This is a genomic window from Bradyrhizobium sp., from assembly GCF_022844465.1.
Lineage (GTDB): Bacteria > Pseudomonadota > Alphaproteobacteria > Rhizobiales > Xanthobacteraceae > Bradyrhizobium.
On record NZ_JALHLP010000010.1, the window covers coordinates 1 to 55234 of the forward strand.

A 55234-nucleotide genomic window follows, 5' to 3' on the forward strand; every position below is an offset into this window, starting at 1 on the left:
GGCTACAACTTCCGCCGCCTGATCCGGTGGCTCAGGCTCTTGCTGCGTCTGTTCCTAACTGCACTCTTCCCCGGCGTCCGGCTCAATCCAGCGTGAGCTCGATGTTCTTCACGGACGACAAAAAAAGCCCCGGACGATGCCGGGGCTTTTGAGATGGTCAATCGGGAGATGGGTCGTCGAGATCAATACTCGATATCAATACCTGCCGGATACCGGTGCGCCGCCCCAGTTGAAGCGATAGACCAGCGAGGTCAGCACGGAGTGGGTATAGGGCTTGACAGTTTCAGCAGTACCGCTCGCCGCGCCTGTCGCGGTCACAATGTTGTTGAGCTGCTTGCGCTCGAACTGGGAGAACCGGTATTCGGTCTTCAGATACAGGCCGGGCAGGAACGAGAGCGAGTGTTCGATGCCGCTGCCGAGGAACCAGCCATCATAGGTCGCGCCGGGGAGGGCGGTTCCGGAAAGGGCGAGCGTAAGTGGGTTGCGGTAGTTGACCTGGTCAAAATGGGATTGGGTCCAGCCGCCGCTGAAATAGCTCAGGACCGAGGGTGTGATGAGGTAACCGACACGGCCGCCGACCGCCCAGGCCGAATCCTGCTTGAGGCTGCCGACGCCGAAGACGAGCGGAGGGCCGATTTTATCGCCATCGACATCCATGAAGCTGTAATCGCCGAATGCGCCGAACACAAAGTTGCCGCCGAACTGGTAGTCGCAACCGACCTGGACATTGCCGAAGTAACCGCGGCCGCCAGCATCGCCCTGATGGGCGACGAAAGCCCCCGTGGTGGGATCCACCTGCCGGGTTTCGGCGTTGTACATGCTGTAGCCGCCGCCGCCGCCGATGTAACAGCCGGTCCAGGACGGCGCGTAGGCGACAGGGGCGGCCCGCATCGGGGCCTTGGCGGCCATGTCGGCTGCCAGCGCGGGGCCAGAGAATGCCGCCATTGCGGTCAGCGCGATCACCAGTTTCTGCATAGTCCCAAATCCCTTCAGCCAAGAGCGCCGGACCCGGCGGTTCCAAAAAGGGTGCGCGAGCACCGATTCCCCAAATTCAGTACGGAAACTATACCCGGTTCCGCCCGAAATGCTGTTGCGGGGCGGGCACACTTGCCGGGAAAGGTGGGGAGGTGGAAGGAGATATCGCCAGGCGCGTGAGGCCCGCCGACGCGGCGTGATCGGGATTTGCAATTGACTACGTCGTCATTCCGGGGCGCCGCAAAGCGGCGAGCCCGGAATCCATTTCTCCACGTTCATTTGCGGGACGATGGATTCTCCGATGCGCAATTGCGCATCGTAGTTCGATGCTGGCGCATCGCCCGGAATGATGATCTTGAAACGTCGCGGGGATCAACCCGGACGCTCACACGTCCAGCAAATCCTCGCGGGCGAATTCCGCCTTGTCGGAGATGAAGGCGAATCTCGCCTCGGCCTTGGTGCCCATCAGCCGCTCGACCGAGTCGGCGGTGCCCTCGCGGTCGTCGGCCAAAAGCACCACGCGCAACAGGGAGCGCCGGGCCGGGTCCATGGTGGTTTCCTTGAGCTGCGCCGGCATCATTTCGCCGAGGCCCTTGAAGCGGCCGACATCGACCTTGGCATTGGCGTTGAATTCGCTCTTCAGCAGAGCTTCCTTGTGGGCGTCGTCGCGGGCGTAGACCGTCTTGCTGCCATGGGTGAGCCGGTAGAGCGGCGGCACCGCAAGATAGAGATGGCCGCCGTCGATCAGCCGCGGCGTCTGGCGGTAGAAGAACGTGATCAGCAGCGCGGCGATGTGGGCGCCGTCGACGTCGGCGTCGGTCATGATGATGATGCGGGAGTAACGCAGGTCTTCCTCGCGATACTGCGCCAGCGTGCCGCAGCCGATCGCCTGCATCAAATCGGCGAGCTGGGCGTTGGCGGTCAGCTTGTCCTTGCCGGCGGAAGCCACGTTGAGGATTTTTCCGCGCAAGGGGAGGACCGCCTGGGTCTTGCGGTCGCGCGCCTGCTTGGCGCTGCCGCCGGCCGAATCGCCCTCGACGATGAACAGTTCGGAGCCTTCGGTCGCGGTGTTGGTGCAGTCGGCGAGCTTGCCGGGCAGCCGCAGCTTCTTCACCGCGGTCTTGCGCGAGGTTTCCTTCTCGGCGCGGCGGCGCAGCCGCTCGTCGGCGCGCTCGACAACGAAGTCCAAGAGCCTGTTGGCCTGCAGCGGATTGCCCGACAGCCAGTGGTCGAACGGATCCTTGATCGCCTGTTCGACGATGCGCTGGGCTTCCGCGGTCGCCAGCCGGTCCTTGGTCTGGCCCTGGAATTCGGGCTCGCGCACGAACACCGAGAGCATGACGGCGGCGCCGACCATGACGTCCTCCGAGGTGATGGGCGCGGCGCGCTTGCCCTGGCCGATGCGCTCGGCATGGTCCTTCAGGCCGCGCAGCATCGCGCTGCGCATGCCGGCCTCATGGGTGCCGCCGTCGGGCGTCGGCACGGTGTTGCAGTAGGAGGAGAGGAAGCCGTCGGCGTCCGCCGTCCACGCCACGGCCCATTCGCAGGCGCCATGGGCGCCGTTGCGCCCGGACTTGCCGGAGAAGATGTCAGGATGCACCAGCGTGTCGGCGTGAATGGCGGCGGCGAGATAGTCCTTCAGGCCGCCGGGAAAATGGAAACTGTCCTCGGCGGGCACGTCGTCGACGCCCTTCAGCAGCGCGGGGTCACAGCGCCAGCGAATCTCGACGCCGCCGAACAGATAGGCCTTCGAGCGCGTCATCTTGAACAGGCGCTGCGGCTTGAAAGCCGCCTTGGCGCCGAAAATGTCGGCGTCAGGCTTGAAGCGGATGCGGGTGCCGCGGCGGTTGTTGATCTTGCCGAGGTCCTCGAGCTTGCCCTTGGGATGGCCGCGCTCGAAACTCATGCGGTAGAGTTTCTGGCTGCGCGCGACCTCCACCTCGAGCCGCGAAGACAGCGCGTTGACCACGGAGATGCCGACGCCGTGCAGGCCGCCCGAGGTCTCGTAGACCTTGGAATCGAATTTTCCGCCGGAATGCAGCGTGCACATGATGACTTCGAGCGCAGACTTCTTCGGGAATTTCGGATGCGGATCGACCGGGATGCCGCGGCCATTGTCGGTGACGGTGAGGAATCCGTCGGCGCCGAGATCGACCTCGATGAAAGACGCGTGCCCCGCCAGCGCCTCGTCCATGGCGTTGTCGATCACCTCGGCGAACAGATGATGCAGCGCCTTTTCGTCGGTGCCGCCGATATACATGCCGGGGCGGCGGCGCACCGGCTCCAATCCTTCCAGCACCTCGATGTCGGCGGCGGTGTAGCCGGCCTCGGCGCTGCCGGCCCGCGCGGCCGCCGATGTGCGGGCCTTTGATTCCGACCCGAACAGGTCGCTGGACGACTTGGTTTTTGCCGATGATTTCAATGGTTTGGACATGAGCTCTTGATGTGTTGCGCGCGAGGTCGCGTCGCGAATCGGTGATGATGACTATGCCACGGATGGGCTCAAAAAGTGACGGCGAGGGTCGACTCCCGGCGGCCAGTCGGTCCGGCGGCAATGCACGGAACCCAAGGCGTTGAGTCTTGCCGCGTGCATGGCTTGATTTCATCCTCGGGTTGCGTGAAGGTCACGTGGTCGCGCAGGGGAAGAGGGTCCAATGTTCAGGTTGCTGTTGGCTGCGGCGCTCGCGGCGTCCTGTGGCGGCTGCGCGTCGGTGACGCGCGGCACGACCGAGAACATCTCCATATCCAGCACGCCGTCGGGCGCGACGGCCGAACTGTCGGGGCTGGACAATGCGACGGCCTGCGTCACCCCTTGCGTGGTCGTGGCCAAGCGCAGTGCCGATATCACGTGACCGTCACCAAGGAGGGATATGAGCCGCAGGTGATCCCGCTGACCAAGGAGATTCCCGGAACGGGCGCGGCGGGCTTCGCCGGAAACCTCTTGCTTGGCGGACTGGTCGGCATGGGCGTCGATGCGGCCACCGGTGCGGCGCTCGATCACAAGCCCAATCCCGTCATAGTCACCCTGCAGCCGATTGCTCCTGCATCGTCGCGCCCGGCAAAGCCGCGCCCGCCCAGGCGGCCGCCATCACCGCAAAGCTGACGCGCCAGTACATCTCATCGTCAGGTATTTACCTGCCTGCTTCTGTCGGGTTAAGGACACTTCGCGGCGAGCGCGAGCTCGCAAACCACCCCCCGCCTTTGTGACTTGATGTTGCGGCAGGGGCTGGCTTACCTGTCCTTTGCTCGCAAACCCGTAGAATGGTTGCAAGAGGTCGAGTCGGGTGGAAGGGCTACGAAGGGCAACTCGGAATGGAAGACTTTGCGCGCACGCTGGCGGATTTTGTGCGCGAGCATCAGGTCTGGGCCGCGCCGATCGTGCTGGTGCTGGCGTTCGGCGAATCGCTCGCCTTCGTCTCGCTGGTGGTGCCGGCCTGGGGCGCGCTGGTCGCGATCGGCGCGCTGATCGGCGTCAGCGGGATCAACTTCTGGCCGGTCTGGATCGCCGGCGCGCTAGGGGCTGCGCTGGGCGATTGGCTGTCCTATTGGCTGGGATTCAAATACAAGGAACACGTCGCCGAGATGTGGCCGCTGTCGCGGTTTCCGACCATCCTGCCGCGCGGCGAGGCCTTCGTGCAGAAGTGGGGCGTGCCCTCGATCTTCATCGGCCGCTTCTTCGGCCCGTTGCGGGCATCGGTGCCGCTCGCTGCCGGTATTTTCGAGATGTCCTACTGGCCGTTCCAGATCGCCAATTTCGTGTCCGCGCTGGTGTGGTCGGCGGTGCTGCTGCTGGGGGGCGACGTGATGGCGAGGATCGCCACATGGCTGTTGCGGGCGGTGTAGAGTTTGACCCTCTCCGTTGGTTAAGGGAGAGGGTCAGTAACTTGGCGACTTCCAAGTTGGGCGAGGGGGCAGTTCGACTGGCCTACAGCGACGAATTCCAAAGCGCAGGGATCCAGCGATAGCCATTTCCATCCTTCTCCACCCGCACGAGCCCCGGGAATCCGGCATGGAACGCCTGGATAGGCATCTTTTCCGCGATAGCCATATCGTAAAGCTTGCGCCGCGTTTGGACAGCGAGCGGCTTGTCGACGTCAAACACCGCCTGCCACTCGGGATTCTTGACGAAGAGGAAAGCGGCCCCGGCCGTGATATCGACCTGCACCAGCAACTTTTCCGAGCCGGAGGTGACGACAAAAGAAGTATGACCCGGCGTATGACCGGGGCTGGCGACGGACGCAATGCCGGGCGCAAGCTCCTTGCCGGCGTCATACTGTGTCACCTTGCGGCCGAGAGCATCGAATACCCTTCTCGAATTCTTGAAGTTGCCCTCGAGGATGGGGTTTCCTGTTCCCTTGCTCATCTCGCCGTCGTCCATCCAGAATTTCCACTCCGCTGACGGCACCATGATCTCGGCATTCGGATAGGCGGCCTTGTTGTCCGCAGTCAGGAGTCCGTTGATATGGTCTCCGTGAAAATGCGAGATTATCACGGTATCGACGCTATTACGGTCGATGCCGGCTGCCGCAAGATTGGTTTGAAACTGTCCGGCCTTGCCCTTGCTTTGCTCGTAGGTGGCGGGGCCGAGACCGGTGTCCACCACGACAAGCTTGGATCCGGTATTGATGACGATCGGGTTGTAGCTGTGGGTAGCCTTGTCCGGCGGCAGGTAGTTGTCGGCGAATGCCTTGCTGACCTCGTCCTTCGATGCGTTGACGACATAGTTGTCCGCTCGCGGTGCAACGGTGATCCCGTCGGAAACGACGGTGATCTGGTGTGTGCCGATGTTGTAACGGTAAAAGCCGGGAGCTTGCTTGTCGGCTAGGGGCGCGCCGGCGCGGGCCCATGTCCCGCCGGCGAGCGGGACAAGGGTGGTTGCGGCGACGCCAGCCAGGGCCGCGCGGCGGGTGAATTCTATCATTTGCGATGTCCTCGTGTTGGGGGCGGCATGAAAGGGAAGAGATAGCCGTGTCGGAAAATTCTGCTCTTTCCCTGGCTAAAAACCCCCGGTCGGCTCGAAAATTCCCGACCTTCCTCACGATATGAAACGGGGCGGAGCGCGATCACGGTGCTGGCATTTGACCCCACGCGCGGGCGCGCAACGCCACGTTTGGCTTGACCCGGGAACCGGGCGGCCCTATAGCCGCGCCCATGATGATCAACGCCCCGACCATGTCGAACGCCCGCCGCCGCCGCGCCATCGCGGTCAGGGCGGACGCCTGCGTTTGAGGTCGTCGCCCCTGCCGCCGGATCGGGTCCCGCGGCTTCTTCCTTTTCAAGGCAACGCGGTCTGATCAGGCGGCTCCTACGTCAAGCAGGAGTTTGAGATGTATACGCCCCCTCCGTTCAAGCCCGACCGCGCCGCCAGCCTGGCGTTTGCGCAGGCGCGCGGCTTTGGGCTCGCCTGCGCGTGGGATGGCAACAAGCCGGTCGCCTCGTCGCTGCCGTTCTACCTCACCTCCGCCAATGACGGCACGCCGCGCGCCGCGTTCCATGTCGCCCGCCAAAATCCGTTGGCAAAACTCGCGAACGGGACGACGTCCTGGCTGCTCGCCGTGACCGGCGCGGATGCCTATGTGTCACCGGACTGGTACGTCTCGCCCGACCAGGTGCCGACCTGGCTCTATCAGGCGGTACACCTGACCGGCCCGGTACGGGCGATGTCCGACGACGAACTCGCCGAGCAAATCGAGAGGCTCAGCGCCAGGTTCGAGGACAGGCTGCTTCCGAAAAAGCCGTGGTTGTCGTCGAAGATGACGGCCGGGCGGCTCGAGGCGATGAAGAAAGCGATCGTGGGACTTGAGATGACGGTCGAGGAGATCGAAGGCAGCTTCAAGCTGAACCAGCACAAGTCGGATGCGGACTATTCGGCGCTGGCCCACGCGCTGGCCTCGCAACCCGACGCCGATGCGCTCGCCATCGCAACCCTGATGCGCGAGGCGCGGCCGCTGGCTTTCGCGGCGGATGCGGTACAAGACAATCAAACGACTGCGCCTGAAAGGAGCGTGTGATGAGCACGAAGAAGATCGGCATTCTCGGCGCGTCCGGCTATACCGGTGCCGACGCGGTGCGCCTCCTGGCGCGGCATCCGAATGCCGAGATCGCCGCGCTCACCGCCAATACCCACGCCGGCAAAGCCATGGGCGAGGTGTTTCCGCATTTCTTCATGCTGGACCTGCCGAAGCTCGTCGAATGGGAAAAGGTCGACTGGACCACGCTCGACGCGGTTTTCTGCGGGCTGCCGCACGGAACCACCCAGGAGATCATCGCCGCAGTCCTCAAGGCCAATCCCGGAATCAAGGTCCTCGACATGTCCGCCGATTTCCGGCTGCGCGACAAGGAAACCTATGCGCAATGGTACGGCCATGAGCACCGGGCGCTCGAACTGCAGCGTGAGGCGGTCTATGGCCTGACCGAGTTCTACCGGGAAAAGATCACCTCGGCGCGGTTGGTCGCCTGTCCCGGCTGCTATCCGACAGCGGCGCTGCTGGCGCTGGTGCCGCTGGCCAAGGCAAAACTGATCGACGTCGACGATATCGTCATCGACGCCAAATCCGGCGTCACCGGCGCCGGCCGCGGGCTGAAGCAGAACACGCTGTTCAGCGAGGCTGGCGAGGGCCTCTCGCCCTATTCGGTCGGCACCCACCGGCACGCGCCCGAAATCGAGCAGGAGATCGGCGTCGCGGCGGGCGCAGGCGTGACGGTGAATTTCACGCCGCATCTCATTCCGATGGCGCGGGGCGAACTCTGCACGTCCTACGTCAAGCTGAACGGCGCGACTCCGGACGATTTGCGGGCCGCGCTGGAGAAGGCCTACGCCAAGGAACCATTCGTGCATGTCGCGAAGAAGGGCGTGCTGCCGCAGACGCAGAATGTGCGTGGCTCGAACTACGTGCAGATCGGCGTCGTCGCCGACCGCATCAAGAACCGGGCGATCGTGATTTCCACGCTCGACAACCTGGTGAAGGGCTCGGCCGGACAGGCGATCCAGAACATGAACCTGATGTTCGGGCTTCCGGAAACCGCGGGGCTTGAGCAGATCGCGTTGTTCCCGTAATCGGAGGTTGCTGCGGTGGACGAGGAGACCCTGCGATTCTACCGCGACAACGCCGCCGCCTATGCCGGGCGCGAGATCAGCTCGCGCCAGGCGCGGCTGATGGCGTTCCTGGCGCTGCTGCCGCCTCGTGCTTGCATTCTCGAACTCGGATGCGGCGCCGGCGTCGACACCGCGGAAATGCTGGCGCGCGGCTTCGATGTCCGCGCGACCGACGGATCGCCCGAACTGGCTGCGATCGCGTCAAAGCACATCGGCCGTCCGGTCGAAACGCTGCTGTTTCACGAACTCGCCGAGGTCGAGCACTATGACGCCGTCTGGGCCAATGCCTGCCTGCTGCACGTTCCCCGAGACGAACTCGTGTCAGTGCTGTCGCTGATCTGGCGCGCGCTGAAGCCGGGAGGTTTTTTCTACGCCAGCTACAAGCAGGGCGACGGCGAGGGCCGTGACACGCTTGACCGCTACTACAATTACCCGACGCCTGACTGGCTACGCGCCACTTATGCCAAGGCGGGAAAATGGAGTTCGCTGTCGATCGAAACCGGCGATGTAAGAGGGTTCGACGACAAGATGGTGTCGATGCTGTTCGTGATTACTCAAAAGAGCGGCTGATCACCTGTTTCCAGCATCGGCACGATTTAGTGTCTGTGCCGGTGATGCAGATCAGGGTAGTGCGGATGCTTGTGCCGCATCGGCTTGTGTTCATGCCAATGGGAGTGTGGCTCGGCTGTGGGCCCGTCGTTGCGATGCTGGTGATGGTCGTCATGGACATGCCGGTGCTCGTGCGCGAGCGCTTCGTGAGAATGTTCGTGCTCATGTCGTTCGGTGAGATGCAGCCAAAGCCCCAGTCCCATCAGCAGCGCCGCGAAAGCCAGCTTGGATGTCAGCGGCTCCCCGAGACCCAAGGCGATCAACGCGCCAATGAATGGGGCCAGCGAGAAGTAAGCGCCAGTGCGAGCGGCCCCGAGATGACGAAGGGCAAGCACGAAAAGAACAAGGCTGACTCCGATCACAAAGAAACCCAACAGGGCAGCCAGGGTCGCAAAGCCGATGGGCGGTAAGGCATCGCCGAGCCAAGATCCGGTCGCCATGTTCACCCCTCCGGCGACAAGGCCCTTGATCATTGCAATCGTGACGGGGTCGGCAGAAGACAATTTGCGCGTCAGGTTGTTATCGATACCCCAACAAATACAAGCGCCGGCGATCAGCGCAGCTCATACGTCAAGCGAAAAGCTTCGCCCTTGCCACGACAGGACTATTGCCCCGAGGATAATCGCCAAAGCGCCCAACAACAGCCGTCTATCGGCGTTTTCGCGAAAGACGAGCCAGGCAATTCCCATCGTTGCGATGCTCTCAAGATTGAGCAGCAATGATCCTGATGAGGCCGGGGTCCGGCCAAGCCCTAGCATCAACAATGCCGGGCCAAGAATGCCCCCGACGATGACAATGACGATAAGCCAAGGCAGGTCGTGTCGCCTTAGGGGGGCCTCAGGCGCCGAAAGGCCAAGCGCCGTCCGTGCGGTATGCACGATGGCCAAGCCCAGGCCCGCACCGAGATAGAGCAGGCCCGCCAGCATCTGCGGGCCGATGCTGACGAGAAGCAATTTGGAAAGCGGCGCAGCTGCGCCAAATAGGGCAGCAGAAGCCAGCGCCAACGGCACCCCAGGCACCTGGATCGATGATGGACCTGGTTTCATATGTCTTGCCTTTGACGGTCAGCCGATAGTTCGCTGTGTCGCCGTCTAGGAACGGCCGAGCTTCGATGCCTCGTTGCCCGCGAGGCCGGCAGCGGAACCTCAAACCAGCTTGAAGATCGCCAGCGCCAGCACGACCTGCGCAAAGAAGCCCACGGTGAAGGCCAGCGTGCGGAACACCGGCAGGCCGAGCGTGTAGACGATCAGGTGCGCGACGCGGGACCAGAAATAGATGGCGCAGGCTAACACGGTCCATCTGTCGGAATAGTCGATCGCGTTGAGGATCAGGACCAGCGGCGCGAAGATGATCAGATTCTCGACCGCGTTGTCATGCGCGAACATCAGCCGGTTCGCCCAGTCCGAATGCGGCTTGTCGTTGCGCGAAGGGTTGGCCATCGCGCCGGACAGCCCGCGCACCTGGCAGCGATTGATCACATAGGGAATCCACATCAGCCCGGTCAGAATCACGGTCAGAGTCAGCCAGAACAATTCGCGCGTCATTGGTTCCCCCTGATGATTTCGATTCCCGGCGCGGGATGGCTTGTTATATCCAACAAGGCGAGTCGGCGCTATGCGCGGACCCGGACGTAGCTGCCGGGCGCGTCCTCGATCGGCGGCATCGCTTCGGAGCCGACGGCGCGCGCGGGCACGCGCTCGGGATCAAGGCCCTGCAGCCATTGCAGCCAGTCGGGCCACCACGATCCCTTGTGCTCGGTGGCGTTCTTCAGCCATTCCGCGAGCTTGACGTCCTTGACGTTGTCGTTGGTCCAGTACTGGTACTTGCCGGCCGCGGGCGGATTGACCACGCCGGCGATATGGCCGGACCCGGACAGCACGTATCTGACCGGCCCGCCGAAAAACTGCGAGCCGTAGAGCACGGATTCGGCCGGCGCGATGTGGTCTTCGCGCGTCGCCAGGTTGTAGACGGGAACCTTGACCTTCGACAGGTCGAGCAGCGTGTTGTCGAGCACCATGCTGCCGGTGGACAGCCGGTTCTCGAGGTAGCAGTTGCGCAGATAGTAGGAATGGTTGGCCGCCGGCATCCGCGTGGCGTCGGAGTTCCAGTGCAGCAGGTCGAAGGCGGAGGGCGGCTGGCCCTTGAGGTAGTTGCTGACGACATAGGACCAGATCAGGTCATTTGAGCGAAGCATGTTGAAGGCCATCGCCATCTTGCTGCCCTCGAGCACGCCTGAGGCCTTCATGTCGCGTTCGAGCGCCGAAATCTGGTCTTCATCGACGAACACCAGGAGATCGCCGGCGTGGGTGAAGTCGACCTGCGCGGCAAAGAACGTCGCCGACGTCACGCGCTGCCGCCGCTTTTCGGCGAGCCAGGCCAGCGTCGAGGCGAGCAGCGTGCCGCCGACGCAGTAACCGGCGGTATGGACTTTCATCTCGCCCGTCACCTTTTCGATGACGTCCATCGCTGCGAGCGGCCCTTGCTTCATGTAGTCGTCAAAGGTCTTCTTGCCGAGTTCCTTGTCGGGGTTGACCCAGGAAATCACGAACACCGTGATGCCCTGGTCGACGCACCATTTGATGTAGGATTTTTCAGGCTTCAGATCGAGGATGTAGAACTTGTTGATCCATGGCGGCACGATCAGCAACGGCGTGCGCAACACCGTCTCCGTGGTCGGCGTGTACTGGATCAGCTGCATCAGCTCGTTCTGGTAGATGACCTTGCCGGGTGTCGTCGCCATATTGACGCCGACGACGAGGTTCGACGGGTCGGACTGACGGATTCGCAACGCGCCATGTCCGGCCTCGATGTCTTCGGCCAGCATCTTCATGCCGCGAACCAGATTGTCACCATTCGACGCCAGCGTCTCCCGCAGAACCTCCGGATTCGTGAAGACGAAATTCGACGGCGCCAGCGCGTTGGCGATCTGCTGCACGTAGAACTCGGCCTTCTTGCGGGTATGCGGATCGAGGCCTTCGGCGTTCTTCACCAGCGTGTCGGCCCATTGCGTGGTGAGCAGATAGAGCTGCAGCACGAAATCGAAGAACTGGTTGGATTTCCACTCCGGGTCCTTGAAACGCTTGTCGCGCGGCGACGGCTCGATGGTCGGCTTGACCTCTTCGCCGGCCATGCGGCGTGCCGCCGAACCCCAGAGGTCAAGATAGGCTTTGCCCATGCTCGCCTGCAGCTCCGCGGCGCGCTGGCCGTCGGCGAGCCAATACTCGGCGACCTTCGAGAAGGTCTTGATAACTTCGGTTAGTTCGCTGGGCGGCTGATCTACCAGCTGGCCTTCCTGGCGCGGCTTGAGATAGGCCGCGAGCGCCTGGCCGCTGGTCTCCAGCGCTTTCGCGATGTTCAAGCCGAAGGCCTCGGCGTTGAAGGCATTCGACGGACGGGTTTCGGTGTTGACCTCACTCATGATCGGGACACTATAGCTTCATCTCCGGTTCGTCACCGCGCGGATTGGCCGCGTGGCGGGGTGAGGTTAATCCTGCTGCACTGCGATAAATCGCTCGATTTCGACACATTGAAGCCTTACCAATTGGATTAGTTCTTTGGGCTTGTATTGTTCCGGAACACAATCGCTCGCACGTTTACGTCGAAATCAGCGCAGTGGGATAATCAGGCTGAGCAAGTCTCGTACCAGCGTAACAACTCGAGTGTGATGGGGTGTGCGGCACCTCGGGTTGCAGGAGATTCCGGACCAATGCCGGTGATGGGAACGATAGGGCCGCGGGCGATTGGGGTGCTCTTGGCGATGGCGCTCGCGCTTGGTGGTTGCTCGACCCAGATCGCGGATATGCCGGGCATTGGGCTGCCGACCGATGCGCCCCAGCGACCGCGGGAGGCGGGCGCCTATCTTCCGGTGCACGATCTGCCGCCGGAACGCGACGAGCAAACCATGAAGCCGGCGGAACTGACCAAAATCCAGGCAGAACTGACGGCTGCGCGCGACCGCCAGGCGACTGCAGCAGCAGCGCCAAAACCTCCCAAGAAGTGACTGAACGGCTGGCGCAGTGCCGCTCCCGTGGTAAAAGAACCCAATTCAACCGCATGCAGGTCCGGAGCCCGGGAAATCGCGCCTGAATTCGCTTTATGTCATTGACCAAGAGCGATTTCTCAACAAAGCCAAATTCGGCTTCGGCGCGTCAAGGTTCCCTCGAATCTCCCTGGCGGGTGTCGGAGCAAGGGTTTCATGGAAGAATTTTACCGTATCCGCCGTCTGCCGCCTTACGTTTTCGAACAGGTGAACCGGGCCAAGGCGGCCGCGCGGAACGCCGGGGCCGATATCATCGACCTCGGCATGGGCAACCCGGATTTGCCCACACCGCCCCACGTGATCGAGAAACTGAAGGAAACACTGGGCAAACCCCGGACCGACCGCTACTCCGCCTCGCGCGGCATTACCGGCCTGCGCAAGGCCCAAGCTGGCTATTATGGGCGGCGGTTCGGGGTGAAGCTCAATCCGGACACCCAGGTTGTCGCCACGCTGGGCTCCAAGGAAGGTTTCGCCAACGTGGCGCAGGCGATCACCGCGCCCGGCGACGTCGTGTTGTGCCCCAATCCGAGCTATCCCATTCACGCCTTCGGCTTCCTGATGGCTGGCGGCGTGATCCGCTCGGTGCCCTCGGAACCGACCCCGGATTTTTTTGCGGCGGTGGAACGCGCGATCATCCACTCGATCCCGAAGCCGATCGCCCTGATCGTCTGCTACCCCTCCAATCCGACCGCCTATGTCGCCGATCTCGATTTCTACAAGGATCTGGTGGCGTTCGCGAAGAAGCACGAGATATTCATCCTGTCGGACCTGGCCTACGCCGAGGTCTATTTCGACGACAACCATCCGCCGCCCTCGGTGCTGCAGGTGCCCGGCGCGATCGACGTCACCGTCGAGTTCACCTCGATGTCGAAGACGTTTTCGATGGCGGGATGGCGCATGGGATTTGCCGTCGGCAACGAACGGATCATCGCCGCCCTGGCGCGGGTCAAATCCTACCTTGATTACGGCGCGTTCACGCCGGTTCAGGTCGCCGCCACCGCCGCCTTGAATGGACCCGATGATTGCATCAGGGAAATGCGCGACACCTACCGCAAGCGTCGCGACGCGCTGGTGGAGTCGTTTGGGCGGGCGGGCTGGGACATCCCGTCGCCGCAGGCCTCGATGTTCGCCTGGGCGCCGCTGCCGAAAGCCTTCCAGGAGGTCGGCAGCATGCAGTTTGCGACCCTGATGGTGGAGAAATCAGGCGTGGTGGTCTCCCCCGGCGTCGCCTTCGGCGAGCACGGCGAGGGCTACGTCCGCATCGCCCTGGTGGAAAACGAGCAGCGTATTCGCCAGGCAGCGCGCGGCGTGCGTCGTTTCCTTGAAAGCGGCATTGAAACGTTGCACAACGTGGTTCCTCTCGCCAACCGGCGCTAGGCATGATGCCGAAAAGCATTTTGCGGTTTTCGGATCAAATCATGCCTTTGCGTCGTTCCTCTTTCAGGTTCTTCTAACTCATGGTCGCATCCCTCAGAGTGGGCATCGCGGGGCTCGGCACGGTTGGCGCCGAAGTCGTCCGCCTGATCGAAACGCAGGCGCGGATGCTGTCGGAGCGCAGCGGACGCGGCGTGCGCGTTGTGGCCGTTACCGCCCGCTCCAGGGCCAAGAAGCGCTCGCTCGATCTGCGCGGCATCGACTGGGCCCGGAGCCCGCTGGCGCTGGCCAACGACCCCGGGATCGATTGCTTTGTCGAACTGATGGGGGGAGCCGGCGAGCCGGCGCTGTCGGCGATCGAGGCCGCGCTGAAGTCCGGCAAGTCGGTGGTGACCGCCAACAAGGCGTTGATCGCCAGGCACGGAATACGCCTGGCGAAGGCGGCGGAAAAGCACGGCGGCGCCTTGAACTACGAAGCCGCCGTTGGGGCCGCCATTCCCGTCATCAAGACGCTGCGCGAAGGGCTTTCCGGCACCGGCGTCAACCGCGTCTACGGCATCCTCAACGGCACCTGCAACTACATCCTGACCCGGATGGAACAGGAGGGGCTGTCATTTGCGGAGTGTCTGAAGGACGCGCAGCGGCTGGGCTACGCCGAAGCCAATCCGTCCTTCGACGTCGATGGCCACGACACCGCGCAGAAACTCGCGATCCTGGCGAGCCTCGCCTTCGGCACCCGGATCGCGCAGAGCGCGGTCTATGTCGAGGGCATCTCCTCGATCACGCCGGAAGATCTGCGCGCCGCCGAAGAACTCGGCTACCGCGTCAAGTTGCTGGGGGTTGCGGTGCGCACCGCCAAGGGTATCGAGCAGCGGGTGCATCCGACCATGGTGCCGAAATCATCGTCGATCGCGCAGGTGATGGGCGTCACCAATGCTGTGACCATCGACGGCGAAGGCATTCCTCCGATCACGCTGGTGGGGCCGGGCGCGGGGGGTGCTGCGACGGCGTCCGCCGTCGTTGCCGACATCGCCGACGTCGCGCGCGGCATCCGCGCCAAGCCGTTCGGGCGTCCGGTAGACCGGCTGCGCGATACCACCAAGGCGCCGATGGAGCGCCATGAGGGCGGATACTACATCCGCCTGATGGCGCGCGACCATGCCGGCACCGCCGCAACCATCGCCACCCGGCTCGCCGAGCAGAAGATCTCGCTGGAGTCGATCGTGCAGCGTCATCCCGAAGCTGACGCGGCCAACGGCGCCGCCAAGAAGGGCGCACCGGTTCCCGTCATTCTGATTACCTACGCCACCGCCGAGGATGCGGTCTATCGCGCCCTGGAGGCCGTCCAGCGCGACAAGGTGATCAGCGGCCGGCCGCAGGTGATACGGATCGAGAAGAACTGACGCGGGTCCGGCCGCACCCGTGCGCCGGAAGATTGATTGCGGTCCGAAGTGATCGCTCAAGGGAGTAAGCTGATGTCGACCCATATTTCCGTACCGCCGCAGCTGTTGCTCGAGCGCATTCTCACGCTTGAGATCGTGCGGGTCACCGAGCGCGCTGCCGTTTCCGCGGCGCGGCTGCGTGGCCATGGCCAGGAAAAGGCGGCGGACCAGGCCGCGGTGGATGCCATGCGCCGCGAACTCAACAAGCTGCCGATCGAAGGCACCATCGTGATCGGCGAGGGCGAGCGCGACGAGGCGCCGATGCTGTTCATCGGCGAAAAGGTCGGGCTGAACGCCGGTCCGCAAGTCGATATTGCCGTCGATCCGCTCGAAGGAACCACGCTTTGCGCCAAGAACATGCCCGGCGCGATCGCGACCATGGCGATGGCCGATGGTGGGACGCTGCTGCATGCGCCCGATGTCTACATGCAGAAGATCGCGGTCGGCCCGGGCTTTGCCAGGGGCGTGGTCGAACTCGACGCGTCGCCGGCCGACAATGTGCGGCGGCTGGCCAAGGCCAAGGGCGTCGATGCGTCCGCGATCACGGTGCTGGTGCTCGACCGCCCGCGCCACGCCGAGATCATCGCCGGCATTCGCGGCACCGGCGCGGCGGTGCGCCTGATCACCGACGGCGATGTCGCGGGCGTGATTCACTGCGCCGACCCTGAGAACACCGGTGTCGACATGTATATCGGCACCGGCGGCGCGCCCGAGGGCGTGCTGGCGGCGGCGGCGCTGCGCTGCATCGGCGGCCAGATGCAGTGCCGGCTGATCCTCGACAGCGAGGAAAAGCGCGGGCGTGCCCACACCATGGGCGTGACCGACCCGAAGATGATCTACGGCATCGAGGACATGGTGAAGGGCGATTGCCTGTTCGCGGCTACCGGGGTTACGACCGGCTCGCTGCTCTCGGGCGTCAAGTTTCGCAAGGACGTCATCGAGACCGAAACCGTCGTGATGCGCTCGGTCACCGGTACGGTGCGCTATATCAAGGCCGAGCACCGGCAGCTCGACAAGTTTCATTTGGATTAACTGTCACTGTCGTTCCGGGGCGCGCAGAGCGCGAACCCGGAACCTCGAGATTCCGGGTTCGATGCTACGCATCGCCCCGGAATGACAACAAAAAAGCAGGAGGGGGCTCGCATGTCCGACTTATCAGCGGTGAAGGCGCTGGTGTTCGACGTGTTCGGCACCGTCGTCGACTGGCGCACCAGCCTCATCAACGATTTCACCAGATGGTCGAAGACATCAGGCGTCAAGGCCGACTGGACCGCGCTGGTCGACGGCTGGCGCGCGGTCTATGCCGCCTCGATGGACGAGGTGCGCAAGCACCCCGAGCGCGGTTATCAGATCCTCGATACGCTGCACCGGCGGTCGCTGGAAAAACTGGTCGCGCAGATGTCGATCAAGGGGTTGAGCGACGCCGATCTGCAGTACCTGACACTGGGCTGGCACCGCCTGCATCCCTGGCCCGACAGCGTTCCGGGGCTGACCCGGCTGAAGAAGAAGTACATCATCTCGCCGCTCTCCAACGGCAATGTCGTGCTGCTGACCAACATGGCGAAGTTCGCGGGCTTGCCGTGGGATCTGATCATGTCGGCGGAACTGTTCGAGCATTACAAGCCCGATCCGGAGACCTATCTCGGCGCCGCCCGATTGCTCTGCCTGCCGCCGGGCCAGGTCATGATGGTGGCCGCCCACAACAACGACCTCAAGGCCGCCCAGCAGCTTGGCCTCAAGACCGCCTTCGTGGCGCGGCCGACGGAATACGGCCCGCACCAGAAATACGATTTCGAGGCCACGGGCGACTGGGACATCGTCGCCGGGGATTTCGGCGGGATCGCCGACCGGCTCGGCTGCTAGCGAATTCCACGCGAGAGCGCTTTGTGTTTGCCGAACCCCCGGTTTGTGCCTATCTCTCGCAGCCACCATGACACTTCCAGCCTCCGCGCTTCCCGTTGAGCCGCCGCCGGCCTTCCTCGGCGTGGCGCGTTCGGCGACGGGCAAATTGTGGCGCGACCGGCTCGACGCGCGGGGCGCGGCGCGGGCGCTGGCCATCACGCAGCGCTACGCCTTGCCGGAGATGCTGGCGCGCGTGCTGGCCGGGCGCGATGTTGGCATCGATGAAGTCGAAGACTTCCTCGACCCAACCATTCGCAAATTGATGCCCGATCCCTATGCCGTGACCGGGATGGAGGCGGCGGCTAGGCGCATCGCGGATGCCGCCACGCGCGGCGAAATGGCCGCGATCTTCGGCGATTACGACGTGGATGGCGCGACCTCCGCGGCGCTGCTGGCCTGGCATCTCAGGCATTGCGGGCTCGATCCCTTGATCCACATCCCCGACCGCATCTTTGAAGGCTACGGGCCAAATGTCGAAGCGGTGCGAGCGCTCGCCGCCAAGGGCGCGACATTGCTGATCACGGTCGATTGCGGCACCACCAGCTTCGAGCCGCTCGCCGAGGCGCGGCGGCTCGGCATGTCCGTGGTCGTGATCGACCATCACCAGACCGGCGACGAACTGCCCGAGGTTGACGCGCTGGTGAACCCGAACCGGCCCGACGACATCTCCGGGCTCGGCCATCTCGCCGCCGTCGGCCTCGTGCTGATCACGCTGGTGGCGGTCAACCGGGAATTGCGCGGCCGCGGATTCTGGAGCGACGAGCGGCCGGAGCCGGACCTGCTCGGCATGCTGCATCACGTGGCGCTCGGCACCGTGGCCGATGTCGCGCCGCTCACAGGCCTCAACCGCGCCTTCGTCGCCAAGGGCCTGATCGCGATGCGCCGCCGCGACCATGTCGGCCATACCGCGCTGATGGACGTCTCAAGGCTGAACGGCCCGCCCGAGGCCTGGCATCTCGGCTTCATGCTGGGGCCGCGCATCAATGCCGGCGGGCGGATCGGCCGTGCCGATCTGGGCGTGCGGCTGTTGCTGGAGGGCGATATCTCGGAGGCGGCGCGGATCGCCGCCGAACTCGACCGCCTCAACAGCGAGCGGCGCGTCATCGAGCAGGCGGCGGAAGCGCAGGCCGAAGCCGAGGCGCTGGCGTCGCTCGGGCTTGAAGACAAGGGCGCGGTCATCGTCACCGCGTCCGAAGGCTGGCATCCCGGCATCGTCGGTCTCGTCGCCTCGCGGTTGAAGGAGAAGTTCGCGCGTCCCGCCTTTGCCATTGCGCTGGAGCCGGGCGGGATCGGCACCGGCTCGGGCCGCTCGATCTCGGGCGTCGATCTCGGCAAGGCGGTGCGGCAGGCGGTCAAGGATCGTTTGCTGATGAAGGGCGGCGGCCATGCCATGGCGGCGGGCGTGACGTTGCGCAAGGACAGGCTCGCGGAGTTTCGCGCCTATATCGAGAGTGCGCTGGCCGAGGACGTCGCCAAATCGCGCCATGAAAACGAACTGCTGATCGATGGCGCCGTCAGCGCGCGCAGCGTGACGGTGGAGTTCGCCAATACGTTGAACCGCGCCGGGCCGTTCGGGGCGGGCAATCCGGAGCCGGTGATCGCGCTGCCGGCGCATCAACTCGTCTACGCCGACGAAGTCGGTCAGGCGCATCTGCGCCTGCGCTTCAAGTCGGGCGATGGCGCCATCGTCAACGGCATCGCGTTTCGATCGATCGGCCAGAAGCTGGGCCAGGCGCTGACGCAGAACCGCGGCCAGCCGCTGCATGTTGCAGGCTCGCTTGCGGTCGATCGCTATCAGGGTTCGGAACGTGTGCAGTTGCGCGTGATCGACGTCGCGGTGCCGGACGAGGGTCCGGCGGTCATCAGGTAATCAGACAGAAGAACAGGTGGAGGAAGAAATGACGGGACAGGTTCAGGGCAAGGTTGCCCTGGTGACCGGCGGCGCATCCGGCATCGGCGAGGCGGTTTGCGAACTGCTGGCGCGGGAGGGCGCTGCTGTCGCGGTGACCGATGTCGACGACCTGAAGGGCCCAGAGGTCGCAGCGCGGATCAAGAAGGCCGGCCGGGAGGCGAATTTCTGTCATCACGACGTCACCAGCGAGGACCGCTGGATCGAGGTCGTGGCCGAGGTGATGAAGCGTTACGGGCGGCTGGACGTGCTGGTCTCCAACGCCGGGATCGGCATCTCGGTGCCGTCGATCACCCAGATGTCGCTTTCGGACTGGCGGCGGCAGACCGCGATCAATCTCGACGGCGTGTTTCTGTCGGTGAAGCACTGCCTGCCGGCGATGCGCAAGACCGGCGGCGGCTCCGTCATCATGATGTCGTCGCTGGCGGGCCTGCGCGGCTCGGCGAACTTATCCGGCTACTGCGCGACCAAGGGCGGCGTCCGGCTGTTCGCCAAGGCGATCGCGATGGAGTGCGCCACATTTGGCGACGGCATCCGCGTCAACTCGGTGCACCCCGGCATCATCGACACGCCGATCTGGGGCAAGATCCCGACCGAGGCGGCAGGCGCCGGACAGAATGCGCCGATCGACCCCGAGGAGCGCGCGAAGATGGCAACCCCGCTCGGGCGGGCAGGGCATGCCGAGGAGATCGCGCAGGGCGTCCTGTATCTTGCGTCCGACGCCTCGCGCTACGTGACGGGGACAGAGCTCGTCATCGATGGCGGCATAAATGCTGGCGGTGTGGTGCGGAGAGCGTGATCATTCTCCTCCGTCATTCCGGGATGGTGCGTTAGCACCAGACCCGGAATCTCGAGATTCCGGGTTCGATGCTTTGCATCGCCCCGGAATGACGGTGTGGCTGGCGCTACCGCGAACTAATTTCCCTGCCGTAACCGCGCCAGCACCTTCAGCCCGTCATAGCCGTCGGCGGGCAGCAATCCCATCCTGGTCTGATAATCCTTCACCGCCTTCATGGTGTCGTTGCCGACGCGGCCGTCGGTGCCGCCGGTGTCGAAGCCGGCCTTTGTCAATCGCGTCTGCAACTCCTGGATCTCGGCCAGCGTCAGCGCGCGTTCGGAGCCGGGGAAGGGATTGATGAAGGGCGGCGCTCCGAGGATGCGGTCGCCGAGATGGCAGATCGCCAGCGCGTAGTTCATCGACGGGTTGTAGCTGCGCACCGCGTAGAAGTTCGGGCCGAGCAGGAACGCCGGGCCACCCGCGACCGGCACCCAAAGCTGCGCCGACGCGCTCGGCTGGGGGAACGGTTTGCCGTCCGCGCGCGCCACCCCGGCGCCAGCCCATGCCGCATAGGTTCGGCTGCCGCCGGACGCCGCGCCCGTCGCCTTGACTTCATAGCCCCAGTGCTCGCCGCGACGGTACTTGCCACGGTTGAGCAGATAGCGCGCGCTGGAGCCGAGCGCGTCGTCGGGCTTGCCGAACGGCGACACCTTGCCGTCCTTGTCGTAGTCCATGCCGACATTGAGCCAGACTTCCGGCATCCACTGCGTATGCCCCATCGCGCCGGCCCAGGAGCCGCGCATTTCCTCCGGCGTGCCCCAGCCGCGATCGACGATCTTCAACGCATTGATCAGTTCGGTTTCCCAATAGGCGCGGCGGCGCGGCTCGTTCCAGGCGAGAGCCGCGAGCGCGGGAAAGATCGGGCGCATGTGGTTCTGCTGCACCAGCGGATCGCCATAGGCCGATTCGACGCCCCACAGCGCCAGCAGGGTGCCGCGTTCGACGCCGAAATCCTGCTCGATCCGCGCAAACAGCGCCTCGTGTTTTTTCAGCGCCTCGCGGCCGTTGATGATGCGCCAGTCCGAGGCGCGGCGGTTGACGTATTGCCAGATCTGTTCGTGGAATTCCGGCTGCTTCGCCATCTGCCGGAACACGCTCATGTCGGGTTCGATACGGCCCATCACCCGCGTCCAGGTCGCATCCGAAATGCCCTTGCCGAGCGCGCGCGCACGAAAAGTGTCGCGCCACTGCTCGAAGCCGGGTGGAGCGGCGGCAAACGCGGCAAGCGGCGAGGCGAGCAGGGCGCCTGCGCCGATGCCGGCTTTCAGCAGGGCGCGGCGGGTCGGGTCTACAGGGGAATCAGGCTGTTTCATGCCGGCATTCTAGCGGCACGGCGGGCTTGCGCCAAAAGCCATGACGCCGCGGGAACCGCGTTTTCGCCATCAATCTTGAAAGCATTTCCCAGTAGCCACGGCCCGTGGACGGGCCAGAATGGCGACCTATAATGATCTCTTGGCATCGAGAACGAGGGGTTGGGAAATGACGCACGCCCGCAGCGAGTACAAGGATTTCATGTCGCTGACGCCGGACGCCTACGCGGCCGTGCTGGCGCTCGGTCAGGTCGCCGCCAAGGCGGGGATGGACAAGCAGTTGCTCGAACTGGTCAAGCTGCGGGCCTCGCAGATCAATGGCTGCGCTTTCTGCGTTCAGTATCACATCATGGAGGGCGAGAAACTCGGCGTGCCCACCGACAAACTTAACCTGGTGGTGGTCTGGCGTGAGGCACCGCAGTTTTCTGCGCGCGAGCGGACGGCGCTGGCATGGACGGAGGCGCTCACCTTGCTCGCGAATGGTGTCAGCGACGAGGTTTATGCAGAAGCGAGCGCGGAGTTTTCGGAGAAGGAACTATCCTACCTTACCTCGGCAATTGCCTCGATCAATGCCTGGAACCGGTTCGGAGCCGCCTTCCGTTGGACGCCGCCAGCACGGAAGGCAACGGTGGGTGCGGCGGCCTCGTAGCATCGCGATCAGTTCTCGCGGCCCTGTCGCGCGGCGTGGCGAAGAACGCTTTCCGGAAGAGTCTGCGCCACCGCGGGCGGATCGGTGCCGATCTCGCGGCCGCGGCCGCGGATCAGGCGTTCATAGGCCGCGATCAGGGTGGTGTAGGGATTGACCCAGAGCCAGCCGTCGCGCGTGAATACCTGGACGTCGAAGTGCAGGTGGTACGAGGTGCCGTTGGGGAAGTCGAGGTAGTTGGAGACCACGCCGATCTTCTCGCCCTCGGCGACCTCGCGCCCGTTGAGTACGCCGTCGGCGTCCATGCTGGACGGGTTCATGTGCATGTAACGAAAGCGGATGTGCTCGTTACGCGTGTTGACCTGCAGGGTCGCCGCCTGCTGCTTCGGTGAACGGATCAACACGCCGTCGCGGACGGCGACGACGGCCTGCTTCCTCGGATGGCAGCTGCCGTCGTTGTCGCTGCCCGGCGGACACGGGGCAGGGCGAATGTCCTGGCCCTGATGGCCGTAGCCGGCCGCGCATTGACCGACCTGGAAGCTGCGGGCTTCGCAAAAATTGTCCCGCCAGGGATAGATGCCGTCGTCGGTCTTGCGCTTGCCGAACGATTGCGAGCGAATGGCGGCCGGGGCTTTCTGCAGCGGAAAGCGGATCTGGGAATAGGCGGCGAAATCGGGGCTGCCGCCAAGCTTGCGCGCGCCGCTGTGGGCGATGATGTCGCCGCCTCGACGATAGCTGAAGTCGGGCGAAACCGCTGGCGGCCGCTCGGCCGGTTCGGACGCAATATCCCGGCGCGGCTGCGACGGCAGTCCGCCGGCGACGCGCAACGCCTTCAGGAAGCGCTCGGCGATCGGGTAGGCCTCGCGGCAGGCCAGCCGCCGCGCGCGCGGCGTCGAGTCCAGGCACTGGATCGACACCACATAGGGAACACCAAATCGGGTGAAAGCGTAGCGCACATGGCCTTCGCGGATGAAGCGGCGCAGGTCCGGGAATTGCGCCGCCAGCGCCTTGACCGGTTCGCCCTTGCCGCCGGCGGGGTCGGCGAGATCGTAGATGAGAATGGAGCCGGTGATCTGCACCTCGATCGGTTTCGTAAAGGTGCGGCGCGGCAGGCCATCGCCGGCGCCGGGCTCCAGTGAAAACACCGCGTCGTACCCGGCGGGGCCGGCGTGAAACATGTCGGCGGGGCGGAACTCGGCCTGCGATCGCGGCACCGACAAACTGTCCGGCGCGCCGCTGGCCCGGGATTCGAGATAGCCTGCGGTATCGAACGGCAACAGCACAGGCACCGGACTGCGGCCTATCCCGGCGAACAGCGGCGAGGTGATCGCGTTGAGTTGCACCAGGGCGGGCGTGGAACGGGGATCCCGAGCCGGCACCCGCCGCCGGCCGGCGAAGGTGAAATGCGAGGCAATCGTCGGTTTGGTATTGATCTCGGCGCGGAGCTGCTCGATCGCGGTGCGCCATTCAACGCGGACCGCTGATATAGCGGGCGTCCTGAACTCGCCGGCAAGCACGTCCGACAGCGCGACCGGGAGCAGACAGGCGGCTACCAGCCAACGCCTGCGCAAGCGGACCGCCATACCAGTCAATGCATCGCCCCCCGGCGCGTGCCCCGTAACGAGCTAATCTAAGGCGTTATCCTAATCCTTGGCGCGCTCAACGTAAGAGCCGTCTTCGGTCATCACCACAATTCTCGTGCCGGTTCCGATATGCGGCGGGACGGCGGTACGCACCCCATTGGAAAGAATGGCAGGCTTGTAGGACGAGGAGGCGGTCTGGCCCTTGGTGACGGGCTCGGTTTCCACCACCTCAAGCGTCGCGCGCTGCGGCAGCTGGATCGCCACCGGGTTCAACCCGTGCATCGAAAGCTTCACGGTCATGTTTTCCTGCAGGTAGGGCGCGGACGAGCCGACGACTTCCTTGGATACCTGGACCTGATCGTAGTTCTCGGTGTTCATGAAATGGAAGCCGTCGGCGTCTTCATAGAGGTAGTTGAAGTTCTGATCCTCGACGGTCGCCTTCTCGACCTGGTCGGTGGTCTTGTAGCGTTCCGAGATTTTCACGCCATCGCCGATCCGGCGCATTTCGATCTGGCTGACCGGGGTCCCCTTGCCCGGATGGATGTTTTCAGCGGTGAGAACGACATACAGCTTGCCGTCCTGCTCAATGACGTTGCCCTTGCGAATGGAACTGGCGATGACTTTCAAAGCTGGCTTTCCTGGATTTCTGGCCTCGGGACAATCCGGACAAAGGTGTCCGTGGGACCATCGAGGCGGTTTCGGGCTGCAACATACTGATTTTGGCCGTCGAAGCCAGCGTTTTGCCGTGATTCGGCCAGGCTGAGCGAGCCGGTTAAACCGCCTGATTTCGCTGTCTTTTGACGACCCCCGTTGGCTAAGTTCGACCGCGCCTGGCGTTCAGCAATGGTTGCGAAGGGGCCGATAGACAAAGGTCCCATCTTTGGACATGAAGATCGCGCCGTTGTTTCGGTCCAGGAACGCCGCTGGAAGGAAAGCCAAACAATTTCAATGCTGTTTTCTCGCTCATCGAACCCCGCCACGGGCGCCGCAGAAACTGCCTCGCGGCCGCTCGTCCGGATTGCCAGCTAATGGACGGGACTGACGACGCCTCGCCCTGGTGGTCGGCGTCACGGCACGTCGATCGCAGGCCGTTCCTGACGGCGAGAGGCGCGATCACCAGGGCGATCAGGACCTGGTTCGACGAACAGGGTTTTGCCGAGGTGGAAACCGCGATCCTCCAGATTTCGCCTGGCAACGAGACCCACCTGCATGCCATCCGTACCGAGCTGACGAGCAGCGAGGGGACGCGCGCGACACGCTATCTGCGGACCTCGCCGGAGTTCGCCGCCAAGAAATTGCTGGCCGCCGGCGAAACGCGGATATTCGAGTTCGCGCGCGTGTTCCGCGACCGCGAGCGCGGCGATCTGCATTTACCTGAATTCACCATGCTGGAATGGTACCGCGCGAACGCGAACTATGATGCCGTCATGGCTGACAGCATCGCCGTGATTGCGCAGGCCGCAACCGGCGTCAGGCGATTCTCGTTTCGCGGCAGAACCGCCGATCCGTTCGCCGAACCGGAACGGCTCACGGTGGCGGCGGCGTTCGAGCGCTTTGCCGGCATCGACCTCCTGGCCACCGTTGTGAATGGCGAAGGCGACCGCGCGGCGCTCGCCGCGGCGGCGCGGCCACGGGTGCGGATCACCGATGACGACACGTGGTCGGATATTTTCAGCAAGGTGCTGGTGGAACACGTCGAGCCGAACCTGGGGCAGGGACGTCTGACGGTACTGTTCGAGTACCCGACGCCGGAAGCGGCGCTGGCGCGGGTGAAAGCGTCCGATCTGCGTGTTGCCGAACGGTTCGAAATCTACGCTTGCGGCGTTGAACTCGCCAACGGCTTTGGCGAACTGACCGATGCCGCCGAGCAGCGCCGTCGTTTCGCCTCGGCCATGGACGAGAAGGCGCGGCGCTATGGCGAGCGCTATCCGGTCGACGAGGATTTCCTCGCCGCGGTCGCGGCGATGCCGCCGTCGAGCGGCGTCGCACTCGGGTTCGATCGGCTGGTGATGCTCGCAAGCGGCGCGACGCGGGTGGACCAGGTGGTGTGGACGCCGCCGGCAGGTGAGGCATGAACAGGATAGATCCGAAGCTGTCTGCGACGCTGCGGCAACCGGCCGAACTGGTCGCGCGCGGGCTCGCGCCCGCGGCTGATCTTGTTGATCTCGAAGCTGTCGCCGCGCGTTACGCCATTGCGGTGACGCCTGCCGTCGCGGCGCTGATCGAAAGCGAAGATCCTGACGATCCGATCGCGCGGCAGTTCATCCCGAGCGCGCTGGAGCTGGTGCGCACGCCAGGTGAAAGCGCCGATCCAATCGGCGATGACGCGCATTCGCCTGTCCCCGGCATTGTCCATCGATATCCCGACAGGGTGCTGTTCAAGCTGGTGCATGTCTGCGCGGTCTATTGCCGGTTCTGCTTTCGCCGCGAAATGGTCGGGCCGGGCAAGGCGACGGCTTTATCGGACAGCGCCTACCGCGAGGCGCTGGACTATATCCGTGGGCACAAGGAAATCTGGGAAGTCATCCTGACCGGCGGCGACCCCCTGATGTTGTCGCCGCGACGGCTGGCCGAGATCATGCAGGACCTGTCGGCCATCGACCACGTCAAGATCGTTCGGATTCATACCCGCGTGCCCGTGGTCGCGCCGGATCGTATCGACATCGACATGGTCAGCGCATTGCAGTCGAACCGCGCGACGACCTGGATCGCCGTTCATGCCAACCATCCGCGCGAGTTGACCTCGGAGGCCCGTGCCGCCTGCGCGCGGCTTGCCGATGCCGGCATTCCGCTGGTGAGCCAGTCGGTGTTGCTGCGCGGCGTCAATGATGACGCAGCCGTTCTCGAAGCGCTGATGCGCGCCTTCGTCGAATGTCGGATCAAGCCGTATTACCTGCACCATGGCGATCTTGCGCCGGGCACGTCGCATCTGCGTACCGGGATTGCCGAGGGCCAGGCGTTGATGCGAGGTCTGCGGGGCCGCGTCTCCGGCCTGTGCCAGCCGGCGTATGTGCTGGATATTCCCGGCGGGCATGGCAAGGCACCGATTGGTCCCAGCTATTTGTCGCAGGCCAGTTCGCAGGAAGGTGAATCCACCGCGGCTGCAGAGTATCGTATCGTCGATTATTGCGGCGAGGTTCATCTCTACCCGCCGAAACTGTAACTGGACGATGGCCGAGGACTCCGGCGCGATGGCCAAGCCGCGACCGGACAGGAGAAACGGGAGAACCGGGATGCGAAGAACCATCCTATTCATGGCGCTGGCGGCTTTGATTGGCGCTCCAGATGCGTTGGCGCAGGGGTCGTCGTCGGTGCCGAAAAACTCGAATCGGCCGGAGCTGAAGACGCCGGTTGGCAACCGGCAGCCACGCCCGAGCGATTTGCCCAGCGGAAAAGCCCAGAGCGACCCGAACGATCCGCTGAGCCAGGAAAATCGCGCGCTCGACCGCAAGATCAAGAGCATCTGCCGCGGTTGCTAGCTAGGCCGAACGTTCGCGGAATTGTCCGCCCAGCGCCCCGCGCCTGGTCGCGATCGCGTCAGCCAGCAGAGTCAGCGCCGACACCGTCGTCTCCCAGTCGATGCAGCCGTCGGTGATGCTCTGCCCGTAGGTCAAGGGCCTGCCTGACAGCACCTCCTGGCGGCCGGCTACCAGGTTGCTCTCGATCATGACGCCGGTGATGCGTTGTTCGCCGCCGGCGATCCGGTTTGCGACATCGGCAATGACGATCGGCTGGTTCTCCGGCTGCTTGAAACTATTGGCATGGCTGGCGTCGATCATGATTCGTGGCGGCACGCCGGCGCGGGCGAGTTCAAGGCAGGCGGCATCGACGCTTTCGCTGTTGTAGTTGGGCTGATGGCCACCGCGCAGAATGACGTGGCAGTCCTCGTTGCCGGTCGTCGCCGCGATGGCCGAGCGACCGCCCTTGGTCACGGCCATGAAATGATGCGGATACGATGCCGACTTCACCGCATCGGCGGCGATGCGGACATTGCCGTCGGTGCCGTTCTTGAAGCCGACCGGGCAGGAAAGTCCCGATGCGAGTTCGCGGTGGATCTGGCTTTCGGTGGTTCGCGCGCCGATCGCCGCCCACGCAACCAGGTCGGCAATGTATTGCGGCGTCGTCATGTCGAGGAATTCGCTGCCCGCCGGCACACCGAGATTGTTCACCGCCGACAGCACGTTGCGTGCGAGCCGCAAGCCCTTGTTGATGTCGAAGCTGCCGTCGAGATCGGGATCGTTAATCAGCCCCTTCCATCCAACGGTCGTTCGCGGTTTCTCGAAATAGACGCGCATCACGATCTCGATGCGGTCGGCAAGGGCTTCACGCATGGCGGCGAGGCGCTCGGCGTACTCCACGGCGGCGGCGGGATCATGCACCGAACAGGGGCCGACGACCACCAGCAAGCGGTCATCGCTCCCGTTCAGGATCGCGTGGATGGCGTTGCGCGCCGCCATCACGATGCGCGTCGCGGTGAGGGTGCGCGGTATCTCGTGCATCACCTCATGCGGCGTAATCAGTTCTTTCAGTTCGCGAATGCGAAGATCGTCGGTGGTGCTCAACACGGCTGGGGCTCCTGTTTGTTGGGGAACCTGCCGGCCAAAGAAAAAGCCGCCAGGCTTGGCGGCTGTTTGGACTTCCTGCTGCAATTCGTCAGATTGAGCGCGATCCTCCCACCGCCAGCGAGCTGTCGTTGCTAAAGTACCAATAGGTGCTGGCGGCGCGGATGATCATGGCGGTCCTATAGCGCAGCCGTTCGAGCCTGTCATCCCCTGATCGGTCAAAAAGAGTCAGCCCGCCGCTTGGCGTGCGGCCAGCGCCATGCCGACCAGCGACGCGCCGCCGAGCATGAGATTGATCCCGACCAGGAGGCCGATTGCCCATTGGGCCGAATTCGGAAGGCCGGCGATGATCAAGAGGGCGATCAGGATGTCCATCACGCCTGATGCCACCAGCCATGACCAGCGCCCCGACAATTCACGTCGGTGCTCCAGCGCGTACATGATGGTGATGACGCCCTCCGCCAGGAAATAGGCGCCGACGACGATGGTGAGCGTGAGGACGCCCTCGACCGGTCTTGCCAGCAGAATCCCGCCGGCGAGAACAGCCAGCGCCGCTGAAAACAGCGACCACCAGAAGCCCGGCGTTTGCCGCGCCCAGAACGTGACGAACAGCCCGGCGATGCCGCTGATGAGGAACATCCAGCCGAGGAAGATGGCGACGGCGAGACTTGCCAGCGGCGGCACGATCATCGCGGCGAGGCCTAGAACCGCGAGCACGATGCCTTCGAACAGGAACGCCTTCCAGTGCGCCTTCACCGTGGCGTTTACTTCAGTTTCCAGCCTGGCGATGTCGTGAGGAAGGGGCATTTTCATCTCCGCAGCTTGTCGCATCATGCGAGGTTTACTGGAGCCTGTGGAGGCACAGTGCCTTTGGCAGATTGTGTCGGTAGCTCATTGTTTGCAGATTGCATTGAGCGAAATCAACAATACAGCACGTTCAACCGGGTTCAGGCGCTGAGGAGAATCCCTCCGAAGAGGTCCGGATCCGGTTGCGGCCGAGAACATAGACGACGGAGGTCGCCAGCAGCAGCGCGAGCCCAATCAGGATCGATGTCAGACCAAGCGGAACCAGAAGCAGCGACGCCGGGCGGTCCGGATGGACGAGCCAGTGGTGGACCGACGTCAGCAGGAAAGCGGCGCCGACAAAGCTCGCGCCGCCGCCGGCCACAAGCAGCGCCCACATCCGCCGCAACTGGCTCAGCCGCTCGCGCGCGATTTCGGTGCGCGGCGCATGATGGCGGCCGACGCGCCCTACCAGCCTGATCGCAAATCCGATCGAACTGAACCCGATCACCAGGCTGGCCGTTCCCAGCAGCAGCCGGGTGGTGGCGTCGAGCTGCGGATGCTTCTGCAGCATCAGCAACGGGAAATCGAAGGCGGCATGCAGCGTGATCGGCGCGAGCAGCGCCAGCGTCCAATTCGAGATGCGGGCCCAGTCGCGGCGGTGCCGGTGGGCGCCGAGCGCGCCGCCGGCGCGAGCGATGGCGATATAGGCGCCGGCGATGATGCCGAGTGCGCCGTGGAACGGCACGGTCAGCACGCTGCGGAGCGCGGCCAGCGACCGCCACATGTCGGAATGCTGCACCAGATAGGCGAGGTTTTCATAGGCAGCGAAGCCGAGGCCGGCCGCCGCCCCATACACCACGGTGTCCATCGGGTCGGCGAAGGTGCGCCGTCGCATTGAAACCGCGACAATGACGAGGACCTTCACGATTTCCTCGGGCGCAGCCACGCCGAACACCGAGCGCATTCCCTGCGTCATCCAGGGATTTCCAGGCACGGCGAGAATGGCGGCAAACGGCGCGCGGGCCATTCCCAGCAGGGAAATGCTGGCGGCTCCAAGCAGGAACGCAAGCCATACCCGCGCCGGCGGGCCGGGGCGCTCATCGGCGGCGATCACAAGCCACAACAGCAGCAGTGCTGGTGCGATCGCGGCAACGCCGATCGACGTAGGGAGGGCCTGAAGCAGCAGCATGTTCTGGAGTTTGCCTCGCGAGCGGCGAAAATGGCTGCAAAACCCGCGGTTTGCAACAAGGGCGAACGCGACCCGTTGTCGCCAAGAAAAGCAGGCTATGGGTGTCGGCTCGAAGCGCCGGTCGCGAGCTATGACGCCAGCAGGCGCCGGCAGGCGTCGACAAGCACCTCGGCGCCGGTGACGATGTCGGTATCTTCAGTGTTTTCAGTCCAATGGTGGCTGATGCCGCCGATCGAAGGCACGAACAGCATGCCTGCGGGCATGATGGTGGCGAGAATCTGGGCGTCGTGACCGGCACCACTGGGCATGCGCAGCGACCGGCCGCCGGCACAGGCTGCGCTGGCGGCCGCGATCGCTTCCTGAAACGAGGGGTCCATGATCGCCGGCGCCCCGGTCCGGATTCGCTCGACCGACACGCTACAGGGGCCGCGGGCGCTGGCGTCCGCGGCCAGGCTGCGGAGAAGTTGCTCCAGGCGCGCGATCACCCCGGGATCGTCGTCGCGGATCTGGAAAAGCATTTCCGCAGCGCCCGGAATGATGCTCGGCGCGCCGGGATCAAGGGTGATGCGGCCGGTCGTCCATACCGTGCGTGGGCCGGCGACGGCCGGGAAGCGATCGTCGATTTCGACGCACAATCTGGCGAGCGCGAGGCCGGCGTCGCGGCGCACCGCCATCCGCGTCGTTCCGGCGTGATTTTGCTCGCCGGTGAAGCTGAGGCGGTATTGCCAGATCCCGACAATGGAGGTGACGATGCCGATCGCAAGGCCGCCGCTTTCGAGGGTTTCGCCCTGCTCGATATGGGCTTCCAGATAGCCGATATGCCGGCCGGGTTCGCAGCGCGCGCGCGGGCGACCGGCAAGCCCGACCTCGCGCAGCGCGTCGCGCATCGTCTTGCCGCTGCTGCGGTCGCGCGCCGCGTCAATCTCCGCCTCGGTGACGCCGCCGACATACGATCGGCTGCCGAGGAAGCTCCCGAAATGGCCTTCCTCGTCGCACCATGAAGCAACCTCGACCGCGCCGGTCGCATTCGGATCGGCGTTGATCACGCGGGCGGCTTCGAGTGCATAAACCACGCCCAGCGGCCCATCCAGCCAGCCCGCATAATTCTGGCTTTCGAGATGCGATCCCGCCAGCAATTTCCGCCCCGGCTTCGTGCTCGTGCCAAGGACGTTGCCGATGCCGTCGATCTCGGCCGCAAGGCCGGCCTCGGCAAGCCGCTGCGCCAGCCAGTGCAGCGAACGCATATGCGGTTCCGAGAAGGTCGGCTTGTGAACGCCGGTCTTGTAGGCGCCGATGGCGCGCAGCGCGTTGAGGTCCGCGAGTACGCGGGAACCATCCACCCGCGAAAGATTGTCAGCCATCGATAGCGCCCCTGCCGGCCCTTGTCCTCCGGAGTAGAACAAAGTTCGCGGCGCCATGCCAGCCGCCTCATCCGACTCAAAGCCGGATGAGGCGCGCGATTGCTTATAGGACGGGCCCGGGGACGCGGTTGGCGGTTGCCTCGCGCCGACCTCATGCATGCCGAGTCACGAATGTTAGGACGGCTGCATCAGCTTGAAGAAGCCCGGATCGACCTCGAGGGTGCGCCGCTTGAAACGCCAGCCGTGGGCAGTCTTGACGACGACGCTGCGATTGTAACGACCGGTAGCGACGATCCTTGGAGCCTCCGCAACCTCGAGCACGATCAAGTCGTGGATAACGAGCGCCTCGGTCGCGCTGACCGGCTCGATGGCCAGATTGATCGCCTGGTGCCGCTTGCCGTTCGCCATGCCGCCGGGAACGACATGGTGGCGCTCGAAATCGAGCATCTCCTGCCACGTCTTCATGCTGCCGAAAGCGCCGCTGTCGTATCCGCCGAACTCGGCGGGATCGACCCGGAGCTGCAAAAAGGCATCGGCGTCCGCGTTGTCGGTGGTCAGGCAGTAGAGCGCAACGAGGTTGTGAACCTCGGCGATATCGTTCGCAGCGAGCGGGGCAATGTTGGTCACGCGGTGGTTCCTGGTTGCTGGTGTTGAGATTGATGCACGAAGCTCATGCGCCCATGTCGAACAGGAGCACCTCTGCGTCGGAGCGGCCTTCGATCCGCAGCGGACCCGAGGTCGAAACGGCAACGCCGTCGCCTTCGCCGAGCGTCTCGCCGTTGAGGGAAACCGAGCCGCGCGCGACCTGGACCCAGCCACCGCGGCCGGGCGCGATCGCGTGGTCAACCACGTCGCCCTTGCCGAGCAGCGTGGCGTAGAGATCGACGTCCTGATGGATGGTGACTGACCCCTCGCGGCCGTCGCGCGATCCGATCAGCCTGAGCCGGCCGCGCTTTTCGGCGTCGGAAAACGCCTTCTGCTCGTAGCCGGGTTCGATCCCTTTTTTCTCGGGAATGATCCAGATCTGGAGGAAGTGGACCGGCTCGGTCTTCGACGCATTGAACTCGGAGTGACGGACGCCGGTGCCGGCAGACATGCGCTGCACATCGCCCGGCCGGATCACCGATCCAGTGCCCAGGCTGTCCTTGTGTTCCAACGCACCGTCCAGGACATAGGAGATGATCTCCATGTCGCTGTGAGGGTGGGTAGGGAAGCCGCCACCGGGTGCCACGCGGTCGTCATTGATGACGCGCAGCGGGCCGAAGCCCATGTGCCTGGGGTCATGGTAATGCCCGAACGAGAAGCTGTGCTTGCTGTCGAGCCAGCCGAAATTGGCGCGGCCTCGCTCCTCTGATTTGCGTACCGTGAGTGTCATGGTTCATCTCCTTATCGGCCGGCGGTGGTCCGCCCTTGGTCCGTAAGGTGGATCGAAGCCATGACTGCATCAATGCCGCTGGAACTAGCCAATCTGCATCCAATTTGGCTACAATGAGCTATGGACAAACTTGAAGCCATGCATGCCTTCGTGAAGGTCGTCGCGCTCGGCAGCTACGCCGAGGCGGGCCGTGCATTGGGTCTCACCCGCTCGGCCGTCAGCAAGGCGGTGATGGAGCTCGAACAATTGCTTGGGGCGCGGCTGCTGGATCGGACGACGCGGCGCGTCAGCGCGACCGAGGCAGGGCTTGCCTACTACGAAAGCTGTGCCGACATTCTGGCGCGCGTCGAGGAAACCGAGATGCAGGTCTCCCGCCTGCATGACGAGCCGAAGGGCGTGCTCAAGATCAACGCACCGGTATCGTTCGGCGTCCTCCATCTGGGGCCATTGATCGCCGAGTTCATGGCGAGCTATCCCGACCTCCGGATCGAGCTGACGTTGAACGACCGCTTCATCGATCCGATCGAGGAAGGGGTCGATGTGACGATACGGATCGGCATCCTGGCGGATTCGAGCCTGATCGCCCGAAGGCTCGCGCCGGCACGCCGGGTGTTGGTCGCGGCGCCGGACTACCTGAACAGACACGGTGTGCCGAAAGCCCCGGATGATCTGGTTCAGCATCGCTGCCTCAACTACGGACACTCGACGACGCTGCAGCGCTGGCAACTGACGCGCGACGGCCAGACCATCAACCTCGCCATCAACTCCATGCTATGTTCGAACAACGGCGACGTGTTGCGTGCCGCCGCACTCGGCGCGCAAGGCATCGCCAAGCTGCCGACCTTCCTGGTGGGGCCGGACGTCAAGGCGGGTCGCTTGACCGTCGTGCTGCCGGACTTTCCGCCAACCGAGCTCGGCCTTTTTGCGCTCTATGCCCCGAACCGCTATCTCGCTGCGAAGACGCGACTGCTGATCGATTTTCTCGCCGCGCGCCTGGGCGCGCGACCGGGCTGGGATGATTTCTAAGGGCTGCCCGGCGCGACGTCTGTTTGAGGTCAGAGGAACTAATGGCGCTCCCTAGCGGAATCGAACCGCTCTCTCCACCGTGAAAGGGTGGCGTCCTAACCGATAGACGAAGGGAGCAAAAACGACCGGATAATCAATGCTTTGCGCGCTTGATCGCCGGGCCGGTCTCCAACCCTCCCAGTCCAAGGAGGCGGCGACGGCGAACGTATAGTGGCGTTTGGCCGGCCGGGCAAGCCGCCCGGGAGCCTCCTTCATGACACCGTTCCTCCTCTCCCGCGGTCCGGCAGAACGTGGAATGGCGCGGACAGGCGAGGGACGATAAAAGCCGGAGATGCGAAAATCCGTCGTGGTTCTCATTGCCTTGATGTTGCCCGTGGACGGCGCGTTCGCCGAGCGGCCCCGCGGTCAGAAATCCGGTTAGGCCGGGACTTCCGGCAAGCTGCTGCCGGCGAAGCGCGCAGGGCCGGACAATTCCTGTGCCGGGTATGGCGCGGGCTTCGTCAGGATCGAGGGCAGCAACACCTGCATCAAGATCGGCGGGGCGATAAGTGTCGGAGCCGGCTCCTTCGGCCCGCGCTGAGATATCAGGTCATCGGCGGCGCAATGAACCGCACGAAACCGGGGCGGGCCGCGAATTGGGCGAACCAGCGCGCGAGGTTTGGCAGTTCAGGCCTGGTGATCCCTTCGACGCCGAACCAGCGCCGCGCGAATGCGCCGAGCGCGATATCGGCGATCGTGAACTGGTCGCCTTCGATGAAGCGCCGCGTCGCCAGTTGCGCCTCGACAATCCGCCAGACCTCGGCTTCCGCGTCGGCATCCCTCTGGATCGCAACCATGTCGCGCTGTTCAGGCGGCGTTCGCACCAGCGCCCAGAACACCGGCCGGTCGACCGGCTGCAGCGTCGAAAGCGTCCAGTCCAGCCAACGATCGACGGCGGCGCGCGGCTGTGGCTTTGCCGGATAGATCGGCGAGCCCTCGCCATAGGCCAGGCAGAGATAGCGCATGATGGAGTTGGATTCCCACAGCACGTAGTCGCCGTCGACCAGGGTCGGCACGCGGCCGTTCGGATTCATCGCCAGGTACGACGCGTCGTTGTTCCTGCCGAACTGCATGCCCGCGTCGATGCGCTGATAGGCGAGATCGAGTTCGGCGAGGCACCAAAGCACCTTCTGAACATTCACTGAATTGGCGCGGCCCCAGATGGTGAGCGGCGGCTTCCTGCTGTCGGACACGCGTTCTAGCTCCCGTTGATCTCAGCCGTTCATAGCCGAAGGTCGGCTGGAATGCGCGGCGTTTCGCGCGCAGGGGAGGGCTGCAACATCAGGGGAATGGAAAAGAAAGGAAAAGTGAAAAAATACCCTCCGCAGTGCCGCGGGGGTCATCTGGGCTCAACGCCTTGCTACGGCAGCCTCAGCCGCCGAAGAACAGCCATAGCAGGATAATGACCGGAATCGGCACGCCCAGCATCCAGAGCAATATTCCGCGTCCCATCTTGATTTCCTCGATTTCTCAATCAAGGACACAACGCGCTGCCTCGCATGCGGTTCCGGCTGGACCACGGGACGCTTCATGACGCGGACGACGAACTGGTAAACGGCTTACCAGTGTCCGGTGTTGGGCATCGAGGCCCACGGCTCTGCGGGCGGCTTCGGCTGGCCCTTCTGCAACAGTTCGATCGAATGCAGATCGGGCGAACGGACGAACGCCATGTTGCCGTCGCGCGGCGGCCGGTTGATGGTGACGCCGGCCTTCATCAGGCGGTCGCAGGTGGCGTAGATGTCGTCGACCTCATAGGCGAGATGGCCGAAATAGCGGTCCTCTCCGTATTTCTCCTCGTCCCAGTTGTAGGTGAGTTCGACCAGCGGCGCGCCGCGGTTCTGGGGGGCAGCCTTGAACAGGCCTTCGTCCTCGGGCGCGCACAGGAAAACCAGCGTGAAGCGACCCTTGTCATTATCGACCCGGCGGACTTCCTTCAAACCCAGCGCGTCCTGGTAAAACTTCATCGCGGCATCGAGATTGCGCACGCGCAGCATGGTGTGGAGATAACGCATGTTTTTCCTAGCTCCTCATTTCGTTCCGGCGTTCAATAGCAAGGAAACGGGGTAAAGAGCATGAAATTGTGGGGAAGCCTCGGCCTGCCTTTGGCGGCGTTCGCCCTGCAAGGCCTGACAACTTAGCGAGTGGAACGCGTCACGGAGGCTGGTCGCGGTCGTCTTCCAGCGATGGACAAAAATGACTGGGTGACCGAGGCGGGACTATTGTCCGGCTCGGCTAACCAGGCTGTGAATAATCCCCTGGCTGTGAATAGCGGGGAGCATTGCGTAACAAGCCGAAGAGGGAGCTGATGAAAACGACGCCCGCGGTCCTGTGGAAACGCTGGGGTAATCCGATCTCCTACTCGTCGTCCCCTTGAGCATGCGACCACGCCAACGGATCCCGTCAGCAGCGCGGTCACTCCGACGCTCGCTGGTCGCGTGGCGCTCGCTGTCGATCCGATGATCGCTGATAGTTGGCGACACCGATGAATCCCGCATAGCCGATCACGTTTACGACAATTTCCATCCACGCCTGCATGCTGCACCTCTGAAATATTCCGACCTTTGAATATTCCAACCTTTGGGGAGCACTCTCGTTCCGCAGCTGCGAATAGGATGGCACGTGCAAGGGCTCAAGTCCGAAAAGCTGGCCGGCCAAATCCGCTCCAGGCATTGCCCAGGGTGGTCGCGTAATACTCTTCGCGCTCGCGTTCGAATTTACGTTGTGTTTCCCTGAAACTGGCCACGCGGGCTGCGATTTCGGCTCGATCCTGCGCGAGTTGCTCTTCCTGTTCGGTCATCGTCGTCCCATTTGTTCGCCTGATTCGCGTTGCCTGTTATTGGCGGGCGCGAATGGGGCGCGAATGGGGAAGCGGTATTGCTGGATTGTGATTGCGCGGCTGGATCAAGTTCGGCGGTGGAAAGAAGCACGCAGAGTTCCGAGGGCTTGCACCGCCGCTGCGCGATCTGGCAATCCAGACAGCCATTGCTATAGTCATCATCGGTCAACAACTTGGATTGCCCGTGTGATCGCCAGGGATCTGCCCAGCGGCGTCGAACAGCTCGGCGACATGATCGCCCAAGCCGCCTCTATCGTTCCGTTTACCGGCGCCGGCATTTCTACTGAATGCGGCATTCCTGATTTTCGCTCGCCCGGCGGGCTGTGGACCCGTAACCGGCCGATCCCATTCGATGAATTCGTCTCCAGCCCCGCCGCGCGGGGGGAAGCCTGGCGGCGGCGTTTTGCCATGGAGCCGACGTTTGCCGCGGCAAAGCCGGGCCGCGGGCACCGCGCTCTGGCGTCGCTTTACCGGGCCGGCAAAATTCCGGCGATCATTACCCAGAACATCGACAATCTGCATCAGATGTCGGGTTTCAAGGCCGACGACGTGGTCGAACTGCACGGCAATACCACCTACGCCCGCTGTATCGGCTGTGGTCAGGCCTATGATCTTGTCTGGGTAAAGGCCCATTTCGAACGAAGCGGCGGGGCGCCTGACTGCACGGTCTGCGACCAGCCAGTGAAGACGGCGACCATCTCGTTCGGACAATCGATGCCGGAGGAGGCGATGCGCCGCGCCACCGAGCTTGCCCAGCACTGCGATTTGTTTCTTGCCATCGGTTCGTCACTGGTTGTTTGGCCTGCGGCGGGCTTTCCGATGATGGCCAAGAACTGCGGCGCCAGGCTCGTTATCATCAACAACGAGCCTACAGAGCAGGATGAAGTGGCGGATCTCGTGATCCGTCACGACATCGGAGAGACGCTCGGGCCGTTCGTAGGCAATTGATCCGCGATTGATTCGCGGCTGTGCAAGCTTGTTCATAGTTTTAGATTGCGTTGCTTTTTAGCTATGCGCCGCGATCGAGAGTGTTATCTTTTGGTTCAAGAGATTCGCGCGGCGTTGTCATGAATGGTCATGGATGGGCGCGGGCCGGTGCCGCTAACGCGATGATAGCGGGCCATTTTTTATGTGTGGGGTCCGGGGTCATGGGGTCGGACGGATTTGAGTCCAAGAAGCTCGGCGGGCTGCCGACAGGCGGGTCGAGCCAGAATACGCTTGGACCGGGGGAATACGCTGCCGGCGCTGAACGCGATCCGGCACTGAACGCGCTGTCTGGCCTTGGCGATGCCGCGGCCACTCTCGTGGAAATATCCGGCGTCATCAAATGGTTCGATGCCTCCAAGGGGTATGGTTTCATCGTTCCGGACAATGGCGCGCCCGACGTGCTGCTGCACGTCACCGTTCTCCGGCGCGATGGCTACCAGACGGCCTATGAAGGGGCGCGGCTGGTTGTCGAATGCGTCCAGCGTGCCAAGGGTTACCAGGCGTTCCGCATCGTCTCGATGGACGAGTCCACCGCGATCCATCCGGCACAGATGCTTCCGCCTCGGACCCATGTCAGCGTCACGCCGACCAGCGGCCTGGAGCGGGCTCAGGTCAAGTGGTTCAACCGGTTGCGTGGCTTCGGCTTCCTGACATGCGGCGAGGGGACGCCGGATATCTTCGTCCACATGGAAACGCTGCGTCGCTTCGGCATGACCGAGCTTCGTCCCGGACAATACGTGCTGGTGCGCTTCGGACCCGGCTCCAAAGGCATGATGGCGGCCGAAATTCATCCCGAGACCGGGCCATCGGCGCTTTCCTCACACTAGTTGCCGCGCAACTCCTGACGGGATCGTGAGCCGGACCGTCGGTGCTGGCTGCCTCTGGTATTTGCCGCAATCATCGGGTTAGGCTTCAGGCAAACATTCCCGATGCATGGTGCGAGCGCTTCGATGATTTTCGCTTCAATGTTCACGCGGCGGCGCGTGCGCTGCCTGATGATGTCGCTGGTTGCCGCATTTGGCATGCTGGTCAGCCCCAGCCACGAGTCCATTGTACAGGCCGCGAGCGTTCAGCCGCTTGAGATTGTTACCAAATCAGGCGTGCACGTGTTTTCGGTCGAGATGGCGACGACCGAGGAGGAACGGCAGACCGGGCTGATGCACCGCAGGGAACTGCCTGACGGCAAAGGCATGCTGTTCGATTTCTCGCCGGAGCAGCAGATATCGATGTGGATGAAGAACACCTACATCTCGCTGGACATGATTTTCATCCGCGCCGACGGCCGCATCCTGCGGATCGCCGAGAATACCGAGCCGCTGTCCACCAAGATCATCTCCTCAGGCGGGTTGGCCAAAGGGGTGCTCGAGGTTATCGCCGGTACCGCGCAAAAATACGGCATCCAGCCCGGGGACCGGGTCGCGCACCCGCTGTTCAATAAACGCTGAGCCCTGACGGCCATCGCCTTGAAGGTTGCGGTCTAAGCGTGTATCGACGCCTCTCCAGCACCAAATCGGGGTATAGCGCAGCCTGGTAGCGCGGCAGTTTTGGGTACTGCAGGTCGTTGGTTCGAATCCAGCTGCCCCGACCAAGTTTCTCGCAACCTCGCCAACCAAGTTGAAATCGCGTTCGTGTTATGTTCTAAGTCACATCGAGAGGTGGTGACCCATGGATGTGAAGAAGCAACGCGAAATCATCCGGCTCTGGAACCGGATGCGCCGGGTCGAGGGCCCCATCGCCGAGGAAATTCGAATCCAGATATTGGAGCGCTTTGCGGATGCGCCGAACGCGCAGATGAGCGATCACCGGGCGGGTGCGTGGCCGCATCCGGTTAGAGCCCGCGCAAGCGTAGCGCTCGACGCCGCGGCGACAACTTCGCGCTGACAGTATCGGAGTTCCTCGCATCCGGTTCCCTGGCCGTCAGGATTGACGGAATCGGCAGACGGTGCATGCTGCGAGCATGCTGTCGCGTATGCGCAATCATTTTCAGGATACGAAATTTGCCCGCATGAGCAGCGGGACTTACTGCATCATTCGCGATCTCGGTTTGGTCAAGGGCGGAAAGGGAATGAGGCATCACGAAGTCCTGTTCACCTTCAGCCTCAAGGCGTTCCGCCAATCGATCGCGCTCGCGCTCGGCTATCTCGCGCGCATGGCGAAGCGGCGGTCTCGCGCGCTGCAGGGCTGGCCGCAGGATATCGGAACCAGCGCGCCATCATCTCCGGTGCCCGACCGCGCGTCCCGGCGATAGCGCCACGCGAGCTTGCGCGACGGCTCGAGCTGGTTTCTCAGGAATGGCGCGTCGAACCGCAACACGGCTAGATCTCTCTTCGAAGGGCGTCCGGAAGCTTTCAGCGATCCGAACGCCCCTTGCATTTCGTCAAACTAGATCGCGGATAGAATGTTTGACCAGAATGCGAGCGCCGTAACGAAGAGAAAGATAGCGGCAAAGGAAGCCACCTCTTCTAGGAGGCTGATCATCATCACAGAAGTCCCAGTTGTTCAGTTGCGAAGTTGTGACCGACTGGTCACGGCTGGTAAGTTGCATCCGCCGTGCCATTTTCATTGGCGTACGAAATCAGCATGTTGATGTGATCGAAAGATTCCAATTACCATGACAAGGTCGCGCTTTTCCGACCCGCACGGAAATCCTTGCCTAGCGACCCCGGCGATCTTGCGCGGGCTAGGCCCGCGGCGCGTGAGACTTGCGCTGGGTGCTCGCAGGACCGATTGATCAAGGAAGAAGAACGAGGAAACGCCATGGCGCGCAGATTGATCGACATCTCCGTTCCCCTGCAGAACGACGTGCCTGCTGATCCGCCGGGCGGGCATCCGACCATCCAGTACATCGACCATCAGCAAGGATTGCCGCGAATGCTCGGATTCTTCGAGGGCCTGAAGGCGGAAGACCTGCCGGACGGGCAGGGCTGGGCGGTCGAGCAGGTGCAGCTATCCACCCATAACGGCACGCATCTCGATGCGCCCTGGCATTTCCATCCCACCATGAACCGCGGCGAGCGCGCCTGGACCATCGACGAGGTGCCGCTGGAATGGTGCCTGCAGCCCGGCGTCAAGCTTGACTTCCGGCATTTCGACGATGGCTATGTCGCCACCGCCGCCGATGTCGAAGCCGAGTTGAAGCGGATCGGCCATACGCTGTCGCCGCTGGAAATCGTCGTGGTCAACACCAGCGCCGGGGTCAAGTATGGCCGCCAGGACTACGTCACCTCAGGCTGCGGCATGGGATACGAGGCGACGATGTACCTGCTGGAGCGCGGTGTGCGGCTGACCGGCATCGACGGCTGGAGTTGGGACGCGCCGTTCATCTACACCGCGAAGAAGTATGCCGAGACGGGCGATGCCAGCCTGATCTGGGAAGGCCACAAGGCCGGGCGGCATATCGGTTATTGCCACATCGAGAAGCTGCACAATCTCGAGCAATTGCCGCCTACCGGCTTCATGGTGTCGTGCTTCCCGGTGAAGATCGAGGGCGCCTCTGCGGGCTGGACCCGGGCGGTCGCCATTCTGGACGGCTGATCATGCCGGTTGGCTATGACAATCGGAGCCAAAAAAGACAACGCGAATAGTTAAAGGCGCGCCGGCTTTCCGACGCGCCGTCATACATCCTGTATCAAATTTTCGGCCGGGGAATTGCCGCTGTTACCACCTGCAGACACGTTGGCCATAGGCATTCCACCAGCAGCGGGGACTGGGCCGAACAATGAATGGGACGCCATAGTAGCCATAGCCTCGTCCATAGCCCCGTCCGCGGCCGCGGCCGCGCGCATAACCTCGGCCCCGGCCTCTGCCCCGACCGCCGCGCGCCTCGGCAGAGGTGGTCGCTCCACCCACGAGAATTGCGGATGTGCTGACGGCGTAGACGAACAACAACGCCAACGCGGCGAGGCAGCGGGTCAGGATATTGTAGCGTTGGGTCATCCAATGGTCTCCCGATCAGTTTCAAGAAATCTCGCGGTTTCATCGCGATGCGCTTGGAAGCACTTCGGCTCAAGTGCTGCGGCAGTGTATTGCCAAGGTTATCAACCGGTTTTGGATTCTATGGATGAGGGAGAGTAGGGTCAAGTTATAGTCCCGATTTTCGCAAACCAGCGGGTGGTCCTGTTCATCTTCCTGAACGTCGAAGATCGCGCGCCGCGGAACCAACCTGTAACCCCTGCGATAAAGCCTCACCCGCAACCCGATGTTGACACGATCTCTCCATTTTTGTCGCAAGACCTATCCGCCACGAAGAGTATCATGATGAAGAAGCACACCTATGTCCTTGGCCTGAACACCTATGATCACGACGTGAGCGCCTGCTTGCTGCGCGACGGCGCCATCGCGTTTGCGATCGCCAAGGAGCGGATCACGCGGGCCAAGCATGCATCGGGATTCTACAAGGAAGTGATCGACTATTGCCTTGAGGCCGAAGGAATCACGCTCGACGATATCGATCTGGTTGTCCGCAATTGCTACATCCTGCCGGTTCCGGAAATGGAGGAACGGCTGGTCTATTTCGACGCGCCGGGCTTTCTCCCCGATTTCGAGCGGGGCGACGCGGCCAAGCATCCGCTGTACCGGTCGCGATCGGACAAGGTTGTCACGATCTCCCATCATCTGGCGCACGCCTACAGCGCGTTTGCGGTATCGCCGTTCGAGCAGGGCGTCGTGATGATCGTCGATGGCGTCGGCAGTTACGCCTCCGACGTCATGGAGGCATATCCGCCCGGTGACACCGCGACGCCGCTCGCGCGCGAGTCCGAGAGCTATTACAAGTTCAACGGGACCAGACTGGAATGCCTGAAAAAGGTCTGGATGGAGCCGGACCGCGGCTTTCTGAGCGATGAATTCTACAACATGCCCGGTCTTGGCGCGCTCTACAGCCGCGCATCGACCTACATTTTTGGCGACTGGAACAAGTGCGGCGAGTTGATGGGACTGGCGCCCTATGGCCGCCGCGACCAGGTCAGACCCTTGCTGGAATTGAGCGACGGCAAGCTCCATGTTCCGCCCTGGACCGCCGAATTCAGGGAGCCTTACGTTGCCGATGCCGGCAGCAATTGGGAGCGCAGCCCCTCGATGCGCCACTGGGAGGATCTGGCCTGGCGTACGCAGGACGATACCGAAAGCGTGCTGCTGGCCCGTGCCCGCTGGCTGCGTGAAACCACCGGCGCCAAAAATCTCTGCATGGCCGGGGGCGTCGCGCTGAATTGCGTGGCGAACGGGCGGGTCGCCCGCGAAGCCGGCTTCGACAATGTCTGGATCCAGCCCGCGGCGGGCGATGATGGCATTGCGATCGGCTGCGCTTATTATGGCTGGCTGGAGATTCTGGAACGGCGCCGTTCCTTTGTGATGGAACATTCCTACGTCGGCAAGCGCTATGACAGTCAGGACATCGACTCCGCGTTGCGAAAAGTTCTGGTCCGCATTCAGGTTGAGGCCAGGCGCAGCGACAATGTGTGCCGCGACACCGCCAGGCTGCTCGCCGACCAGCGCGTGATCGGCTGGTTTCAGGACCGCTCGGAGTTTGGTCCGCGCGCGTTGGGCAACCGCTCCCTGCTGGCTGATCCGCGCAAGCCCGAAATGAAGGACATCCTGAACAGCCGCGTCAAGCACCGGCAGGCGTTTCGGCCCTTCGCGCCGATCGTTCTGGCCGAACGCATGAAGGATGTCTTTGAAGGCGACGAGGACTCGCCCTTCATGCTGATCGCCAAGCCGGTTCGGCCTGAATGGCGCGACAGGATTCCGGCGATCGTGCATGTCGACGGCACCGCGCGCGTCCAGACCGTCCGCGAAGCGACCAATCCGATGCTTTACCGGCTGCTGAAGGAGTTCGAGGCGCTGACCGGCGTTCCGGTGCTGATCAACACGTCATTCAACATCAAAGGCGAGCCGATCGTGGAAACGCCTGGCGATGCCGTGAGTTGCTTCTTGACCACGGGAATCGATCATCTGGTCATGCACGACATGATGGTATCGAAGACGGCGATGCACCGGGTCGTTGCACCGCTGGTCACGGTCTACGCCGACGTGCGAACGCTGGTGGCCTCGACCGCGCAGCCAGCCTGAACGAAGCCGCGGCCCATCCGAAAGCCGCTCAGGCGGCCTTCGGAACGGGCGTCTTCGGCAGCGGCTTGTCCTGCCGCTTCGACCAGGAGATGTAGTAGGCGACCGCCGTCATGATCGCGATACCGGCCACGCTGACGAAAATCTGCGCGAGCAGCGAGCCCGAGCTTACCGACAGCAGGAAATGCGCGACAAAGGACAGGAACACGCCGACGCAGAATACCGCGAGCGACTGCTGGCCACAGACGACCAGCGGATCGAAAACCTTCCACTCCAGGCCCGGCCATTCCTTCGGCACAAAGCGGATGACGAGAATGACAAGCACGACGAAATGCAGGAATCGATAGGGGGCCAGATTGGTCTTGTCGTTTGGATTGAAGGTGGAATAGAGCCATTTCGGGAACATGGCGCCTACATCCGGAAAGGTGCCCGCCATGGTCATGACCAGCGCGAGGATCATGTAGGCGATGCAGAACCACAGGGTGGCCGGGTGCATGACCAAGGCCCTCGACTTCTGTGCGCCGCCGAGCGCGCACCACGAGCCGAATACGAACAACACCTGCCAGGCGAACGGATTGAAATACCACGTGCCGGTCGGGTAGGCGGGCAGGTTCCATCCGGTTTGACGGGACGCCAACCACAGCACGATGGCCGCTACCATGGTCCAGTTGGGCTGCCGCAGCATCAGCCACAGCACCGGCGGGAATAGTCCCATCAGCACGATATAGAGAGGCAGCACGTCCAGATTGACGGGCTTGAACTTCAGGAACAGACCCTGCCGCAGCGTTTCGGTGGCGTTATCCACCAGGCCAACAACGTTGAACTCGTTCACCAGTTCGGAATCGCCGAAGCGGAGCGCCAGATAGCTGATCGAGGCGATATAGATGACAAACAGGACAACGTGGGCGACGTAGAGTTGCCAGACGCGCTTGGTCAGCCGCGTGGCGCCCACGACGAAGCCGCGCTCCAGCATCATCCGGGCGTAGACAAAAGAAGCCGTGTAGCCGGATATGAATACGAACAGGTCGGCGGCGTCGCTGAAGCCGTAATTTCGAGTTGTAATCCAGTTCACGACGTTGTTCGGGATGTGATCGAGGTAGATCGCCCAGTTCGCGACGCCGCGAAACAGGTCGAGCCTGAGGTCGCGTCCTTTTTCCGGCAGGGTGGCGTTGATTTTCATGGCTGCGGTTTCGTGTTCAAGCCTAGGCAAAGGTCGTGCGGCGGAAACGGGTCGAGGGAAAGCCCGGGATTGTCACAGTACGGCCAAATGACTATACCAACGCGGAAACGATACGCCCCCAGTTTCTGGAATCACCTGTCAAGCGCCAGCCGGCTGTCTCTATACTATCCCGGCTTGTTCCACCACCGCTTCCGTTTTGCTCTCCGCCGAGGACCGCCCAAGCCATGACCGCTCGCATTTTTAGGCCGGCCAAGAACGCGATGCAATCGGGCAAGGCCACGACCCGGGAATGGCAGCTCGACTACGAGCCGGAGCAGCCGCGGGCGATCGAGCCCCTAATGGGCTGGACCTCTTCGAGTGACATGAAGCAGCAGCTCACCCTGCATTTCGAGACCAGGGAAGACGCGATCGCCTATTGCGAACGCAAGGGCATCCCCTATCAGGTGATCGAGCCCAAGGATCCGGTCCGACGGCCGGCGGCCTATGCCGACAATTTCGCCTTCAGGCGCGTCGAGCCCTGGACCCATTAGCAGGCTGGGGCCATCGGTCGTCTTGCCTCGCCGGGTAAGGTAGAGCCGACCTCCACCCGACCGACCGGCCGTCCGAGCTTCACATTGAGGCAAAGATGGTACAGGCTGCGCGTGTCCAAGCTGTTCCCGACTGGCTTGCAGCACTCCCACCGGCTCTTCTGCATCCAAAGAAACCGTCGATCATGCCGCTTCATTCCACCATCGATCCCAACTCTCCCGACTTTGCCCGCAACGCCGAGGCGATGCGCAGTTTGGTGGCCGAGCTTCGCGAAAAACTCAAGGTGGTGTCCGGCGGCGGTGGGGAGACGTCGCGCAAGCGGCATACTGCGCGCGGCAAGATGCTGGCGCGCGAGCGTGTCGACCTCCTGGTCGATCCCGGCACAGCCTTTCTCGAACTGTCGCCGCTCGCCGCCCATGGCCTCTATGGTGGCGACGTCCACTCCGCCAGCGTCATCACCGGGGTTGGACGGATTTCGGGCCGCGAATGCGTTGTTGTCGCCAATGACGCGACCATTAAGGGGGGCACCTATTATCCCCTGACGGTGAAGAAGCATCTGCGCGCGCAGGATATCGCCCGGCAGAACAATCTGCCCTGCATCTACATGGTCGATTCCGGCGGCGCCTTCCTGCCGATGCAGGACGAGATCTTTCCGGACGAGCGGCATTTCGGCCGCATCTTTTACAACCAGGCGCAGATGTCGTCGCAGGGCATTCCCCAGATTGCGATCGTGATGGGATCCTGCACCGCCGGCGGCGCCTATGTGCCGGCGATGTCGGACGAGAGCATCATCGTGCGCAATCAAGGCACGATTTTCCTCGGTGGCCCGCCGCTGGTGAAGGCTGCGACCGGGGAGGTGGTGACGGCCGAGGAACTCGGCGGCGCCGACGTGCATTCGCGCCAGTCCGGAGTCACCGACCACTATGCGCAGAATGATGCCCATGCGATCGGGATTGCCCGGCGCATCGTCGGCACGCTGAAACCGCCGACGCGCGCCGCGCTCAATATGCGCGAGCCACGTCAGCCGCTGTTTCCGGCGGAAGAGATTTACGGCGTGGTTTCCGCCGACGGCCGCAAGCCGTTCGACGTGCGCGATATCATCGCAAGGGTCGTCGATGGCTCCGAATTCGACGAGTTCAAGAAGCTCTACGGCACGACGCTGATCTGCGGATTCGCCCACATCTGGGGCTATCCGGTCGGCATCATCGCCAACAACGGTATCTTGTTCAGCGAGAGCTCGCTGAAGGGCGCGCATTTCATCGAACTGTGCTGCCAGCGCGGTATCCCGCTGGTGTTCCTGCAGAACATCACCGGCTTCATGGTTGGCAAGAAGTACGAGGCCGGCGGCATCGCACGCGACGGCGCCAAGCTGGTGACGGCGGTTGCGACCGCCGGCGTGCCGAAATTCACCGTGGTGATCGGCGGCTCTTATGGCGCCGGAAATTACGGGATGAGTGGCCGGGCCTATAGCCCGCGTTTCCTGTGGATGTGGCCGAACGCGCGCGTCTCCGTGATGGGCGGCGAGCAGGCCGCGATGGTGTTGAGCCAGGTCCGTCGCGACAATATCGAGGCCAAGGGCGAAAGCTGGTCGGCCGAGGAAGAGGACAAGTTTCGCGCACCGATCCGCGCGCAGTACGAAAGCCAGGGCAATCCTTATTACGCAACAGCGCGGCTGTGGGATGACGGGGTGATCGACCCCGCCGACACGCGGCTGGTGCTCGGGCTTGGGTTGTCGGCCGCGGCCAACGCGCCGATCGAAGCGACCAGGTTCGGCCTGTTCAGGATGTGATGATGGACCGCTCAAAACTCTATCGGCGTTTTCACACCCTCCTGATCGCCAACCGCGGCGAGATCGCCTGCCGCGTCATCCGTTCCGCCCGAGGCATGGGCCTGCGCACGGTCGCCGTCTACTCGGAGGCCGACCGCGACGCCATGCATGTCGCGATGGCGGACGAGGCGGTATTGCTTGGACCTGCACGGGCGCGCGACAGCTATCTCAATATCGAGCGCGTGATCGAGGCCGCGCGCCGGACCGGCGCCGAGGCCGTCCATCCCGGTTACGGCTTTCTGTCGGAGAATGCCGAATTCGCACAGGCCTGCCTGGATTCCGGGCTGGTGTTCGTTGGCCCGACTGCGGCAATGATGACCGCGATGGGTTCGAAGTCCGGCTCCAAAGTGCTGATGGAGAAGGCCGGTGTTCCGCTGGTGCCCGGCTATCACGGCGAGGCTCAGGACGAGGCCGTGCTGGCGAAGGCCGCTGACAAGATCGGTTTTCCCGTGCTGGTGAAGGCGTCCGCCGGTGGGGGAGGCCGCGGCATGCGCGTGGTCAATTCGGCCGGCGAACTGGCGGCTGCGATCGTCAGCGCCAAGCGCGAGGCCAAGGCGGCGTTCGGTGATGACCGTATGCTGATCGAGAAATTCGTTCAGAACCCCCGCCACATCGAGGTGCAGATCATCGGCGACAGCCACGGCAACCTGCTGTCGCTGTTCGAGCGCGAATGCACGCTGCAGCGCCGGCACCAGAAGGTGATCGAGGAAGCGCCATCGCCGACCCTTGATCCCAAGCAGCGCGAGGCGGTCTGCGCCGCCGCGCGCAAGGCCGCCGCGGCCGTCAACTATGTCGGCGCTGGCACCATCGAATTCGTTTCCGACGGCAAGGAGGTGTTCTTTATCGAGATGAACACGCGATTGCAGGTCGAGCATCCCGTGACCGAGCTCGTTACCGGCGTCGATCTGGTGGAGTGGCAGTTGCGAGTGGCGTTCGGCGAAAGGCTGCCGATGGCGCAAGACGAGATCAGGCTCAACGGCCACGCCATCGAGGCGCGGGTCTACGCCGAGAATCCGCAGAAGAATTTCATGCCGTCGGTCGGGCGGATCAGGACCTGGCGCACGCCCGCGGCCGTGGACGGCCTGCGGATCGACGCCGGCTATCGGGATGGGGATGCGGTGTCGCCGCATTACGACGCCATGCTGGCCAAGGTGATTGCGTGGGCGCCGACCCGTCATGCCGCGATCGAGCGGCTCAACCGCGGGCTGGAGCAGACCGACGTTCGCGGCATCGTCACCAACATTCCGTTCCTGTCGGCCCTAGTGACGCATCCGGACGTGCGCGCCAACGTCATCGATACCGGCTTCATCGAACGTGAACTGACGAAGCTGACGGCGCCGGGCGCGCCCGGCGATCTCGAATTCTGCGCCGCCGCCGCCGCCGTCGTTCACGAGGAGAGGAAATCGGCGGGCAAGGAAGCGCATTCGCCATGGCAGACCTTCGGCTGGATGCCGGTCGGGGAGCGGCAGCGGGTATTCGTGTTCCGTCAGGCCACGGGCGCCGAACAGAAGGTGACGCTGCGATATGGCGCCGGACCGTCGGTGCTGTCGATCGGCGAGCGGGAATTCGCTTTCGAGACGTCGGCGGCGGAGGACGGCGGCTTCGACCTGACGCTCGACGGGATGAAGTCGCGCGTCATCGCCGTGATCGAAGGTCACGAGCTTTACCTGCGTACCCGTGGCGGTCGTTTCGACCTGCACTGGGTCGATCCGTTCGGCGGTGAGACTGAGGAGCAGGTCGGCGAAGACAAGATCGTGGCGCCGCTGCCGGGCACGGTCGTGGCGCTGTTGGCCGAGGAGGGCGCGAAGCTCGAGAAGGGGGCGGCGATCCTTACCCTCGAAGTCATGAAGATGGAGCAGACCTTGCGCGCGCCCTTTGCCGGCGTCCTGAAGAAAATCAAGTGCAGGGTTGGCGACATCGTCGGCGAAGGCGTCGAACTCGCCGAGCTCGAACCGGCGTCCGCCTGATGGGCGATCGGGTCCGCATCGTCGAGGTCGGGCCGCGCGACGGGCTGCAGAACGAGAAGGTTCCGATCAGTGTTGCCGACCGGATCGCCTTCATCGAGGCGCTGATCGGCGCGGGGCTGGAAGCCGTAGAGGTTGGCGCCTTCGTGTCGCCGAAGGCTATCCCGCAGATGGTGGGTTCGGATGCGGTGCTGCGCGGTGTCCGCCATCATGCGAATTGCGAACTTCCGGTACTCGTCCCGAACGAGAAAGGATACGAGGCGTCGCAGGCTGCGGGCGCCAGGTTGATCGCGGTATTCGCGGCGGCGTCGGAGAGTTTCTCGCGCGCCAACATCAACTGCTCGATTGCTGAATCGATCGAGCGCTTCAAGCCGGTTCTGGTGCGGGCCAAGGCCGATGGCGTCCGGGTGCGCGGTTATGTTTCCTGCGTGCTTGGCTGCCCCTATGAGGGCGAGATTCCGCAAGCGGCGGTCGTCGACGTCGCCAGGATGTTGTGGGATCTCGGCTGTTACGAAATCTCGCTCGGCGACACCATCGGCGTCGGCACGCCCGTGAAGGCGCGGCATCTGCTACGCGCGGTCGGCGGTCATGTGCCGATGGGCAATCTCGCGATGCATTTTCATGACACCTACGGGCAGGCGTTGGCCAATCTCTATGCCGGGATGGAGGAGGGGTGCCGGGTGATCGATTCCGCCGCCGGCGGCCTCGGCGGCTGTCCCTACGCGCCCGGAGCGACCGGCAACGTCGCGACCGAGGATGTCGTCTACATGCTGGAAGGCATGGGAGTAGCCACCGGCGTCGATCTGCCCAGGCTCGTCGCGGCGACCAACGTTATGAGCCGGCTGATCGGTCGCCCGCCGCTCAGCCGTGTGGCGGCAGCGCTGAATGCGAAGGTGCGGGTGGCGAAGTAAGTCGCTTGGGCGGCCAGCGCGCCCATATCCAGGATTGCCCGGCGCAGGCACGGCCGTCCGGGGTGATTTATTCGCCTTCAACAAACCGTGACGTCAATGCGCTTCCGGTAACAAAACCCGCCGCGGGATCGTCGTTTTGGGGGAAGCGGCAGATGTCGCTTTGAAAAATTCACCCAAACCAAGGGATGTTCGATCCATGATTACCAAGAAACGCATTGGCTTCGGCCTTTCCGCCGCGCTTGTTTCGCTCAGCCTGGCGCTTGCGCCGGCCGCCTTCGCTCAGGACAAGATGGGCAAGGACGACGGCATGAAGAAGGATTCCATGTCCAAGGACGCCATGAAGAAAGACGATGGCGCGATGAAGAAGGACGGAATGAAGCACGACAGCATGATGAAGGACGGCATGAAGAAAGACGATGGAATGAAGAAGAACTAAGCCGTCCGGCTTTCTTCTTGCAGGCTCGTCTCGTTGCTGGGGCGGGCCTGCATCCGTCGGACGCGGGATCGCGACGTCCGCCTTGGCTACTTCTTCTTGCCCTTGCCCTTGCGCGCGGCGTAGCGCGCATCGCGCTTGGCCTTCTGTTCGGCCTCCTGCTCGGCCAGGCGGGCGGCCTCTTCTTCCTTTTGGCGGGCAAGGAGCGCGGCGGCTTCAGCCGCGGCCACGGCGGCGCGCGCCTTTTGTTCGGCCTTGGCGGCTTCGCGGGCCTCCCTGGACTTGGCTCGCGCGACCGCCTGGGCTTCGCGCTCGGCCTGCCGGCGCTTCACCTCGGGATCGTCAGGTCCCGGCTGGGCGCGAAACTTGTTCAGGATGGTTTTCCGCGCCTCAAGCGCCGCCTTTTGGCGATCCGCGAAGCTGGGTTCCTTGAATCCGCTCATGAAGGAGGCCTTGTCGCTTTCGCGTTGGGGGTGGGCGGGCCGCGGCCCAGACTGGCGCCTTTGGTATGTCAAGCCGGGGCAAAATACCAGCGTCCAGACCGGCCGGATGCGCAGGTTGGCGGAGCGGCCAAGCGGCGTCTGGCGACCGCGATTGGGCGGTTTCCGCCCTTGGTCAGCTATCCCGGCCGAACGGACGCGGTGCCGGCTGCCCGAGCATTCCGGCGACAGCCGCGGCAACCATCGCCGCCCGACCGGACGCCCGCCAGGCCAGCAGCCGGTCGCGCGCCCTTTCCCGGATCATGAGATCGATCAGTTCGAGCCGCGTGGTTTCATCGACCGCTTCCGCCAGCAATTGCTTGTACCGGTCGTGATCATAGTCCGATTCCTGGCTGTCCATGGCCCCTCTTGCAATCCGCCAATTCTAGAATCAGCATTTTCTATCAATGACTTCGGGTAGGCAATGAAACTGCGAGAGTTATGCCCATGCCGCGTTCATCGCGTAATGGCGAGGCGCGGGAGACCTCGAACCGGCGCTGCTCCGCTTGCGACCAAAAAAGATGCCGATTGTGAACCTGCTCACACTGGAGAGGGCGAGGTGAACTTATGGTGCGGGCCATTCCAACTGGAGCGACCGCCATGCCTCACAATTGGTGGACCCGAAGAATCCTTGTTCTGGCCGCGACCGCGGCCTTGATCGCCGGCGCTACCGTCGCGGCCGGGCTTTCTCACCCCGAGCCAGCCGCAAGCGCGGCGCTGGGGCCTGACTGGCAGTGCAGCCGGCTGGCGTTGGTGTTCACGACCTGTAGCCGGGTAAAGAATACCGAGGCCGTGCCGGTTCGCATGGCCAAAATACCGGTGTGCCTGCGGCTGCGGACGTAATAGAATCCGACCGGAGCGGATCTGGCTGCGATTGGAGCTTCCCATGCAACAACTGTCTCGCCTCGTGATGGCCGCCTCGGCTGCGGCCTTCCTTTCCTTGCCGACATGCGCCGCACTCGCCCAGAGCGTTCCGAATGCCGGAGCGGCGACGGCGGCGTCGTCCACCGCAGCGCCGGAAGCGGCTGGCACGGAAAAGCCGGCGCCCAAGAAAAAGAAACCGACCAAGATGACGCGAAAGCAGGAGATCGATCAATCGATCGATCGTGGCACCGTGCCTGCGCGCTACCGCAGTTCGGTGCCGAAGGAGTATCACCAGTACATCCCGTTCGATAAGCGATAGCGCCAAGCGAGGCTTGTGGCCCCATTTGTTCCAGCAATCTCCGGAATACTGGGAGCGTTGTCGCGGCGGAGTGGTGGCGGGCGCTCGCTCCCGAACAGGTCTTCGCGCCTCGCGGCGGAAAAATCCGGTGATTCCATAAAAATCAACTCGGTCGAACGGTCTTTTAAAATCTCTTTAAGCTAAAAATGAGTTGCTATTCGGGCCGCACCGCCGCGCGGCCCGAATAGCCGGGCGCCGCCCCTTCACCTACCCCAGGGAGACGCGCGCTCGGCTATTTGTCGGCATTGTCGGCTATCCGCGCTCCGACGCAAGCACAGGAAGCGAGCCGGGCGGATGTTTCACGCCGCTGCGAGCCGTCTGCCAAGGCCGTTTGCGAAAGACCGGCGCTATTCATAGCCGGCGCGTCGCACGTTGACGCGGCAGAGCCCGTCGCAGCCGATCTCGCGCGCGGCGCCGAGCGAAAAATCGAGCACACGGCCGCGGGCATATGGGCCACGGTCCTGCACCGGACACCGGATCTTCTTGCCGTTTTCGAGATTGGTGACGACGAAGATGGTACCGAAAGCCTCGGTGCGGTGCGCGCAGGAAACTTCATGGGGCTTGAATCGCTTGCCGCGCGCGTCCAACGTGCCCTGCCAATAGACGGAGGCTTCCTGATTGTCCGCGGGAGGGCGGGCAATCCGTCCCATCCACTTCTCCTGAAAGGTGTCGGCGACCGCTGCCGATGATGTCAGCGTCAGCGCCAACGCGGCGAACTGGAATCTCGGGGCGATATGCGCTTCGCGACGGCGATTTACTGCCATGGCGTCAACATTCTGTTGCAAGACCACCTCGGTTCCTCCGAGGTTCCAGCAATCCTCCCTGCCGACTTTGGCGCCGGCGTGGCGGCGGATGGGCGGCAATGCGCCAAAACTGGTCGCTTATCCCGCAAGCTGGTCTGCGATATCCCGGCGTGAGCGGCTGCGCTAACTAGCCCACCACCGCCGCCTCGCGTTCGCCGAACGCGGCGCAATCCGCGCGCACCGTCTCCAGCGATCTGCGAAGCCAGGTCTTGATCGTGCCGACAGGTACCCCGAATCGTTCCGCCAGCGACTGCCGGCTTTCACCGTCGATATAGGCGAGCGACAGCAGTTGCTGGCGTTCGTCCGGAAGCTGGCGGAGCAGGGTCGCAGCGATCGGCCGGGCGCGGTCGTAGTCGAACGCATCCGCTGCATCCGGTGTCGGCTCCGCGACAAGGAGGGCGTGGTCGAGATCGGTGGTCGGCAGCGTCTTGAGGCGGGCGGCGTCGATGGCGGTGTTGCGGACGATGACGGACATCCAGCTGATTGGCGAGGAGCGCTCCGGATCGAAGTTCGGCGCGCTCCGCCAGATCTTCACATAGGCCTCCTGCAGGATGTCCTCCACTTCGGATCCGCGGGCGTACACGGCGCAGGCGGTCTTGCGCATCTTCCGGTAGGTGAGCGCGTAGAGTTCGGTGAACGCGGCGTCTTCGCCGGTGGCGGCGCGCGCGATCAGGGAGGAAAGATGATCCCTGGCTTCGGTATTTTTTGCGTGACCGAGTTTCATCTGATCCACCGGAGCTGCAGCCTTGTCTCCCTCGGGAAACGATCTGGCTTGGCCGTTGGATCACCTGGTCAGGGGTCGGCGTCCCGGCGGCGGTCCGGGAGAAATCAGAGACGTACGAACGGACTGATCAGGCGACCGAAGAAGCCGTTCATGCGCAGATCGCCCGTCATCGCCACCAGGCAAAGGCAGGGCTCGCCGGCTCCAACGATGGGTTGATGGTCCAGTTCGTCGTCGCCGAAATCAAAATCGCCAGGTCCGTACTGGCCGCCTTCATGGCTGAAGCTGCCGCGCAGCACGCATGTCAGTTCCGTTCCAGTATGGGTATGCTCCAGCATGCGCGTACCCGGCGCCGATTGAAGCAGGAACGCCCGAGATCGCGCCGTTCCCGGCAACTCGATCGGACGAAGGATGATGCCTGGCGCAATTCGCCGGCGTCGCCCGATCCGGTAGTGCCTGAGGAGTTCCGGCAGGTCATGGTCCTCGTCGGCGTCATCGGGGACGCGATTGGAAACCGTTGAGGGTTCTGCTCGATCGAGCTGCGCCATGACAGTTTCAAAGGCGCCGGCCTTCATCGGCACCGGAGTTGCGGCATCAATGGACGATCCGCCGACGGCCTCGATCGCATGCACGAAGCGCTGACAGGCCGGGCAACGCGCCACATGAACCGCGACGACAAGATGTTCGCCGGCGTCGAGCGATCCGGCTGCGAAGCCGGCCAGCAGTTCCAGAGGGGGGTGATGGGTCACGGTCATTTGATTTCGTCCAGCAGGGCTCTCAGGCGGTTCATCGCCAATCTGATCCTCGATTTCACGGTGCCTAGGGGTATTCCGAGCAGCTCCGCAATTTCGGAGTGTGGACGCTCCTCGATGAACGACAGCCGGATCGCCATCGTTTGCTCTTCGGACAGTCGGGACAGCGCGGCGGCAATGCGGTCGGCCTCGTCGCTGCGCACCAGCATGTGATCGATCGGTTCGGCCGGATCGACGAGATAATCCAGCTCCGCGCCATAATCGATAGAACCGGAGCGGGCTTTCCGCCTCACTGCGTCGATCCGCAGGTTGCGAGCGATGGTGAAAATCCAGGCCGATGCACCGGCGGTATCAGGATCAAACTGAGCGGCCTTCCGCCACACCGTCAGCAGGGTTTCCTGCGCGATTTCTTCCGCGTCGTCCTTGCCGGCGCCGGCCTTCAACATCATCCCCTTTACGCGCGGGG

Annotated in this window: 56 protein-coding genes, 2 tRNA genes and 2 pseudogenes (1 of these 60 cut by a window edge); 33 read left to right on the forward strand and 27 right to left on the reverse strand. The window is 63.5% G+C overall.

Annotation, left to right across the window (positions count from 1 at the left end; genetic code table 11):
* Window positions 1-195: 195 nt before the first annotated feature.
* Window positions 196-975, reverse strand: coding sequence for an outer membrane beta-barrel protein (locus Q0D31_RS15915; protein WP_291852861.1), 780 nt, complete (start codon window positions 973-975; stop codon window positions 196-198).
* 385 nt (window positions 976-1360) lie between these two features.
* Window positions 1361-3409: a DNA topoisomerase IV subunit B gene (parE, locus tag Q0D31_RS15920; protein WP_291852863.1), complete on the reverse strand. Its 2049-nt coding sequence runs from the start codon at window positions 3407-3409 to the stop codon at window positions 1361-1363.
* 220 nt (window positions 3410-3629) lie between these two features.
* Between parE and Q0D31_RS15925 the strand changes: the two are divergent.
* Window positions 3630-4078 (forward strand): annotated as a pseudogene (locus tag Q0D31_RS15925) (PEGA domain-containing protein).
* Window positions 4079-4287: 209 nt separating this feature from the next.
* Window positions 4288-4818 carry a DedA family protein gene (locus Q0D31_RS15930; RefSeq protein WP_291852867.1) on the forward strand — a complete coding sequence of 177 codons (531 nt, stop codon included), beginning with the start codon at window positions 4288-4290 and terminating at the stop codon, window positions 4816-4818.
* Window positions 4819-4900: 82 nt separating this feature from the next.
* Here the strand turns inward: Q0D31_RS15930 and Q0D31_RS15935 are convergent, their stop codons facing one another.
* The gene (locus tag Q0D31_RS15935) at window positions 4901-5896 is read right to left on the reverse strand and encodes an MBL fold metallo-hydrolase (protein ID WP_291852876.1); all 996 of its coding nucleotides are present in this window, start codon (window positions 5894-5896) and stop codon (window positions 4901-4903) included.
* 406 nt (window positions 5897-6302) lie between these two features.
* On the opposite strand from Q0D31_RS15935, the gene Q0D31_RS15940 reads away from it, so the two are divergent.
* The 3 genes from Q0D31_RS15940 to Q0D31_RS15950 are packed head-to-tail and all read left to right on the forward strand — an operon-like array spanning window position 6303 to window position 8641.
* Window positions 6303-6986: an FMN-binding negative transcriptional regulator gene (locus tag Q0D31_RS15940; protein ID WP_291852879.1), complete on the forward strand. Its 684-nt coding sequence runs from the start codon at window positions 6303-6305 to the stop codon at window positions 6984-6986.
* The gene (gene argC / locus Q0D31_RS15945) at window positions 6986-8032 is read left to right on the forward strand and encodes an N-acetyl-gamma-glutamyl-phosphate reductase (RefSeq protein ID WP_291852882.1); all 1047 of its coding nucleotides are present in this window, start codon (window positions 6986-6988) and stop codon (window positions 8030-8032) included. The genes Q0D31_RS15940 and argC overlap by 1 nt, the downstream gene beginning before the upstream one ends.
* 15 nt (window positions 8033-8047) lie before the next feature.
* Window positions 8048-8641: a class I SAM-dependent methyltransferase gene (locus tag Q0D31_RS15950; RefSeq protein WP_291852885.1), complete on the forward strand. Its 594-nt coding sequence runs from the start codon at window positions 8048-8050 to the stop codon at window positions 8639-8641.
* 26 nt (window positions 8642-8667) lie between these two features.
* Here the strand turns inward: Q0D31_RS15950 and Q0D31_RS15955 are convergent.
* From Q0D31_RS15955 to phaC, 3 genes and pseudogenes are all read right to left on the reverse strand, one after another.
* Window positions 8668-9726: pseudogene (locus Q0D31_RS15955) on the reverse strand (DMT family transporter).
* 99 nt (window positions 9727-9825) lie between these two features.
* A complete protein-coding gene (locus Q0D31_RS15960) occupies window positions 9826-10224 on the reverse strand; it encodes an MAPEG family protein (RefSeq protein WP_291852888.1) in 399 nt (132 codons plus the stop codon).
* Between the two features lie 68 nt (window positions 10225-10292).
* Window positions 10293-12098: a class I poly(R)-hydroxyalkanoic acid synthase gene (gene phaC / locus Q0D31_RS15965; RefSeq protein WP_291852892.1), complete on the reverse strand. Its 1806-nt coding sequence runs from the start codon at window positions 12096-12098 to the stop codon at window positions 10293-10295.
* Between the two features lie 339 nt (window positions 12099-12437).
* Here phaC and Q0D31_RS15970 point away from each other — a divergent pair, with 339 nt between their 5' ends.
* The 7 genes from Q0D31_RS15970 (at window position 12438) to Q0D31_RS16000 (ending at window position 20145) form a co-directional block, all read left to right on the forward strand.
* Complete coding sequence (locus tag Q0D31_RS15970) at window positions 12438-12680, forward strand: hypothetical protein (protein WP_291852894.1); 243 nt, start codon at window positions 12438-12440, stop codon at window positions 12678-12680.
* A 195-nt stretch (window positions 12681-12875) separates the two neighbouring features.
* Window positions 12876-14096, forward strand: coding sequence for an LL-diaminopimelate aminotransferase (locus Q0D31_RS15975; protein WP_291852897.1), 1221 nt, complete (start codon window positions 12876-12878; stop codon window positions 14094-14096).
* An 80-nt stretch (window positions 14097-14176) separates the two neighbouring features.
* The gene (locus Q0D31_RS15980) at window positions 14177-15496 is read left to right on the forward strand and encodes a homoserine dehydrogenase (RefSeq protein WP_291852900.1); all 1320 of its coding nucleotides are present in this window, start codon (window positions 14177-14179) and stop codon (window positions 15494-15496) included.
* 72 nt (window positions 15497-15568) lie between these two features.
* A complete protein-coding gene (glpX, locus tag Q0D31_RS15985; RefSeq protein ID WP_291852903.1) occupies window positions 15569-16567 on the forward strand; it encodes a class II fructose-bisphosphatase in 999 nt (332 codons plus the stop codon).
* A gap of 111 nt (window positions 16568-16678) precedes the next feature.
* On the forward strand, window positions 16679-17398 hold the full coding sequence (locus tag Q0D31_RS15990) for a haloacid dehalogenase type II (protein ID WP_291852906.1): 720 nt from the start codon (window positions 16679-16681) through the stop codon (window positions 17396-17398).
* A 67-nt stretch (window positions 17399-17465) separates the two neighbouring features.
* Entirely contained in the window at window positions 17466-19307 is a 1842-nt protein-coding gene (recJ, locus tag Q0D31_RS15995) for a single-stranded-DNA-specific exonuclease RecJ (protein WP_291852909.1), read from the forward strand.
* Between the two features lie 28 nt (window positions 19308-19335).
* Window positions 19336-20145 carry a glucose 1-dehydrogenase gene (locus Q0D31_RS16000; RefSeq protein WP_291852912.1) on the forward strand — a complete coding sequence of 270 codons (810 nt, stop codon included), beginning with the start codon at window positions 19336-19338 and terminating at the stop codon, window positions 20143-20145.
* A 116-nt stretch (window positions 20146-20261) separates the two neighbouring features.
* Here Q0D31_RS16000 and Q0D31_RS16005 read toward each other — a convergent pair whose 3' ends face one another.
* On the reverse strand, window positions 20262-21497 hold the full coding sequence (locus Q0D31_RS16005; protein WP_291852915.1) for a lytic murein transglycosylase: 1236 nt from the start codon (window positions 21495-21497) through the stop codon (window positions 20262-20264).
* 166 nt (window positions 21498-21663) lie between these two features.
* Between Q0D31_RS16005 and Q0D31_RS16010 the strand changes: the two genes are divergently transcribed.
* Window positions 21664-22143, forward strand: a complete 480-nt coding sequence (locus Q0D31_RS16010) for a carboxymuconolactone decarboxylase family protein (protein WP_291852918.1) — start codon at window positions 21664-21666, stop codon at window positions 22141-22143.
* Between the two features lie 8 nt (window positions 22144-22151).
* Here the strand turns inward: Q0D31_RS16010 and Q0D31_RS16015 are convergent, their stop codons facing one another.
* Genes Q0D31_RS16015 through Q0D31_RS16025 form a run of 3 tightly spaced genes read right to left on the reverse strand, consistent with a single transcriptional unit; the run spans window position 22152 to window position 24703 of the window.
* Window positions 22152-23723: a M23 family peptidase gene (locus Q0D31_RS16015; protein ID WP_291852921.1), complete on the reverse strand. Its 1572-nt coding sequence runs from the start codon at window positions 23721-23723 to the stop codon at window positions 22152-22154.
* Between the two features lie 60 nt (window positions 23724-23783).
* The gene (efp, locus tag Q0D31_RS16020; protein WP_291852924.1) at window positions 23784-24350 is read right to left on the reverse strand and encodes an elongation factor P; all 567 of its coding nucleotides are present in this window, start codon (window positions 24348-24350) and stop codon (window positions 23784-23786) included.
* Window positions 24347-24703: a hypothetical protein gene (locus Q0D31_RS16025; RefSeq protein ID WP_291852927.1), complete on the reverse strand. Its 357-nt coding sequence runs from the start codon at window positions 24701-24703 to the stop codon at window positions 24347-24349. The genes efp and Q0D31_RS16025 overlap by 4 nt, the downstream gene beginning before the upstream one ends.
* A gap of 48 nt (window positions 24704-24751) precedes the next feature.
* Here Q0D31_RS16025 and epmA point away from each other — a divergent pair, with 48 nt between their 5' ends.
* The 3 genes from epmA to Q0D31_RS16040 are packed head-to-tail and all read left to right on the forward strand — an operon-like array spanning window position 24752 to window position 27202.
* Window positions 24752-25798, forward strand: a complete 1047-nt coding sequence (gene epmA / locus Q0D31_RS16030; protein WP_291852930.1) for an EF-P lysine aminoacylase EpmA — start codon at window positions 24752-24754, stop codon at window positions 25796-25798.
* Entirely contained in the window at window positions 25795-26886 is a 1092-nt protein-coding gene (locus Q0D31_RS16035) for a lysine-2,3-aminomutase-like protein (protein WP_291852933.1), read from the forward strand. The genes epmA and Q0D31_RS16035 overlap by 4 nt, the downstream gene beginning before the upstream one ends.
* A 7-nt stretch (window positions 26887-26893) precedes the next feature.
* Window positions 26894-27202, forward strand: coding sequence for a hypothetical protein (locus Q0D31_RS16040; protein WP_291852936.1), 309 nt, complete (start codon window positions 26894-26896; stop codon window positions 27200-27202).
* On the opposite strand, the gene Q0D31_RS16045 is transcribed toward Q0D31_RS16040, so the two are convergent.
* From Q0D31_RS16045 to Q0D31_RS16070, 6 genes are all read right to left on the reverse strand, one after another.
* Complete coding sequence (locus tag Q0D31_RS16045; protein WP_291852939.1) at window positions 27203-28288, reverse strand: 3-deoxy-7-phosphoheptulonate synthase; 1086 nt, start codon at window positions 28286-28288, stop codon at window positions 27203-27205. It abuts the gene before it with no gap.
* 225 nt (window positions 28289-28513) lie between these two features.
* Complete coding sequence (locus Q0D31_RS16050) at window positions 28514-29098, reverse strand: HdeD family acid-resistance protein (protein ID WP_291852942.1); 585 nt, start codon at window positions 29096-29098, stop codon at window positions 28514-28516.
* A 124-nt stretch (window positions 29099-29222) separates the two neighbouring features.
* Window positions 29223-30260 carry a PrsW family glutamic-type intramembrane protease gene (locus Q0D31_RS16055; protein ID WP_291852945.1) on the reverse strand — a complete coding sequence of 346 codons (1038 nt, stop codon included), beginning with the start codon at window positions 30258-30260 and terminating at the stop codon, window positions 29223-29225.
* A 128-nt stretch (window positions 30261-30388) separates the two neighbouring features.
* Window positions 30389-31621, reverse strand: coding sequence for a Zn-dependent hydrolase (locus Q0D31_RS16060; protein WP_291852948.1), 1233 nt, complete (start codon window positions 31619-31621; stop codon window positions 30389-30391).
* A 174-nt stretch (window positions 31622-31795) separates the two neighbouring features.
* Window positions 31796-32248 (reverse strand): nuclear transport factor 2 family protein, encoded by a 453-nt coding sequence (locus Q0D31_RS16065; protein WP_291852952.1) that lies wholly within the window; start codon window positions 32246-32248, stop codon window positions 31796-31798.
* A gap of 43 nt (window positions 32249-32291) precedes the next feature.
* The gene (locus tag Q0D31_RS16070) at window positions 32292-32996 is read right to left on the reverse strand and encodes a pirin family protein (RefSeq protein ID WP_291852955.1); all 705 of its coding nucleotides are present in this window, start codon (window positions 32994-32996) and stop codon (window positions 32292-32294) included.
* Window positions 32997-33116: 120 nt separating this feature from the next.
* Here Q0D31_RS16070 and Q0D31_RS16075 point away from each other — a divergent pair, with 120 nt between their 5' ends.
* Window positions 33117-34022, forward strand: coding sequence for a LysR family transcriptional regulator (locus Q0D31_RS16075; RefSeq protein ID WP_291852958.1), 906 nt, complete (start codon window positions 33117-33119; stop codon window positions 34020-34022).
* A 42-nt stretch (window positions 34023-34064) separates the two neighbouring features.
* Here Q0D31_RS16075 and Q0D31_RS16080 read toward each other — a convergent pair.
* The 4 genes from Q0D31_RS16080 to Q0D31_RS16095 all read right to left on the reverse strand — a co-directional run bounded on the left by Q0D31_RS16080 (window position 34065) and on the right by Q0D31_RS16095 (window position 36858).
* Window positions 34065-34139, reverse strand: a tRNA-Glu gene (locus Q0D31_RS16080).
* A 467-nt stretch (window positions 34140-34606) separates the two neighbouring features.
* Complete coding sequence (locus Q0D31_RS16085; protein WP_291852962.1) at window positions 34607-35254, reverse strand: glutathione S-transferase; 648 nt, start codon at window positions 35252-35254, stop codon at window positions 34607-34609.
* 366 nt (window positions 35255-35620) lie between these two features.
* Window positions 35621-36073, reverse strand: coding sequence for a VOC family protein (locus tag Q0D31_RS16090; protein WP_291852965.1), 453 nt, complete (start codon window positions 36071-36073; stop codon window positions 35621-35623).
* A 617-nt stretch (window positions 36074-36690) separates the two neighbouring features.
* Complete coding sequence (locus Q0D31_RS16095) at window positions 36691-36858, reverse strand: hypothetical protein (RefSeq protein ID WP_291852968.1); 168 nt, start codon at window positions 36856-36858, stop codon at window positions 36691-36693.
* Between the two features lie 91 nt (window positions 36859-36949).
* On the opposite strand from Q0D31_RS16095, the gene Q0D31_RS16100 reads away from it, so the two are divergent.
* The 9 genes from Q0D31_RS16100 to Q0D31_RS16140 all read left to right on the forward strand — a co-directional run bounded on the left by Q0D31_RS16100 (window position 36950) and on the right by Q0D31_RS16140 (window position 43950).
* Window positions 36950-37087, forward strand: a complete 138-nt coding sequence (locus tag Q0D31_RS16100; protein ID WP_291853222.1) for a hypothetical protein — start codon at window positions 36950-36952, stop codon at window positions 37085-37087.
* Entirely contained in the window at window positions 37084-37845 is a 762-nt protein-coding gene (locus Q0D31_RS16105) for a Sir2 family NAD-dependent protein deacetylase (protein WP_291853205.1), read from the forward strand. Before Q0D31_RS16100 ends, Q0D31_RS16105 begins: the two co-directional genes overlap by 4 nt.
* A gap of 200 nt (window positions 37846-38045) precedes the next feature.
* The gene (locus tag Q0D31_RS16110; RefSeq protein ID WP_291852971.1) at window positions 38046-38711 is read left to right on the forward strand and encodes a cold-shock protein; all 666 of its coding nucleotides are present in this window, start codon (window positions 38046-38048) and stop codon (window positions 38709-38711) included.
* Between the two features lie 171 nt (window positions 38712-38882).
* On the forward strand, window positions 38883-39329 hold the full coding sequence (locus Q0D31_RS16115) for a DUF192 domain-containing protein (RefSeq protein WP_291852974.1): 447 nt from the start codon (window positions 38883-38885) through the stop codon (window positions 39327-39329).
* 66 nt (window positions 39330-39395) lie between these two features.
* Window positions 39396-39472, forward strand: a tRNA-Pro gene (locus Q0D31_RS16120).
* Between the two features lie 77 nt (window positions 39473-39549).
* Window positions 39550-39765, forward strand: a complete 216-nt coding sequence (locus tag Q0D31_RS16125) for a hypothetical protein (RefSeq protein ID WP_291853225.1) — start codon at window positions 39550-39552, stop codon at window positions 39763-39765.
* 124 nt (window positions 39766-39889) lie between these two features.
* Window positions 39890-40132 carry a hypothetical protein gene (locus Q0D31_RS16130; RefSeq protein ID WP_291852977.1) on the forward strand — a complete coding sequence of 81 codons (243 nt, stop codon included), beginning with the start codon at window positions 39890-39892 and terminating at the stop codon, window positions 40130-40132.
* A gap of 509 nt (window positions 40133-40641) precedes the next feature.
* On the forward strand, window positions 40642-41418 hold the full coding sequence (locus Q0D31_RS16135) for a cyclase family protein (protein WP_291852979.1): 777 nt from the start codon (window positions 40642-40644) through the stop codon (window positions 41416-41418).
* Between the two features lie 720 nt (window positions 41419-42138).
* Window positions 42139-43950 (forward strand): carbamoyltransferase C-terminal domain-containing protein, encoded by a 1812-nt coding sequence (locus Q0D31_RS16140; protein ID WP_291852981.1) that lies wholly within the window; start codon window positions 42139-42141, stop codon window positions 43948-43950.
* A 28-nt stretch (window positions 43951-43978) separates the two neighbouring features.
* On the opposite strand, the gene Q0D31_RS16145 is transcribed toward Q0D31_RS16140, so the two are convergent.
* Window positions 43979-45127 carry an OpgC domain-containing protein gene (locus Q0D31_RS16145; protein ID WP_291852984.1) on the reverse strand — a complete coding sequence of 383 codons (1149 nt, stop codon included), beginning with the start codon at window positions 45125-45127 and terminating at the stop codon, window positions 43979-43981.
* A 224-nt stretch (window positions 45128-45351) separates the two neighbouring features.
* On the opposite strand from Q0D31_RS16145, the gene Q0D31_RS16150 reads away from it, so the two are divergent.
* The 5 genes from Q0D31_RS16150 to Q0D31_RS16170 all read left to right on the forward strand — a co-directional run bounded on the left by Q0D31_RS16150 (window position 45352) and on the right by Q0D31_RS16170 (window position 50794).
* Entirely contained in the window at window positions 45352-45657 is a 306-nt protein-coding gene (locus Q0D31_RS16150) for an ETC complex I subunit (protein WP_291852987.1), read from the forward strand.
* 182 nt (window positions 45658-45839) lie between these two features.
* Window positions 45840-47444 carry a carboxyl transferase domain-containing protein gene (locus Q0D31_RS16155; protein WP_291852988.1) on the forward strand — a complete coding sequence of 535 codons (1605 nt, stop codon included), beginning with the start codon at window positions 45840-45842 and terminating at the stop codon, window positions 47442-47444.
* 2 nt (window positions 47445-47446) lie between these two features.
* Window positions 47447-49450 (forward strand): acetyl-CoA carboxylase biotin carboxylase subunit, encoded by a 2004-nt coding sequence (locus Q0D31_RS16160; protein WP_291852991.1) that lies wholly within the window; start codon window positions 47447-47449, stop codon window positions 49448-49450.
* Window positions 49450-50358 (forward strand): hydroxymethylglutaryl-CoA lyase, encoded by a 909-nt coding sequence (locus tag Q0D31_RS16165; RefSeq protein WP_291852994.1) that lies wholly within the window; start codon window positions 49450-49452, stop codon window positions 50356-50358. The genes Q0D31_RS16160 and Q0D31_RS16165 overlap by 1 nt, the downstream gene beginning before the upstream one ends.
* A 196-nt stretch (window positions 50359-50554) precedes the next feature.
* Window positions 50555-50794, forward strand: coding sequence for a pentapeptide MXKDX repeat protein (locus tag Q0D31_RS16170; protein ID WP_291852998.1), 240 nt, complete (start codon window positions 50555-50557; stop codon window positions 50792-50794).
* 86 nt (window positions 50795-50880) lie between these two features.
* Here the strand turns inward: Q0D31_RS16170 and Q0D31_RS16175 are convergent, their stop codons facing one another.
* A complete protein-coding gene (locus Q0D31_RS16175) occupies window positions 50881-51234 on the reverse strand; it encodes a DUF6481 family protein (protein WP_291853001.1) in 354 nt (117 codons plus the stop codon).
* 172 nt (window positions 51235-51406) lie between these two features.
* A complete protein-coding gene (locus tag Q0D31_RS16180; RefSeq protein ID WP_291853004.1) occupies window positions 51407-51631 on the reverse strand; it encodes a hypothetical protein in 225 nt (74 codons plus the stop codon).
* Window positions 51632-51870: 239 nt separating this feature from the next.
* On the opposite strand from Q0D31_RS16180, the gene Q0D31_RS16185 reads away from it, so the two are divergent.
* Window positions 51871-52113, forward strand: coding sequence for a hypothetical protein (locus Q0D31_RS16185; protein ID WP_291853008.1), 243 nt, complete (start codon window positions 51871-51873; stop codon window positions 52111-52113).
* Between the two features lie 43 nt (window positions 52114-52156).
* A complete protein-coding gene (locus tag Q0D31_RS16190; RefSeq protein ID WP_291853011.1) occupies window positions 52157-52453 on the forward strand; it encodes a hypothetical protein in 297 nt (98 codons plus the stop codon).
* A 386-nt stretch (window positions 52454-52839) separates the two neighbouring features.
* Here the strand turns inward: Q0D31_RS16190 and Q0D31_RS16195 are convergent, their stop codons facing one another.
* The 4 genes from Q0D31_RS16195 to Q0D31_RS16210 all read right to left on the reverse strand — a co-directional run.
* Window positions 52840-53256: a septal ring lytic transglycosylase RlpA family protein gene (locus Q0D31_RS16195; RefSeq protein WP_291853014.1), complete on the reverse strand. Its 417-nt coding sequence runs from the start codon at window positions 53254-53256 to the stop codon at window positions 52840-52842.
* Between the two features lie 166 nt (window positions 53257-53422).
* Window positions 53423-54019, reverse strand: a complete 597-nt coding sequence (locus Q0D31_RS16200) for a sigma-70 family RNA polymerase sigma factor (protein WP_291853017.1) — start codon at window positions 54017-54019, stop codon at window positions 53423-53425.
* A gap of 104 nt (window positions 54020-54123) precedes the next feature.
* Window positions 54124-54771: a ChrR family anti-sigma-E factor gene (locus tag Q0D31_RS16205; RefSeq protein WP_291853020.1), complete on the reverse strand. Its 648-nt coding sequence runs from the start codon at window positions 54769-54771 to the stop codon at window positions 54124-54126.
* Window positions 54768-55234: the 3' portion of a sigma-70 family RNA polymerase sigma factor gene (locus tag Q0D31_RS16210; RefSeq protein ID WP_291853209.1), read on the reverse strand. It continues 79 nt past the right edge of the window; 467 of the gene's 546 nt are visible here — the last part of the coding sequence; the start codon falls outside the window, past its right edge; its stop codon occupies window positions 54768-54770. The genes Q0D31_RS16205 and Q0D31_RS16210 overlap by 4 nt, the downstream gene beginning before the upstream one ends.

Coding starts and splice junctions, on each gene's coding strand:
- Q0D31_RS16055 (WP_291852945.1), bottom strand. CDS start 30,260: ATGCTGCTGCTTCAGGCCCTCCCTACGTCGATCGGCGTTGCCGCGATC.
- Q0D31_RS16135 (WP_291852979.1), top strand. CDS start 40,642: ATGGCGCGCAGATTGATCGACATCTCCGTTCCCCTGCAGAACGACGTG.
- parE (WP_291852863.1), bottom strand. CDS start 3,409: ATGTCCAAACCATTGAAATCATCGGCAAAAACCAAGTCGTCCAGCGAC.
- Q0D31_RS16200 (WP_291853017.1), bottom strand. CDS start 54,019: ATGAAACTCGGTCACGCAAAAAATACCGAAGCCAGGGATCATCTTTCC.
- argC (WP_291852882.1), top strand. CDS start 6,986: ATGAGCACGAAGAAGATCGGCATTCTCGGCGCGTCCGGCTATACCGGT.
- Q0D31_RS16195 (WP_291853014.1), bottom strand. CDS start 53,256: ATGGCAGTAAATCGCCGTCGCGAAGCGCATATCGCCCCGAGATTCCAG.
- Q0D31_RS16145 (WP_291852984.1), bottom strand. CDS start 45,127: ATGAAAATCAACGCCACCCTGCCGGAAAAAGGACGCGACCTCAGGCTC.
- recJ (WP_291852909.1), top strand. CDS start 17,466: ATGACACTTCCAGCCTCCGCGCTTCCCGTTGAGCCGCCGCCGGCCTTC.
- Q0D31_RS15915 (WP_291852861.1), bottom strand. CDS start 975: ATGCAGAAACTGGTGATCGCGCTGACCGCAATGGCGGCATTCTCTGGC.
- epmA (WP_291852930.1), top strand. CDS start 24,752: ATGGACGGGACTGACGACGCCTCGCCCTGGTGGTCGGCGTCACGGCAC.
- Q0D31_RS15930 (WP_291852867.1), top strand. CDS start 4,288: ATGGAAGACTTTGCGCGCACGCTGGCGGATTTTGTGCGCGAGCATCAG.
- Q0D31_RS16125 (WP_291853225.1), top strand. CDS start 39,550: ATGGATGTGAAGAAGCAACGCGAAATCATCCGGCTCTGGAACCGGATG.
- Q0D31_RS16090 (WP_291852965.1), bottom strand. CDS start 36,073: ATGCGTTATCTCCACACCATGCTGCGCGTGCGCAATCTCGATGCCGCG.
- Q0D31_RS15990 (WP_291852906.1), top strand. CDS start 16,679: ATGTCCGACTTATCAGCGGTGAAGGCGCTGGTGTTCGACGTGTTCGGC.
- Q0D31_RS16035 (WP_291852933.1), top strand. CDS start 25,795: ATGAACAGGATAGATCCGAAGCTGTCTGCGACGCTGCGGCAACCGGCC.
- Q0D31_RS16070 (WP_291852955.1), bottom strand. CDS start 32,996: ATGACACTCACGGTACGCAAATCAGAGGAGCGAGGCCGCGCCAATTTC.
- Q0D31_RS16140 (WP_291852981.1), top strand. CDS start 42,139: ATGATGAAGAAGCACACCTATGTCCTTGGCCTGAACACCTATGATCAC.
- Q0D31_RS16170 (WP_291852998.1), top strand. CDS start 50,555: ATGATTACCAAGAAACGCATTGGCTTCGGCCTTTCCGCCGCGCTTGTT.
- Q0D31_RS16115 (WP_291852974.1), top strand. CDS start 38,883: ATGTCGCTGGTTGCCGCATTTGGCATGCTGGTCAGCCCCAGCCACGAG.
- Q0D31_RS16095 (WP_291852968.1), bottom strand. CDS start 36,858: ATGACCGAACAGGAAGAGCAACTCGCGCAGGATCGAGCCGAAATCGCA.
- Q0D31_RS16005 (WP_291852915.1), bottom strand. CDS start 21,497: ATGAAACAGCCTGATTCCCCTGTAGACCCGACCCGCCGCGCCCTGCTG.
- Q0D31_RS16110 (WP_291852971.1), top strand. CDS start 38,046: ATGGGGTCGGACGGATTTGAGTCCAAGAAGCTCGGCGGGCTGCCGACA.
- Q0D31_RS16060 (WP_291852948.1), bottom strand. CDS start 31,621: ATGGCTGACAATCTTTCGCGGGTGGATGGTTCCCGCGTACTCGCGGAC.
- Q0D31_RS16155 (WP_291852988.1), top strand. CDS start 45,840: ATGCCGCTTCATTCCACCATCGATCCCAACTCTCCCGACTTTGCCCGC.
- Q0D31_RS16015 (WP_291852921.1), bottom strand. CDS start 23,723: ATGGCGGTCCGCTTGCGCAGGCGTTGGCTGGTAGCCGCCTGTCTGCTC.
- Q0D31_RS16180 (WP_291853004.1), bottom strand. CDS start 51,631: ATGGACAGCCAGGAATCGGACTATGATCACGACCGGTACAAGCAATTG.
- Q0D31_RS16175 (WP_291853001.1), bottom strand. CDS start 51,234: ATGAGCGGATTCAAGGAACCCAGCTTCGCGGATCGCCAAAAGGCGGCG.
- glpX (WP_291852903.1), top strand. CDS start 15,569: ATGTCGACCCATATTTCCGTACCGCCGCAGCTGTTGCTCGAGCGCATT.
- Q0D31_RS16075 (WP_291852958.1), top strand. CDS start 33,117: ATGGACAAACTTGAAGCCATGCATGCCTTCGTGAAGGTCGTCGCGCTC.
- Q0D31_RS15960 (WP_291852888.1), bottom strand. CDS start 10,224: ATGACGCGCGAATTGTTCTGGCTGACTCTGACCGTGATTCTGACCGGG.
- Q0D31_RS15940 (WP_291852879.1), top strand. CDS start 6,303: ATGTATACGCCCCCTCCGTTCAAGCCCGACCGCGCCGCCAGCCTGGCG.
- Q0D31_RS15975 (WP_291852897.1), top strand. CDS start 12,876: ATGGAAGAATTTTACCGTATCCGCCGTCTGCCGCCTTACGTTTTCGAA.
- Q0D31_RS16165 (WP_291852994.1), top strand. CDS start 49,450: ATGGGCGATCGGGTCCGCATCGTCGAGGTCGGGCCGCGCGACGGGCTG.
- Q0D31_RS16040 (WP_291852936.1), top strand. CDS start 26,894: ATGGCCGAGGACTCCGGCGCGATGGCCAAGCCGCGACCGGACAGGAGA.
- Q0D31_RS16150 (WP_291852987.1), top strand. CDS start 45,352: ATGACCGCTCGCATTTTTAGGCCGGCCAAGAACGCGATGCAATCGGGC.
- Q0D31_RS16190 (WP_291853011.1), top strand. CDS start 52,157: ATGCAACAACTGTCTCGCCTCGTGATGGCCGCCTCGGCTGCGGCCTTC.
- Q0D31_RS15935 (WP_291852876.1), bottom strand. CDS start 5,896: ATGATAGAATTCACCCGCCGCGCGGCCCTGGCTGGCGTCGCCGCAACC.
- Q0D31_RS16000 (WP_291852912.1), top strand. CDS start 19,336: ATGACGGGACAGGTTCAGGGCAAGGTTGCCCTGGTGACCGGCGGCGCA.
- Q0D31_RS16160 (WP_291852991.1), top strand. CDS start 47,447: ATGGACCGCTCAAAACTCTATCGGCGTTTTCACACCCTCCTGATCGCC.
- Q0D31_RS16050 (WP_291852942.1), bottom strand. CDS start 29,098: ATGAAAATGCCCCTTCCTCACGACATCGCCAGGCTGGAAACTGAAGTA.
- Q0D31_RS16185 (WP_291853008.1), top strand. CDS start 51,871: ATGCCTCACAATTGGTGGACCCGAAGAATCCTTGTTCTGGCCGCGACC.
- Q0D31_RS16130 (WP_291852977.1), top strand. CDS start 39,890: ATGAGCAGCGGGACTTACTGCATCATTCGCGATCTCGGTTTGGTCAAG.
- Q0D31_RS16010 (WP_291852918.1), top strand. CDS start 21,664: ATGACGCACGCCCGCAGCGAGTACAAGGATTTCATGTCGCTGACGCCG.
- Q0D31_RS15970 (WP_291852894.1), top strand. CDS start 12,438: ATGGCGCTCGCGCTTGGTGGTTGCTCGACCCAGATCGCGGATATGCCG.
- phaC (WP_291852892.1), bottom strand. CDS start 12,098: ATGAGTGAGGTCAACACCGAAACCCGTCCGTCGAATGCCTTCAACGCC.
- Q0D31_RS15980 (WP_291852900.1), top strand. CDS start 14,177: ATGGTCGCATCCCTCAGAGTGGGCATCGCGGGGCTCGGCACGGTTGGC.
- Q0D31_RS16205 (WP_291853020.1), bottom strand. CDS start 54,771: ATGACCGTGACCCATCACCCCCCTCTGGAACTGCTGGCCGGCTTCGCA.